Here is a 57,671-nt window from a genome sequence, read left to right as displayed (position 1 = left end):
GAATCAGTCTGGCGACGTACAAGAAGACGAGCGTGATGGTCAGCGCGGCAGCCAGGTGGGCGCGGCCGGTTCGCCACGCGAAAGATTCGCGAATTCCTCGCCTGGACGTGGGATCGGCTTCCCCCCTCACTGAGCGCACCCCCGACCGGCCTCCTGAACAGCGCACCAATCTGCGACGCCTGGGGCCTTCCTGTTAGAACGTACAATATTGAGTCAGGTGGCGCAGGGTCCTCGCCGGTACTCAAAGAATGTCGGGGGAAAGTGAAGCTGGGGAGCGACAAAACGCCACGGAGCTATCGGGCTCCGAGGACGGGATCAGTGGGAGCGCAAAGCCTGCGCCGGCGTGCCGGATACGAACATGCGCGTCCGGTCAACGCGAATCCGTGTACTCGGCCCAAGTCTTGGGAGTCTCCCACACTTTGACCGACGCCAGCGCCCCGAAAGGAACCTGGTGCTCGAGGCGTTGCCAGATGACCCTGGCGATATTCTCCACCGTCGGGTTCATGTGGGCGAACTCGGCGCACTCCGAGTTGAGATTGCGGTGATCCAACGGCTCAATCACATGCTTCTGCACGACGCGGTTCAACTCCGCAAGGGGAAGGGTCGTGGGGGACGAGTCACCCGATGACACGTTGACCGACACCTCGAGGATGTAGTTGTGTCCGTGGCCGTGCGGGTTGCTGCACTTGCCGAAGAGTTGCCGGTTCTCTTCGTCGCTCAGGTCGTTTAATGCCAGGCGGTGCGCCGCGGCGAACTCAAATGACTGTGTAACCCGCACCATGTCCGGTTGCTCCTGGTGAATGGAAAATCGCAGGTAGGGGGAGACGGCCCATTCCAATGAACGCAGCGGCGCTCCTTCCGGCGCATCCAATCTCGCCGAGGCCAGTGCCCGGCGAAGCGCCCCACCCGGCCCGCGAAGCTCGTGCTCGTCGAGGATCGGCATCACGACTTCGCGAAGAAGGGCGTCCAATTCCCTGATGTCGCACAGGTACCCGGTCTTTTCATCTACGGGACCTTCGACCACCGCTCGCAAGCACCAGAAACGGTCGGCGGTCGGGCGGGCCGGCATTCCCGACCAGGTGTTGCCGGTCGCGGAGGCGCGGCCTCGGTTCTCGGGGAAGCAACGGATTTCCCGCATGAGGCGCATGGCCCGATTGTAGAACACCTGCCTGTTCGCGGCGAGCGTGCCACCGGTCGGCTGCGGCGTTATTCAAGAGGGTTGCGATCGGTCGGCTCGATTCGCTGCCAGGAAGATTACGGCGCAAACGGCCAAGGCGGCGGTTTCGGTGCGAAGGACCGAGTCGCCCAGACCGATGAACCGGGCGCCGTTCGTCCGTGACTGGCGGATCTCCTCGGGCGACCATCCGCCCTCCGGACCGACCATGACCAACATGCGTCCGGGCAAGGGCTGGCCGTCCAGGATATCGCAGAGTTCACCATTGGGTGATCCCGGATGAGCCAGTGCCACGCAGTCGAACTGCGACCACAATTGGCAGCACTGCTGAAAGGTCATCGCGGCACGAACGTCGGGAAGCCATCTCCGCCCGCTCTGCTTGGCGGCTTCGATCGCACGACGCCGAAGACGCTCGACGCCGCCGGCTCCGGTGCGGGCCACGCTGAATTTGGACATGAGCGGCCAGATCGCCTCGACACCAAGCTCGGTACATTTCTCCACCAGGAATCCCTGGCGATGCGCCTTGGGAACGGCCACGGCCAGGGTGGTACGCAGGGGGGCGTCGAACGGGTACTCAATGACCGTCTCCGCGGTCACTCGAAGCCGTCGGCGGTCGGCCGATTCCACCTCCGCCTCCGCCTCCCGTCCGGCACCGTCGAAAACCACGACGCGCGCGCCCTTGCCGAGCCGGAGAACGTTGACGGCATGATGCGATTCCTCCGGTGAGAGGGTAAGGCTCCCTGAGGAAAGGACCGGACAATACAGCCGTGGGGGAGGCATGCGCTTCATCTTACGCCGTGTTTCATCGCGGGGCGCCTGAGAAATCGGTACAAGTCCTACATTATGAAATGCCACTCAGAGCTCCTGCGCTCAGGTTTCGGTTTTCGAGGACCGATAAACATGGGTCGGAAATCGTGAGACCTCGTTATTGCCCCATCGAAAGCGGCAGCGGAGTTTCCCATGCCGGATGAACCGAAGTCGCCGTCGCCCGGCGACCAGAATCGACCCGATCAGGCCCCGGAACCCTCAGAAGGGGGCGAGCAGGATCTCGATGCCCTGCTGGCGCAGGCGGCGGCTTTGGTAGATGAGGTCTCGTCCGATCTCGGGCGCGTCGACGCCGGAGGCGCCGAGCGTGATTCCCTCTCCGATCTGGACGCTGTCGGCGGCGAATCGACCACGGAAGCCGTGGAACGCCAGATCGGCGAAGTTGACGAGCTTCTGGGCCAAACGCGGCAGGCCCTTGGGCCGTCCAGCACGAAATCCCACACCGGGAAACTCGACGCCAATCTGGGCGATCCTCTCGAAGCTCCATCTGACTCCCCATCTTCCGGTGATGAGATTCCCGACTTCATGTCGGAGTTCACAAGGTCGGCGGAACCGGCCGACCCGTTACAGGAAGATAAGCGTGGAATCGGGCGGCCTGTCACGGAGGGTGTACAAGAAACAACGGATCACGATGGGATTGAGAGCATCGCCGATCAAAGTCGTTCCACGCCGGGCGGTGTCGAATCGGATCCGGGCGAAGAGTCTGCGGCCCGCGACCCCAAGCCCGGGCCCAAATCGGGGGTCGGGCGTATTTCTTCGTTCTCCAAGCCCCCGGAGCCCATCGATCCCGAGGCGATGTTCGACGATGATTCCATCCCATCGATCGAGGAGGAAGGTGAGGTTACAGCGGGCGGGGACGGCGCGTCCGAAGGGACGGAAGAGAGAGCTGCCGGGGGCTCCGCGAAGCGTGTGCTTCTCCGTTCGGCCGAAGGTCTTGCGCACTCTGCGGCAAACGCGGGCGTCTCGCTGGTGGAATGGGTGGATCGCCCACTGGCTCGCTCTGGTGACCGGGTCCGGGAGATCGTGGGTCTTTGCGCGTTGGCCACGGCCGCGACGGCGGTCATTCTGCTGATCGTGTCTTTATTTCGCTGAAAACGCGATATCATGGACTTGCCTGGACGTCGGGCAATTGCGGAATACCATTCCGTCTGTCGTGGATCAGTCCCCAGCAACAAGTTCTTTTTCCCGACCGTTGGGTCTGCCCGGGAGACTCGGCCGCGCGCTCAATACGACGTTTGTCGCCATCCCCGTGTTTCTGATTCGAGGCTACCAGTTTGCCATCCGGCCGCACCTGGTCGGACAGTGCAAGTTCTGCCCATCCTGCAGCGAATACGCCATCGAGGCCCTGCAGCGACACGGCGCCATTCGCGGCTCGATCATGACGGCACGGCGACTCATCCGCTGCCATCCCTTTTCGCGCGGCGGAATCGATCCCGTACCTTGAGACGAGAATCGAGTTGTTCGAATACCAAATCGTTCCGCCCCTCGTACGGACCGTGGATGGAAGGCGTCCCTTGCCCGCTGCGATCGCGCAGCCCTGCGGAGGGCATCTAACAGGGTGAGAATGATGGAGTGTTATGCGGCGGCGATGAAACTGGGGTGAGCAGAAACGGATTCCTGGGCAGGCAACTCCTGTGCGGTGCTATCTTTACACCAGCAGTTCCGGCATCTCCGACCCAAGTACCGGATCAACCAGGAGTAAGCCTCCTCTCGCGAAGCTCAACTCATGACGCTTGTGGGTTCTTCCCCCGCGTCGAATACATCGTATCCAAATACCCCGTCGGAGGTCAAGGGTACACAACCGCATGCCGATTCCCAGTCCGGAAACCCCGTGAATCTCTTTCTGATCGGCAATTACGCGCGTTTGGATCATCCCCCGTCAAGTAGTGCTGCACTCGGGTCGGACCGGGAAACGCGGTATCGTTCGATAAGTGATCGAATCTTGGGCTGGTCGGGCGCGAGCTCGAGAGACCGATGCCAATGTTCCAGGGCCTCTTCGCGCAGGTCGTTGCGGTCCGGTTGGGAGAGATAGGCCAGCATCTTGATCGAACCCAGTCCGGCGTGTGCTCTGGGGAGTCGCCAATCGCAAGCCAGCGCCCGGCGATAGCTCTCCGCGGCGGCATCCATTTCGCGCATGCGAAAGAGGCAATATCCCAGGGCCTCATGCGCTTCGGCGAGACGGTCATCCATGCGGACGGCCTGCTCCAAGGCCTGCCGTGCCAGCTTGAGCCGATCCTGCTTCATATAGGTCTTGGCGAGATTGACCAGCACCATCGGCTGCTGACTGTCGCGTTCAAGAGCTTCTCGATACGCCCTGACAGCTTCGTAATGTTTGCCCTGGGCGTCCAACGAAACGCCCAGGTTTACAAATGCTTCGGGAGTGGAAGGATCGAGTTCAATGGCCTTCTCAAAACGAACCACGGCCTGGGCGTAGTCGCCGCTCTGGTGGTAGCAGGTTCCAAGATTGAGCTGGGTTTGTGCGTCGTTGGGGCGCAGCTCCACGGCATGAAGATAGGCTCGAATGGCATCCACCAACTGATTGGTCAGTTGGTAGAGGCGGGCAAGGCTGAAGGTGTCGTCGAAGGACCGAGGATCGCGCCGGACGGCTTCCACGAATGCGTCAATGGCCCGCGTGTAGTCGCCCATCCGTTCGTAGAGGTTGCCCAGCCGGGAGTGAACGACGGCCAGTTGGGGGGCGACCTCGGCCGCAGCTTCGAATTCCGCCAGTGCTTCATCCAAGTGGTCCGCTTGGAGCAGCTCGTCTCCCCGTGCCACGTGGCGCTTGGCCTGGTGTTTTCGTACGACGGCACATCCGCTGAGGAGCAGGATCGACAGGATGGCTGCGGTTGAGAAGATGCGGCGACGGGTTGCCCCTGTGGCAATGGAACGCCAGGGCCGTCGCGGCAACGCAGTTCCGGTGACATTGCCGGCTTCGGCGGCGTGGCTGACGGGCGATCGTTCTTGCGACATCAAGCGAACCTCGTCGGAGCCGACAGTTCCATCCCCTGATGGGGAGAAGCTTCTCCAGCTCATATCTTCGGCACGGCGCATCCTATCAAACTAGTAATCCGCGGGACGAACGCAAGTGAGCGTCCGTGGTACAAGCGGGGGGATCACGGGTCGAATGGTGTCGCCGGGGTACTTGCTGGCAGGCGGAGAAACCTACGCGGGTTGAGGACACGCGGCGTTTACGATGCACTGCTCGAGAGCAGTGGCACACGAGCCAAAGGCAAGCGGCATTCGAGAGGCGCCGCCCAAGCGTAGGAGCATTGGCACACTGGACAAAGACGTTCGCGTGGGGCGGGACCCGGCCCGCGCCGTTACAAGGTGATGTGCTGGCCGTCGAAGGCGAGCTCCATTCCGTCGGGCAGCTCGTCATTGGTGTCTTCATGCATCAGCTCATGGGCGATGTGCGTGAAATAGGTTTTCCGGGCAGCAATCTGGGTTGCGGCGGCTACCGCCTGCTCGAGATTGAAGTGCGTGGGGTGGGGTGTGCGGCGGAGGGCGTCCAGTACGAGCACGTCGAGATCGCGGAGTCGTTCCATGGAATCGTCGGGTATGAAGCTGCAATCGGTGCAATAGGCAAAGCGTCCGAATCGAAATCCCATGACGGGTAACGGCCCGTGCATCAGCGGAATGGGGACAATACGTTCGCCGCGAACGTCGAAGGGCGTTTCATCGATGGTGATGAGTTCAAGGTTCGGGCGGCTGTGGGGCGAGTCCGGGGCGGGTTCGAAAGCATAGGCGAACATGCGGCGGATGCGATCGAGGGTGCGCTCGGTACCATAGCATCTTACCGTCTGACGCGTGAGCCAGTTGTACCGACGGAGATCGTCCAGACCGACGACGTGGTCGGCGTGGTGGTGCGTGAAGAGCACGGCATCGAGATGGTCGATGCCATTGGCCACGCATTGCAGGCGGAGTTCCGGGGCGGTATCGACGAGAATGCAGATGCCGTTCGTGCGGACCCAGATGCTGGGGCGCGTTCGCTTGTCGCGCACGTTGTCGGAAGTGCAGACATCACAGTGGCAGCCGATCATGGGCACGCCATGGGAAGTTCCGCTGCCGAGAATGATGACCTCTGTGTTGCTGCCTGATTCGCTCATCCCTGATACCGCTCTTCAAGGATGATACGGGACGTCCGGCAATCGAACCAGAGGACGTCCGGTTCGGCGCGCTTGTCCGGCGCCCTGATTGACCCCGCCCGGGGCCGCTGCTACGGTCGTTGTCGAAGGCAATTCGCAAGGATCGATCACTTGACGGACTGGCCAAATCAGCGAGGAAGCCGAGATCCTGGAAAGCCTCGGCTGTGGAGGACGAGGCGGGCCCGGAGCAGACGGCGGGTCGGCGAACGGCCGGGCATGGCCCTGATCGGGACGGTGGGGCTCGTGCTCGTTTCGGGTTGTGCGACTCCGTCAAGCTCTTCCATGCCGCGTGTGGGGGAATCGATCACGGCGGCGGAGTCCGGTGGTGATCGACAGGCGCAGCCGCGGCGATCGCATGGAAACGAGTCGGCCCGTTCGGACGCGCTCAGGGACGACGACGTCTTGGCGAGAATCGACGACCGGCCGATCGCCGTCTCTGAGTTCGTCGACGTTCTACTTCGCTCACACGGGCCGGCACTGCTCGAACAGATGATCGTACTGGTGGCGGCGGAACGGATCACGACGGAGCGCGGCCTGCATGTCACCCAAGCTGATATCGATGAGGAATACGATCGGGCCCTGCGGAAGCTGATCGATCCGCTGACGGCGATCACGGGTCGGGCGTATGACCGTTTATCGGCCGAGGACCTGCTTGTCCAACTGCTAGAAGATCGGAACGTTTCGCGTGAGGAGTACCTTCTGGCGATTCGCCGCAACGCCCTGCTCCGGCGACTGGCGCTCGACGAGCTGCGCATTACGGAGGATGATCTGCGCGGTGAGTATGGACGAGTGTATGGTGAGCGGGTTCAGGTGCGTCACATTCAATTGAGTTCACCGGTGGAGGTGGAGCGGATGTTGGATCGGCTGCGGGAGGGGGAGGATTTCGGCGCGTTGGCGCGACGGTTCAGTCTCAACTCGGCCGGGGCGCTGAACGACGGGCTCCTGGAGCCATTCTCGCGGCACGACGAATCGGTGCCGGAAGCGTTCCGCGCGGCCGCCTTCAGCGTGCCGCCGGGAGAGTTGGCGGTGCCGGTGCGGATCGGGCAGTGGTATCACGTTCTCAAGGTTGAGAAGCGCATTCCGGCGGAATCGCCGACATTCGAAGAAGTTCGACCCCTGCTGGAACGCCGGTTGCAGGACCGGCTCGTGGAACCGCGAATCGCACAGCTTCACCAGCGCCTTTTCCGGAATGCGCGGGTTTCAATCCAGTCTCCAGCCTTGCGGGAGGCGTTCGATAAGAAGTACGGACGCAACAGCCGATAGACCCCTGGGGGTTCAGTCGCCTTTGGAGGAGAACGTCGTGGCGGGCAGCACGTATCCCAGCATCCTCATGTTCGGCGGACCGGGTTCGGGGAAGGGCACGCAGGGCGTGATTCTGGGGCAGATGCCCAACCTGGTGCATCTGGCGATGGGCGATATCTTCCGGGGTCTGGACAAGCAGTCCGACATCGGCAAGGAGTTTCTTTCCTACTCCACGAAGGGCCTGCTGGTTCCCGACGAGTTGACCATTCGCGTCTTCCGTCACCACGTCGAGGAGAAGATCGGCGCGGAGGCGATCCGACCGGGTTACCATACGTTGATCCTGGACGGTATTCCCCGGACGACCAAGCAGGTGGAATTGCTGCGCGGCGTGATCGAGGTAAGACGGATCGTTTACCTGGTGGTGGAGGATCGCGAGGCGCTGATCACGCGACTGGCCAATCGCGCCGCCAAGTCAGGCCGTCCTGATGACGCCGACCGCAAAGTGATTCAAAACCGCCTCGAAGTCTACGATCGGGAAACCGCGCCCGTACTGCATGCCTATCCCGAGGATCTCATCCTGCGCATCAACGGCGATCAGCATCCGCTGGCGGTGCTGCGCGATATCGCCGGTTCCCTGGTTGATGTCGTTCCGGGCAAAATCTAGATACGGCGGCTGCGCTCAGACGTCTGGGGGGGCGTTATATTGTGGTCCCGCCCTGCGCGTATCGAATTGCCCCACGATCTGCCCCCTTGAATCAAGAAAGCAAGCGAGGCCCAAGGTCGCTGAAGAAGTCCGCGCCGCTCAATCCTGCGGCTCGCCGCAGTGCACTTCCCGGGTCGCTTTGTTCGTTGCCGTGCAAGAGGTAGAATGGCTGACGTCGCTTCTGCGCTGCATCGGGGTGCGGCCAACCCTTCCGCGCATCTCGGTTTTCGACGCGCGACCATCTGCAACGCGTCGCCCAATTGAAGGAGCCCGCCATGAGAGTCATCAAGAACAACTATGCATGCCTTTTCGTTGCGACAATGTTGCTGCTTTCGTCTCGTGTATCATTTGCGGCACCGGGGGACGTTGTCGGGTCGATTGCCTGCCCGTCTGCCTATCCATCCGGTCTCGCTTGGGACGGCAGTCGGCTGCTCCTTGCGGACTGGCGCACTTCGAAGCTGTGGCAAATTGATCCCCGTGACGGGTCGGTGACCCGTGAGTGGGATGCTCCCACACTCAAACCGCATGGACTGACGTTCGGCCAAGGTCTTGTCTGGGTCTCGGACGATCACACGGGACTCATTCAGGCACTTGACCCGGAAAGAGGCGTCGTCGAGCGGGCGTTCATGGCCCCGGCGGAGCAGGCGACCGGACTTGCATTCGCCGAGGAGACCCTGTTTGTCCTTGCGGGCGGGAAGGTCTACGAAGTCCTTCCCGAGGATGGGACGATTCTCCGGTACTTCGATGCCCCGGAGCCATCGGCCCGGTGCCTGGCCTTTGACGGGCACTACTTGTGGGTCAGTGATCGGATCAAGAACGAGATTTACATGGTCGAGCCCAGGGAGGGAAAAGTGATCGGCATCGTCGCCGCGCCCGGTCCATATCCGGCCGGTCTCACCTGGGCCGACGGATTCTTGTGGAATGTGGACCTTCAGAAGGGCTCCATCTACAAACTCGTCATTCACGACGATGAGATGTTTCAGGTTTTCGATACTCGTCGGGCAAGGGTGGAGTACACCTGGGCGCTCAACAACTACGGCCCCGGAACGGTCATGGACCTGAGGGTCAACGTAGGGCTGCCGGTGGACCTTCCGGAGCAGAAGCTTCTTGGTGCGGTCGCTTTCTCTCGTGAGCCCGCCAATCGCGTTGTGGATCAGTGGGGGCAGCCGTGCGCGACGTTCGGCTGGGAGACGGTGCCGGCGGGTTCCAAGGCCTCACTGGATTACCATGTCGACGTGGAAGTCTCGGCCATCCGGTACCTGATCATGCCGGAACGGACGAGGACACTGGATGCCATCCCGGACGAAATTCGGACGAGGTACACGGCCAATGGCTCGCGCTACCGGATCGATTCCCCCTTCATGCAGGATAAAGTCAGGGAGATCGTCGGCGACGAGAAGAACCCGTACTGGATCGCCCGGAAGATTTACGATTTCGTCATTGGTTCACTCGAATATCAGATGGTTGGAGGATGGGATGTTCCGGAAGTGGTCCTGAAGCGCGGCACGGGTTCCTGCTCGGAATATACGTATACGTTTATTGCCTTGTGCCGCGCCGCCGGACTTCCCGCACGGTATCAGGGCAGCATCGTCGTGCGGGGCGATGATGCGAGTATCGACGAGGCGTTCCATCGGTGGGCGCAGGTTTATCTGCCCGGATATGGCTGGGTGCCGGTCGATGCCAACCGCGGCGACAAGCCCTCGCCGGCCGATCAAGCGAGGGGATTTGGTGAGCTCGCCAATCGCTTTCTGATTACGACGCAAGGCGGCGGCGACTCGGACTTTCTTGCCTGGAGCTACAACTCATTCAGCAAATACAAGACGCAGGGTTACAGCAAGGTGGAGGAGGACACTGTCGGGTTCTGGCGCCCGCTGGACGAGCAAGGTAACGCTCCTTCCGGGGAAACGGAACAGCCGGGCGAGTGCTCCACTGTAACGACGAAGTAGCGGCCTCTTCCGTGCACGGTTCCGGCTTGAGGCGGCTGTTCGACAAAGATACGATTTCCGATTCGGGTCCATTCTCGTGATCTTTCTTGCCTCCCGATCTGAACGGAGCGGTACGGGCCTGCCCGGCTCGAGGAGCGACACACATGGACGGCGATGCTGACGCCGGGTCTGGGACGAGCGAAACGGTCGCATCGGCCGAGACGCTCGGTGCGGATCAGGTCATGTCCGGCGGGGTTCGGGTGCCGCCGCGGATCGGGAAGTATCGCGTCGTGCGGGTCATCGGTCAGGGTGGCATGGGCACGGTGCTCGAGGCGGAGCAGGAGAAGCCGCGCCGAACAGTTGCCCTCAAGGTTATCCGTCCGGGCGTCGCGACCCCTTCCATCCTGCGGCGATTCGAGCAGGAATCGCAGGTACTCGGCCGGCTTCAGCATCCGGCGATTGCCCAGATTTACGAAGCAGGCACAGCCGATGCAGGCCAAGGGGCGCAGCCGTATTTTGCCATGGAGTTCATCCAGGGTCGGCCGCTTGGCGAATACGCCGATGCCGCCCGGCTCGGTACACGGGACCGTCTGGCGCTGATGGCCCGAATCTGCGATGCCGTCCACTATGCCCACCAGAAGGGCGTGATCCACCGCGATCTCAAGCCCGGCAACATTCTCGTGGACGATCTTGGCCAGCCGAAGATTCTCGACTTCGGTGTCGCCCGAGCCACGGACTCGGACGTCCAGGTCACCACCATGCAAACGGACGTGGGGCAGCTCATCGGCACGCTGGCGTACATGTCGCCGGAGCAGGTCCTGGCCGATCCGACGGAGCTTGACACACGCAGCGACGTGTACGCTCTGGGTGTGATAACGTACGAATTGCTGGCCGGGCGTCTGCCGCACAACTTGTCACGGAAGATGATCCCGGAAGCGGCGCGGATGATTCGAGAAGATGATCCCGCGCCGCTGAGCACGTACAACAAGATTTTCCGCGGGGACGTGGAAACCATCGTCGGGAAGTCGCTGGAAAAGGACAAGCTGCGACGTTATGGCTCAGCGGCGGAACTGGCGGCGGACATCCGTCGCTATCTGAATGATGAGCCGATCGTCGCGCGCCCGGCGAGCACGACGTACCAACTCAAGAAATTCGCCAAGCGGAACAAGGGACTGGTCGGCGGCGTAATGACGGCGTTTGTCGTTCTGATCGCCGGAACGGCGGTCAGCCTCTGGCTGGCCGTGCAGGCCGATCGGGCGCGGGCTGCCGAGGCCGCGCAGCGAGAGCGGGCGGAGGCCAACCTGCACGCGGCCGTTGAGGCCGTGGACAAGTATCTCACGGAAGTCAGCGAGAGTCCGGAACTCAAGGCTCATGGACTTGAATCGCTGCGGCGCGGCCTGTTGGGAACGGCGAAGGAGTTCTACGAAGCATTTGCGAAACAGAGGTCAGACGATCCGGCACTGAGGCGTGACCTTGGTTCCGCCTACTGGCGGCTCGGGGATATTGATCGCGAACTGGCCAACAACGGCGCGGCTGAGGAATCCTACGCCAAGGCTCTTGCGATCTTCGACAAGCTGGATCAGAGCACAGAGGGCGGTCAGGCCGCCCTGCAAGACCGATTGTCCGTCCAGAACAATGCGGGCCTGGTTTACAAAGACACTGGCCGCATGAAGGAGGCGGAGCGGCTGTTCAGGACTGTGATTGCTGAAGGGGAAAAGATCGATCTCAAGAGCGCCGATCCCGCACTGCAGGGCGCGGTGGCCAACGCTTACGACAACCTCGGCACGATGTACGCGCTGTTGCAGCGGTGGCCTGAAGCAGAAGAAGGGCACAAGAAAGGCCTGGAGATTCGCAGGCGCATCTACCGTCAACATCCCGAAGTCGAACAATATCGAAGCGATGTGCTGGTCAGCGATGTGAACATTGGAAAATTGTACTCGATGACCAACCAGCCGGAGCTGGCCGAGCCGTACCTGAATGAGGCGGTCAGCCTGGGCCAGGCGCTTGTTGATGCGCATCCCGGTGTAGCGCTGTATCAGAATGCGCTCTCCGCCAGTCTGAATAACCTCGGAGGAGTCTACACACTGCTGGGGGACAACGTGAAGGCTGAAGCGACGCATCGCCGAGCCCTGGCGCTTCGCGAGGAGCTTGCCGCGGGTCACCCCGCCGTGCTCGAGTATTCCATTGACATCGCCGGCAGCTATACGAATCTGGGAGAGATCGCGGTGCGTGAAGGTCAAGGGGCCGGAGCGATGGAATGGCTGGACAAGGCCGTTTCGCGTCTCGCTGCGGTGCTCGAAAAGGAACCCCGAGAGGCGACTGCGCGATACTATATGAGCTATACGCAGTCCTGGCGAGCGAAGGCCCTGCAGTTGCTCGGCCGCTTCGACGACGCCGTCGAGGCATGGGACAAAGCCATCGAATACGACGACCAGAATGATGCTTCGTTGAGAGAGGGACGCGGCGCGGCCGTCGCACAACGAGATTCGTAAAGCGTTATCAGCGACGGATCATCGACGTCGAGGTCGGCACAAGTCTGCCGGGTACGGGATCAAGCCCACCAAACCACAACGCCGGCCGTGACCAGAAGCAGGATGGCGGCGAGCCAGCGGTAATTCCTGTGCCGGGGCGTACCGTGCAGATCACGGGATTCCTCGCGCCAGATGGACGGATGCCACATGTGTTGCAGCACGCTTTGCGGCGGAGGTTCGGTCAGATACGCCGTAAGAACGAAAACGGCGGCGCTGAAGAGGAAGGTCACGCCGCAACCATAGAGAAACTGGACCGACGTCCAGGCGAGCAAGTCATTGATGATCCACCATGCGGCGCCCACGGGCACGCACGCCGTAAGCGTGATCACCGCTGCGGGACAGTTGGCCCGCCTCCAAAACAGGCCGAACATGAAGATGACTACAACGGGCGGCGTCACGTAGGCCAGGAGGGACTGGGCGTATTGCCAGAGGGTCGGGAAACGGGCGATTTGTGGAGCCCAGGCAGCGGCGATGATCATAAAGGCGATGGTGGCGGCACGGCCCGTGTTCATGAGGGTCCGGTCGCTGGCGTGGGGTCGCAGCGTATGAACAAAATCCATCGTAAAGAGCGTGGACGCGGAATTGAGTATGGCCTCCAGGCTGGAGAATATGGCTGCGGCGACAGCAGCGAGCAGCACGCCGCGCAATCCGACGGGCAGTAGATCGAAGGCCAGCACCGGAAAGGCGAGGTCAGGTTTCTCGAGGGACGGGTACAGCGCGGCCGCCATGAGGCCCGGGAGCACAAAAAGGAAGAGATTGGGGATCTTGAGGGCGGCGGCGAAGAGTGAGCCCCATCGCGCGTGATCAAGCGACCTTGCTCCGAGGGCCCGCTGAATAATGGTCTGGTTCATGCACCAGAAGTAGATGCCGATCACCAGCACGCCGGTTACCAGCCCGGGCCAGGGCATCAGTGGATCGTTTGCGGGCTGAATGAGGTGAAATGCCTCGGGCGGCGACGCCTGGCGGACGGCCTCCCAGGAAGGAATTTTGCGCCAGGCGAGAAACGTGACCACGGCTCCGCCGATCAAAATCAGGGCGGCCTGCAGGGCGTCGTTGATAATAACGGCACCCAGACCACCGAAGAAGATATAGAGTCCTGTGATGAGAGAAATGACCGCGATGATGAGAAAGAGCGAAAGGTTCGGGTAGACGGCCTGGACGACCAAGGCACCTCCGTAAAGCCCGACCGCGGCGTCAATGAAGATGTTGGCGAGCAACAGGAAGCCGGAGAACGCCAGGCGGCAACTACGGCCATATCGATGTTCGAGGTATTGGGGTGCCGTAAATACGCGCTGCTTCAGATAAAGCGGAAGCAGAAAGACGACGAAGCACACGAGGATGACGGCCGGGAGCCATTCGTAGTTGTAGACGGCGATGCCGCTGTGATAACCGCTTCCGGCAAGGCCTACGAAGCTCGCTCCGCTCATGTTGGCGACGTAAAAGGACAGGCCGATGACGGGCCAGCGCAGCTTCCGCCCCGCCAGAAAGTACTGCTCGGAACCCGTCTGTGTCTTGCGCGCGAAGTACCAACTGAAGAGGATCCTTGTCCCGATCACATAAACGACGAGAATCCACACATCCACAGCGCTGACATGTAGCGTTGGCATGCGCCGAGTTTACTCGGTCATTTCCGGCGGTCCAACCGCAATGAGGTCGCCTTGTGTGGAGAGCGCACCATCGTGCTGGCGCGCTCTCCGAATCGGGGTTCTCGTGTGCGCGGGCAGAGAGAAAGAGTAGCCCCTGCGCTACTCTCTCCATCCATATAGGGTTTCGCAGGGGCGTTTCTGAGGGACGGTCTGTGCTTACCGGAAACAGTCAGGGTCGGGGTGATCAGAAGCAGCCTTCCTTGACCTCCTTGGCAACCAGATCCTTGAGCTGATTGACGCTCTGCTGTTCCTGATTCTTCAGTTGTGTCCAGAACTCACGAATCTGCGACTTTCCCTCGGCGTTGTTGATGTACTGGTCCATGCGCCACACCGCATCCAGGCGCTTGTCCAGCTCCTGAATCAGATCATGGTCGTGATCTGCACAGCCCTTGGTTGCTCCGATCTTCTCGTATTGCTTCTCCGCGGTCTTCACGATTTCTTCTCCTTCTCGTGGATGTAATGGTCCTCCATTCACAAGAGAATTATCCGACAAAGGGCTGATCGGAGGTGAAAATCGGGATGAGCGGAGCGTAATCCGGTGCAAGATTGCCCCGATGCAAGACATGCGTCGCGGGGGCTTCAGGCGTTCTCAGCAAGGGCAAGCATCAGCCATCTCTCTATATTCCGTCGTTGGGAGGCGTGAGCACAACGGAGACAGCAAATCGTCGTCGCAGTACCAACGGGCGGAATCAAGCCCCGAACTTGGCGAGCCGGCCGGCGTGGGCGAGCGCCAGGCGCATCAGGTGGTGTGCGGGGAAGCGCGGACCGAGCGCCCCGGATTGGCACGCTCTCTCACCAAAGGTCTCCACGGTATCGGGCCGGGCATTGGCAGCACAGAGCAGGGCCGGCACGGGATGCCAGCTATGCGCCTTCAATTTCGCGGGCGTGGAATGATCGCCGGTCACGAGGATGACATCCGGGGCGAGGTCGAGGATGTGGGGGAGCGCCTGGTCGACCTTCTCGATCTCGCGCACTTTGCGATCGAAGTCGCCGTCCTCACCGCTGCTGTCGGTGCGCTTGTGGTGGAAGAAGAAGAAGTCGAAGTCATTCCAGTGCTGGCGGGCGGTTTGCGCCTTTTCTTCGATGGTCGTTCCAGTTTTCAGGGCCTGCATACCGACGAGCTTGGCGACACCGCGGTACATGGGATAGTCGGCCAGGGCGGCGGGTCGGAGGCCGAAGACATCGGGAAAACCAGGCCAGTCGGGGAGTCTGGCGAAGCCGCGCAAGAGCACCATATTGGCGGGGTGCTGATCGTGCAGCGCCTGGCGGGCCTGCTCGACGAATCGGCGGAGGTGGTCGGTCGTCGCGGCAGCTTCCTTGGAATTGCCGGTGGTGTGCGGTTCGAGCGGCTTGACTCCCGTGCGCTGCGGATCGGTGTCGCCCAATTCGTCGGAAAGACCGTCGCCCCGAAGCACGACCAGGAAACGGTGCTCCTTGACGGTCTCCACGAACAGCTCGACGCCTGGAATTCTGATCTGGCGTAGTCGCTCGCACAGCGCCTCGTTTTGCTCGGTGCTGATGCGCCCGGCCCGGCGGTCCGTTACGCGACCCTCGTCGTCCACCGTGCAGAAATTTCCGCGAGCCGCCACGTCGCGCTGGGTAAGCTCAAATTCGCTCCCCAGCGCTGACAACACGCCGCGGCCGATTTCGTACTCGACCGGATCATAGCCGAACAGGGCCAAATGCCCGGGGCCGCTGCCGGGCGTGATGCCGGTGCCGACGGGTTCGTGCAGGCCGCAGATGCCGCGGCGGGCCAGTTCATCGAGATTGGGTGTACGGGCGGCTTCGAGCTCGGTCGGCCCGTCAGGCTGTCGCGGGAGCCCGCCGAGGCCGTCCATCACAACCAGAACAACATGCGTTTCGCCAGACTGCCGGAGCTTATTCACCAACGCGAAGCTCGATTTCATGTGCTTTATCCGTGTGACCGATCAGGCCGCCTGTCCTTTGGCACCTTGTCGGAAGAGTTCGTTGACCTCCTTGGCTGTCGTCTCGGGAATCGCCTGATTGCGGAATGCCCAACCGGTGCCTCCGATCCTGAGCCTTGACTGCTACCGCAATTTCCTCCCGCTATGAACTTGCTACGACCACATTCTGCGGATCGCCACGCTGAAAGGCGCCAATGTTGTGCACTGTCACGTCGATGATGCGCTGCACCGCCTCCTTCGTGCAGAAGGCCGTGTGAGGCGTGATGTACACGTTTCGCTGCCTCAGTAGCACGTGGTCGGCCAACAACATTTCCAGGTCGTGCTCTTTCTGGAACATCGAGTGCAGCAGCTCGGCTTCCTCGCGGACCGTCGGTTCCTCAGGGAGTACATCGAGGCCGGCGGCCAGGAGGCGCCCGTCTGCGAGGGCCTGCATCATCGCACGGGTGTCGACCACGCTGCCGCGGGCCGTGTTGATCAGAACGGTTCCGCGCTTCATTTGGTTGAACTGCTCGTGCCCGATCATGTGCTGCGTTTTGGGCGAGCCGGGCACATGAAGCGTAATGACGTCGGATTTGCCCAGCAGATCGTTAAGCGACTTGTACTCGAATCCCAGCTCGCGCGCCAGATCGTCGCGCTGCCTGGTGTCGAAGGCCACGACGCGCATTCCGAATCCCAGAGCGATGCGGATGACGTGCTCGCCGATGCTGCCGGTGCCGATCACCCCGATTGTCTTGCCGGCAAGGTCGAACCCGCGGAGACCCTCGAATGAGAAATCGCCTTTCCGCGTGCGATCGATGGCATCGTGAACCTTGTGGCTGATGGTCAGGAGTAAGGCGAAGACGTGCTCGGCAACCGTATTCTCGCCGTAGTTCGGCACGTTGCAGATGGTTATTTTGCGGGCGGCGCAAACATCCGCGTCGATATGGTTGATACCGGTGGAGCGAGTGCTGACGAGCTTGAGCTGCGGTAGCTTCTCCAGCACCGGTGCGTCGAGCTGGGAGTAGATGAAGGGAACGGCAACCTCGATGTCACTGAATTCCTCCGCGTTCCTTCCGCGAAGTGGCTCCCGGGTCAGGCGCACATCGTGGCTCTCACTGAGCCGCTCGAGTCCCTCCCGTTCCCATGATTCAACTTCGAATACGCCGATTCTCATCTCAACCTCCCGATGTCGGAGGGGCTCGCCCCCGTCCGGGAGTGAATATGCCGTTGCAGAATGAACACGAAATGGAAGCCGGATTGATCGCGCGTAATGAGCCAGCGTCGCAATCCGTTGTCCGACTTCCCATGAGGGGCGCCGTGAGCGCGGCCGTGCGGGCGGCGCAGCAAACGACCCTAACCGGTGTGGTCAATGACGTACGGCAGGCCGCGGCGAAGATAATTACTGCACAAAGTAAGTCGGCGTGCGATCGGAATTCAAGGTCGCAGGCGGCTTGCCGGAACATCCGATAATCGTCTGAAATAACGATGGTTGCGATCATTGGAGCAGCGCGCTTTGCAGGGTGCTCCCGTTGGATTATACTTCGTGGACGATATAAATCCGGGCGCTCGGAGAATCGCTTTGACCAACGAACTGACCGTCGAGGAGGAGATCGTACAAGCCCTGCGGGGGATCATTCGCGGCGTAGATCATCATTCCCGGCAACTTTATCACGCCGTGGGGTTGACTTGGCCGCAGCTGGCCACGCTTCGCGCCGCGTCACGATTGGGGCCGTGTTCCCTATCCCGCCTCGCGAAAGAGATGCGTCTGAGCCAGGCGACGTTGAGCGGAATCATTCACCGATTGGAAAGCGCCGGATTCATTGAGCGTCGGCCGCACGATACGGACGGGCGCAGCACGGCCATCTCGGTGACATCGGGCGGCCTGAGCGCCCTGCAAAGTGCGCCGTCTCTTCTGCAGGATCGGTTCCGTGCGGAACTGGGAAAGCTCAAGGACTGGGAGCGGCTTCAGACGCTGGCCTCTCTGAAGCGGATTGCCGAGATGATGGATGTCGATACGGCTGACGCGTCCCCCATCCTGGCGATCGAGCCGATTCCCGGCCCCGCGCCCAGCGGTCCAGAGACAACTTTCGAGAAGACACCCGATAGCCGTGTTCGCGAGAACAAGAATCGACGCCGTCCCGCGGTGGGACACACGACGTAGAACTTCAGGGAAGCCCTGGAAAGGTAATGAATGCTTACACACACAAAACCGACCTCGGACGTCTGTTCACGGAGAAACGGCAGGGATGCCCCGATTATTGCCCTGCCGGAACCGAGTCTATCGCTATCACAAGACGCCGAGTGGTGTGTCGTTAGGCAAGGAGGCTCGTGGCGGCAGATCCGGTTCCATGACTACGCGGAGATATACGGGATACCGGGGCTTTACGAGAAGCTGTTCTACGACATCCTCAAATGCAATTCGCCCCAGGTTGTATGCGGGCTGCTGTCGGCCGAACTTCGGTCTTCGGGGTCGCCGCCGAGCAATCTTCGTGTGCTGGACGTCGGCGCGGGAAACGGGATGGTTGGCGAAGAGTTGGCACGCATGGGTGTCGAGTTCATTGTGGGCACCGACATCATTCGGGAGGCGGCGAGCGCCGCGAAGCGCGACCGGCCCGACGTGTACGCGGACTACCAGGTCGCGGACCTGACTGACCTGGACGCGCATCAGAGCAGGAAGCTGAGGAGTCACTCGTTCAACGCGATGACCTGTGTCGCGGCGCTGGGGTTCGGGGACATTCCCACGGCCGCATTTGTTACCGCTTTCAATCTGGTCTGCGACGGGGGCTGGGTCGCCTTCAATATCAAGGAAGATTTCCTGAACGGAAACGACCGGTCGGGGTTCTCGGGACTCATCCGGACCGTTGCCGATCGGGGCGACTTCGAGATTTGCAACCAGAAGCGCTACCAGCATCGGCTCAGCACGAGCGGTGAGGCTCTCCATTACGTTGCGGTCGTGGGTCGTAAGCGTCGTGACATCAACTAGTCCAGCCGACCCGTGGAGTTCCTGGAACAAGGGAGTGTTCGCATGAGCACTTTTGAGCATGACATTATTTCGATGGAAGAATTGCGGGCCGGTTTCGGGAAGGATCTGCTCGCCGAGGCCGAGGTTGTCATCGCCGTGGATGCAGACTCTCGAGAGGAAGTGCTGCACGGAAAGTGGGATTGGGAGATCGCGGCCGGTACCGCACATGAGACAGACCTCTCCGTAGTCCGCGTCGAACTGGAAGCCGCAGACGATGTCGATGAGCTCAAGGAGATGATCGAGGTTGCCCAAACCGGCGGCGAGATCGAAGGCGATGCGGATGCGATCGACCAAGACGATGAATAATCGCCATTGCAGCTCCAGCACATCACGTAGGAGGGTCTCCTCCAGATGATCTTGGGCCAACACTGTGAGCTACCAACCGTCGTAGCGAACCGATATCGAGGCCAACGTATTCCCTGAGCGTTCAGCGCGACCCTCTCCGAACACCGATTTCGGCCGCTGCGCTTTCCGTTCCTCGATTCCCTGCGGCTGCCTGCTGTCGGAATGCGCGCTTTCCAATCATGCGTCGTAATTCAGGGTCCACGTTCAAGCCGATGGGTCTCGCGAGACACGATCGTCGGTCGATCGCAATGCGGCGGGGAAGAACGCACATCATGCCGTCTGCACGGAGGGTGTTTGCTGCAGCGAGGCGTCGTCGAGCGCCTGGGACAGGGCCTTTCGGACCCTGTTCGCCGCTTCTTCGTCGAACTCCCTGGCTGCCTCCATGACCCCGATGGCAGCGGCGTTCACTGCCTTTTCGGGCGTCATGAAGAGGTCCGCCGATTGGGCGGCTTCGAAGGCTTCTGCAATCGCCAATTGCGTCACCGCCGCAAGGTCACCACCTGCTTCGTAGGTCGCATGCATCAGGCCCTTGGCGCTCTTCTGAACGGCGATCGCCGGGTCCACTCCAAGCTCCTCCGCCCCGCGTAAGGCTCCCTGCAGGATGCCGCCCGCGGGTGCACGTCGGAAGCGAAAGAAGAGGGCCAGCCCCACCAGCAATGTGACGAGGGTGAGCAGATTTGCACTGATGAGAACGGCATCACGAAGGTACCAGCCGTACAGTGCCCAGAGGCAGACGCCGACCGCGAACTGGCCGAGCGTCCCGAGGCTTACATCCCCGACGGAACGCCGCCGCCACATCTTGAGAACCTGCGGCAGGAAACCAAAGCTTGTCAGCAGGGCCGCAGTCGAACCAATGATCGTCCAGTAGACATGCGACATCGTGCGTTCCTCTTATTTCTCCGGAGACGGGTCGTCCGGGGAATTCTGCTTGCGCCCATACAGATTCGTCAACTCCCGCAGTCGGTCGCTCACCTCGGACGTCACGGCGCCTGCGTGGAGTCGCCACTCCCAGTTACCGGATGCGCTCCCGGGGCGATTCATCCGAGACTCGGTACCCAATCCGAGCAAATCCTGCATCGGGACGATCGCCGTGTTGGCTACCGACGCCAACACGAGGCGGATGAAATCCCAGTGAATCTCATGCCCGTCGCTGCCAACGTACTCCATGGCGAGCCGGCGTTCTGCTTCGATCTCTTGCGGTGTCTGGGTCGTCTGTGAACCCGGTTCCGCAGTGAACCACCCGGCCGTCGTGTTATGATCGTGCGTTGCGGTATAGGCCGCGCACTTCTTGTCGTAGTTGTGAGGCTTGTAATCCGCGGCCTTGGGATCGTTTCCAAACGCCATCTGCAAGATCCGCATGCCCGGAAAGCCCATCTTGTCACGGAGTTCATCGACGTCCGGCGTGATGACGCCGAGGTCCTCGGCGATGACGTCGAATTCGATGCCGAGGCGTTCGAGCGCTTCGGCCACGGCGTAGAACAACTGCGCCCCCGGGCCCCTCGCCCATCGGCCGTTGGTCGCTGTTTCCTCGCTCGCGGGGACTTCCCAGTACGCCTCGAAGCCGCGAAAATGGTCAAGGCGGACGACGTCCGCCAGCGCAAAGTTCATCCGAAAACGCTCGATCCACCACTGAAATCCGCGCTCGGCCATGGCCTCCCAGCGGTAGATCGGGTTACCCCATCGCTGACCAGTGCTACTGAAATAATCGGGCGGTACGCCCGCGACGACGATGGGATCCCCCTGTTCGTCCAGATGGAATAAATGGGAATTGGCCCAAACCTCTGCGCTGTCGTAGGCTACGTAGATCGGGATGTCGCCAATGATCCGTATGTTCCGCTCGTGGCAATAGTCCTTCAGGGCGCACCACTGTTTGAAGAAGATATACTGAAGAAATTTTCGAAACTGGATTCGATCGGCCAGCTCATTTCGCCACCGAGCGAGCGACGCCGTAACATGGCGGGCCGCGCTCTCTTCCCATTCCGACCAGACCCGCTGTTCATGAGCTTCCTTGAGGGACATGAATAAAGCATAATCCTCGACCCAGAAGGCGTTCCGCTCGCAGAAGGAATAGAAGTCGGCCGGGAGCCTCCCGGACGATTCCTGGCGGAATTGCCGGTATGCCTTTTCCAGCAGATCGTACTTGTAATGAATGACGCTTTCATATTCGACCCGGCCTTCGGAGAACCGCGGTCGGTCTTTCAGGTCCTCGGCAGCCAGCATCCCCTCTTCTCTCAGCAGGTCCGGGCTGATCAGCAGGGGATTGCCGCCGAAGGCCGAGAAAGACATGTAAGGAGAATTGCCATAGCCGGTTGGCCCCAGCGGCAGGACCTGCCAGAGCGATTGGCCTGTCTTTTCCAGCAGGTCCACGAATCGATACGCCTCGGGACCGATGTCGCCGATTCCATGCGGACCGGGCAACGACGTGGGATGTAGCAGGATTCCACTGGCTCTTTGGTTCAACATGGCTGCGGACCTTTCATGGGTCGGGATCGAGCTCCAGGGTACGCTGTGAGGAGACCTCAATCCATGGTCAATGATCGTCTCTTGCTTAACATGAGCAATCTTCGAGATAACAACGCCGTCATCATCATGTGGTCAGGGCTTGAATAGACTTGGAAGTAATGAATCCAGAACCTTGCCGCGAAGAAATCCTGTTGTAACCGTCCCGTCATTCGGCATGTCGGTAATGGGAACAGCAATGATTGCTCCGCGCGATAATTGGAAAAGGTAGACCTCTCGGGGAAGCTCATCATTTCAAAAGCAATGGACACTCCAAAGGACAAGCGATGGTTCCTTACTTATGATGGCTGGGATCCACAGGCGCAACCGCTGCGGGAGGCGCTTTGCACGCTCGGGAATGGATATTTCGCTACTCGAGGCGCTGCGGAAGAGGTCCAGGCCGGGGGCAAGCACTATCCGGGTACTTATCTCGCCGGGGGATACAACCGTGTCGAGAGCGAAGTATCGGGCCGGATCATCGAGAATGAAGACCTGGTGAACTGGCCGAATTGGCTTTGCCTGAGCTTTCGAATTGGGGACGGTCCGTGGCTAGGGATCGATTCCGTAGAACTTCTGGATTTTCAACAGGCGCTCGACCTGCGTGCCGGCGTGCTTGAGAGGATCATCCGAATACGGCATGAGGACAATCGGAAGACCAAGCTTGCCAGTCGCCGGATCGTCAGCATGGGCCAGCACCATCTGGCGGCAATCGAGTGGACATTGATACCGGAAAACTGGAGTGGCGAGATCGAGATACGGTCTGCACTGGACGGCACGGTTGTGAATGATGGGGTCGAGCGCTATCGAAAGCTCAATGGTAAGCACTTGGAAGTCGTCGCATCCGGTCAAACGGGTGAAGACGGCGTGTGGCTCGAAGTCCTGAGCAACCAGTCCAACATCCGCATGGTGCAGGCCGCCCGGACGCGTGTTTTTCGTGAGGACGACCTCGCCAGCGTCCGGCGCCATACGCCGGATGAGGAGGGTATCGCACAGCAGCGGCTCTTCGCTGAATGCGAGCGTGAAAGGCCCCTGCGGGTGGAGAAGACGGTTGCGATATTCACTTCGCGCGATTTCGCAATCAGCCATCCCCGTATCGCGGCCTGCAACGCGATTGCCGAAGCCGAGCCGTTCGGCGTGCTCTTGGATTCTCATATCGGAGAATGGGCCCATCTCTGGAATCGGGCCGACATCACGATCCGTGATGAGGACAGCTGGCCGCAGCTCGTGCTGCGATTGCACATCTTCCACCTGCTGCAGACCGCTTGTTTTAATTCAATCGATCAGGATAACGGTGTCCCGGCTCGAGGGTGGCATGGCGAAGCGTACCGCGGACATATCTTCTGGGACGAGCTGTTTATTTTTCCGTTCCTGGATCTGCGGATGCCGGAACTGACACGGGCGCTCTTGATGTACCGCTATCGCCGTCTGCCCCAGGCTCGACTCGCGGCGAAGGCGTCAGGCTTCCGCGGAGCCATGTTCCCCTGGCAAAGTGGAAGCTCCGGACGCGAAGAGAGCCAGGTCCTGCACCTCAATCCCGAGTCGGGTCGGTGGATACCCGACAATACCCACCGGCAACGGCACATCAATGCGGCGATTGCGTACAACGTGTGGCAGTATCTGCAAGCGACGGACGATATGGAGTTCCTCTCGTTCTACGGAGCGGAGATGCTGCTGGAAATCGCTCGATTCTGGGCCAGCATGGCAAGCTACAACGCGGAGCGGGACCGATACGAAATTCACGAGGTGGCCGGTCCCGATGAGTTTCACACGCGGTATCCTGGCAGCGAAAGCCACGGTCTGAACAACAATGCGTACACGAACGTCATGGCGGCATGGAGTATTCGTGCCGCCTGCCGGGCGTTCGCGTGGCTGGCCGAAGACCGAAAGGAAGAGGTGACCAGGAAACTTCAGCTCACGGACGACGAGTTTCAGCGATGGGAAACGGTGAGCCGAAAGATGTTCGTCCCGTTTCAGGACGATGGCATCATTTCACAGTTTGAAGGGTACGAGCAGCTGGAGGAGTTCGACTGGGAGGCGTACCGCGAGAAGTACGGTGACATCCAACGACTGGATCGGATCCTGGAAGCCGAGGGCGATACGCCGAATCGCTACAAGGCCAGCAAGCAGGCCGATGTGCTCATGCTGTTCTATCTGTTCTCAGCCGAGGAGTTGCAGGACATCTTCGAGCATATGCATTACGAATTCGATCCTCAGCAGATCATTCCCAGGAACGTCGATTACTACATGGCTCGAACCTCGCACGGTTCGACGCTCAGTCGCGTGGTCCACGCGTGGGTGCTTGCCCGGAGTGATCGCCAGCGGGCGTGGCAACTGTTCCGGCACGCCCTGGAAAGCGACATCACCGACATCCAGGGAGGCACCACGCCGGAAGGCATCCACCTCGGTGCGATGGCCGGCACCGTGGACGTCATCCAGCGATGTCACACCGGTCTCGAGATGCGTGACGATGTGCTCTGGTTCAATCCGTGCCTGCCCGAGGAGCTGGGGGGCGTGAGTCAGCGGATTCGCTATCGCGGACACTGGCTGCAGGTCGATCTGACGCGCGAAAAGCTCACGGTTCGCTTTGAGCACGGTTGGTCCGGTCCGGCGAGAATCGGTTTCCAGGATCAGGTCCATGTTTTCCACGAGGGCGATCAGCGGGAGTTCGACCTTGCCCCTCCGACCGACGCGGGATGTTCAAGCTGAACCCGGGCGTCTTGCGAAAGGACGCCCAAGCGGCAAGGCGGCCGCGCATTCATTGTGCCGGAAGGGCAGCTTCCGGAGGGCGCCACGGTCGGGGCGTTGTATCGATTCTAATAGTTTGAATCTCTTCGATGCTGCGCCGGTCAGTTGGCTTCCGCCCATCGTCTTAATCGAGGCACCGCAAGCTCCTGGAATAACGTACGTACGGAAGCCGTGACGGGAATGGCGAGAATCAACCCGATTACGCCCGCCAGGGCACCTCCCACCAGTAGCGAGACCAGTACGACGATCGGATGCAGCCGTGTGGATTCCCCCTGCACCAACGGCGTGATCACCCACGTTTCCAACGACTGCGTCACCAGGTACACCAGTGATGGCGCCAGCAGCACATCAAAGAAGCTGAACGCCTGGTCGCCTGCAAGTGTTTCTGCTCCCTGAAGGAGCATGGCCAGGATCCAACCGGAACACTGCCCGTAGGGAATGAGACTGAGCACGCCGCCGACAAGACTCACCACGAACCAATACGGAACACCGATAAGGGAGAAGCCGACGCAGAAGCCCATCGTCGTGAAGACCGCCACGACCAGCTGGCCTCGCACGTAGCCGCTGAACGCCGCGTCGATCTTGGAGAGCAGTTCCCAGATTCGGTCGCGGCGAGTCGAAGGCAGGTATTCACGGAAATCTCTCATCCGATCGAAACGAGCGGAGAAGAACACGAAAAGGATCGGAATGAGGATGCCTGCAACGACGAGATACCCGGCCGATCCGATCACGCCGCCGAGAACACCGAACACGTGCCCCGCACCGCCGATCGTGCTGCGGAGAACCGTTCCAGGATCGACAGATTCCAGTGCCGCGGCGGGACTCGGGAGGTTTTCAGCGTCCGGCAGGTACTGACGCAGCTTCTCCCAGTACACCGGCGCCTTTTCGGATAACTGGTGAACCTGCTCGACGAATCGGGGCATCAGCCATGTCCCGAAGGCGGCGAGGCCCGCGATGAGGAGCAGGAGAATCGCCAGTGCCGTCAATGTACGCGGATACCTATACCGCGCACGCAGACCCGTAACGACCGGATCAACGACATAGGCCAGGGCGATCGCGACGAGAATCGGGAACAGCACGCCGCGCAGCATGTACGCAGCCCAAAGCAGACCCAACGCAAGGACGAGGATGATCACCTCGCGAAGGGCTGCGATTTCCCACAGGTGCAGCGTTGCCAGGGATCGGCTTCGCTTTTCTGGCTCGTGCATGGATGGCTCTGCAAAACCTTTGCGGCGTGCCCTTGTCTGCATGGAGCCTCTCGTGCTTCACGTTCTCAGGCTCCGCCAGACTTCTCCAGTTGCCGGTACAGATGGTCCACATCCTCTGCCCGACAAAGCTCCGACCCCGGCGTCATCACCGCGGCCGCGCCTGCGGACACACCGTATCGAACAGCCGACCGAACGTCCATCCCTCTCGCCAGCCCCAGCACCATCGCGCCCATCATGCTGTCGCCCGCACCTACTTTGCTGCGGATCGGTACGGAAGGAGAACGAATGCGATCAATGCCCTCCGAGGTCGCCAGCATCACGCCGGCCGCGCCGAGGGAAAGCACGAGCACCTCGCAGATCCCTTCCGAAATGACCTTTTTTGCCAATTTTTCCTGCTGGGACTCGGATTCCAGGGATTCGCCCGTCAGGTGCTGGAACTCATTCACGTTGGGTTTGATCAGATAGGCGCCCGTCTCGGCCGCGCGAGAGAGGGCGGGTCCGCTCGTATCCAGGAGAAATTTCGCTCCGATGTTTCGTGCCACACGGCCGACACGAGCGTAGAAGTCTTCGGGTACGCCGGGTGGAAGACTGCCACTGCAAACCACGAAATCGAACTCTTCCGCCTCCTCAATTCGTGACAGGCACGCATTCCATTCCGATTCGCTCAATCGCGCGCCGGGCATGCCGAAACGGTACTGGTGCTCGGTGGATCGTTCAAAGACCGTGAGGTTTTCCCGCGTCCAGCCCTCGATCGGAACGTGCGTCAGTTCAATGCCTTCCTCCTTGAGAAGGCTCTGGAGCATCTCGCCCGTGGGTCCGCCGGCCGGACAAAGTGCCTTCGATGTTCCTCCGAGTTTGTGAATGGCCCGCGATACGTTGATGCCCCCGCCTCCGGGCTCTCGTACCGGAGTTTCGCAGCGCAGCTTCCGCTCTGCTGCGACGTCCCGGATCCGCGTGGACTTGTCCACGGCGGGATTCATGGTCACGGTGAGGATCCGCTCCACGCACCATTCCTTTCATGGCCTATTGGTCCGTCGGCCTGCCGTACGCATCGTACAATCGTGTCTCGTACGCACGGTTGATCGGCATCGCCGGATCATAAGCCGGTGCATCCTTGATCTGCTCGCTGGTGACGTCGACGAATACCTGCGCCTGGCTCCAGTTGACGCTGTCGATCCACTTCGGTGACAGGAGTACACGCTTGCCGGGCAACCAGTTTCGCGTATCCACGACCACGTAACGGATGCCCCAGCTGCCTTCCTCTCCAATCAGATCGTCGAGGTGACCCTGCACGCCGTCGCGCGTCACGATGTGATAGCCCGAGACCTCGCGGAGACTTCGCAGGTGGGGATCGCCGTTGGACGATGCGTGCGCCTTTTCCCTGTAGCCGGCCGCTTCCTGCGGAGGAATGACCGGTGGATCGCGCATCGCCCAGTACGTCGGCCACGCGTAAAAGGACGCGAGCCGATTCTCCTCCTGCCGCGAAACCGGCGGGTCGGCGTTGACCGCCGGAGCCTCCTTGATCCGATCCCGCGTGAGCCGGACACGGATCTGCTGAGAGGACCAATCCGCACGGCCGACCGCCACAGGCGAGATTAATACCCTTCGACCGGGCAGCCAGGTTCCCGTATCCACAACAAAATAGCGAAGGGTCCAGTACTTATCATCGAACAGGAGGTCGTGTATCGAACCGATCTTGCCGTCGATGGCGTAGAGTGCGTAATTCCGGAGATCCGAGAGACTTCTCAACATGATGCCGTACTCCTCGCTTGTGAAATCCAATGGGCGCAAGAGCATGGCCTTCGGACTTCCACAGGGAGGGTAGGATCGTCTGATGAACCGGGCTGTAATGCGATATGAAGCCGATGTAATCAGCCGTGCAGGTCAGCGATCGAGAAATGTCCGCAGCTCCATCACCGAGCCGGATTTCGGCTCGGGATGCGCGTCGTGTATTCGAACTCGGCCGGGGGATGCGCTGATCGGAATCACTCCGCTGGAGCACTCGGGTCGGACACCGTCATCCTCGGGCTGCCTATCTCAAGGCGCTGAAGCGGATCGTGGCGAGGCTGATCGTCGAAGTTGGTCCGCAGCAACCGGGCAAGCAGCCGCATGCTCGAGTTTCCATTGAGCTGGTGGCGCGGCCGTTTCCGGGACACGATCGTGCTCGTCGCATTCTCGGGTTCCAGGAGTATCAGCCCGGCTCGTGCGAGGGCCTCTTCCACGCGCTTCGGGGTGGAATCATCTACGCGCAGGTAGAGGGCAGGCTCGTCGCCGTCGTCGCGGACGCACGCCCCGATGGCGCTGATGACTTTGGCGCCGACCTCACGCAGTGCGTTGAATGCAATGGCGAGGTCGTCGTTGTGCTCGAGGAGGGCGACCTCCACACAGCTTCCCTCACGGTCAAGACCGAGCAGCCTGGACATGACGAGCAATAGATCGGCCCGGGTGATGATGCCCTCCACGCGGTTCTGACTGTCGACCACGATCAAACTGTCGACGTGCTTCTCGCATACCAGACTCACGGCGCTGGTCATCGACGCGCCGGAGCTGAGCGTGACGGGTCGGCGCAGCATGACGTCCGCAACGCTGCACTCGGCAAATCGCATGTCCTGGCAGGCGGCCTGGAGCAGCTCGCGGTGGGTGACTACACCAGTAAGTCTGCGTTCGTCGTCGACCACCGGCAGATGGCTGATACCGAAACGTTCCATGAGACGCACGGCCTCGTTCAGGCGGGCACGCGAGTCAATAGTGACGGGGTTCGGCGTCATGTGGTAGCCTATTCGCATTGGTGCTCCCTCCTTGATGATTCGCGTCGCAGCATCAACGAATCTCCTGGTCACGCGCCAACCACACTCGCCGACGTTAAACGACTTCGCTCCATGATCGCGGAAATGGGTTTGTCCAATATCAGGATGCGTACTGAATCGGTGATTCTTCGCACCTATACCGACATGGGGGATTTCCTGATGCCGCTTCCGCACTGGATGAACCCGGCGGAGAGGATATGCTGTTTCGGAGCGCGCAGCGTTATCCCGTTGGGGCCCGTCAGCCCGTTTGTATGTCCAACAGTGAGTCACCCTTATGGCCCCACGAAACAAGAATGTTACATCGAAGATGAAAGCGCAGGGCGGGACGCCGAAGGAGCAGCACAACGATATCGGGAAAGGCGAAAAGTCCGAGGTTGACGCCATCGTTGGCAAACACGAGGTAACGCCCCTTCGTCTGGAGCAGGCCGAAAAGGCGCTTCTGCAGAGCGAAGCGCGCTACCGCACGCTGTTTGAATCGATCGACGAGGGATTCTGTGTCTTCGACATGCTCTATGACGACGCGGGTCGACCCGTGGACCTACGATACGTTGAAGTCAATCCGGCCTTTGAAAGGCACACCGGACTGGCCGACGCCCAAGGAGCGACCATCCGCGAACTGGTCCCCGACATTGAGTCGTACTGGTTCGAGATCTACGGACGGGTTGCCGCGTCGGGCGAGCCGATCCGCTTCGAGAATCGCGGAGAAGGCTTGGGCCGCTGGTTCGACGTGTATGCCTTCCGCGTGGGCCGGCCGGAAGATCGCAGGGTTGCGGCAATCTTCGCTGACATCACGGCACGCAAGCAGGCCGAATTGGACATGTCGAACATGAGGCGCTCGCTGGAAGAGCGCGTGGCCGAACGCACCGACATGCTGCGCCTGCTCAACGAGGTCGCGGTCGCGGCCAACAACGCCGACACGCTGGATGAGGCCCTGCAGGTAGTTCTCCGGCAAATCTGCGAGCACAATGGGTGGCTTTTCGGGCATGCCTTTCAGCTCGCCGCCAGCGACAGGCTGGTTCCCGTCGAGATGTACCACGAGGCCGCGCACGGAGCATTCACGGCCTTTCGGACGGCGACAAGTCGGGCAAACATAGCGCGGGGAGAGGGGTTGCCCGGCCGGGTCCTCACCACGGGGAAGCCGCAGTGGACAACGGATATCGCGAAGGATCTCACCGAAGCCAGAGCACGGATCGGACGGAATCTGGGCCTCCGCACGGCAGCGGCCTTTCCTATCCGATCGCAGGCCGAGGTGGTAGGCGTCCTCGAATTCTTCTCCGACAAGTCTATTGAACCAAGCGACCGCCTGCTGGAGACCATGGAGAGCCTCGGCATGCTCCTGGGACGCGTCGTGGAACGAGAGCGCTTTGCCCGGGACATTGCCGGCGCCCTGCTGAACGAACAGCGCCGAATTGGCGCGGATCTCCACGACTCGATCGGACAGGATCTGGCGGGGGCGGCCTTGCTGCTCGACCGCCTGAGCGAAAAGGTCAAGGTCGGGAAATTGGTTAAGGGGGATAATATAGGGGAAATCGGCACGATTCTTCGGAGGGCGATCGAGGAAATCCGCGGGGCTGTACGCGGCCTGCGCGCACCGGCATCGCATCAGGATGGCTTCGAAATCGAGTTGCGGGAGCTTGTCGAATCCATATCAGAGCGATATGAAATTGATTGCATTTTTGAATGCCCGGAGCCCCTGGGGATGACCGTTCCTGAGACGGCAGCTCATTTCTATCGAATGGTCAGTGAGGCAGTAACCAATGCAGCCAAGCACAGCCGGGCAAATCAGATCGCGGTGAGCTTGAAATTGTGCGAGGAAGGGCTCGTTGCGGAAGTCCGTGACGACGGCGTGGGCATTGCGGAATCGGAGCGTCGATCGGGCAGTGGATTGCGGATCATGCGACACCGGGCCAAGATGATTGGTGCGAAACTGGACGTTCTTCGGGCGCGCGGCGGTGGAACCGTGGTGAGCTGCACCGTGCCGGGCGCATTGGTCATCCGCCCGGCCGAGCGCGGCGACGAGGCTGACGAACTGAATGGCGATGTCGAAGATCCTGATCGTGGATGATCACCCGGTGATGCGGCGGGGAATCCGGGAGTTGATCGAGGATGTCTCGGATCTGGAGGTATGCGCCGACGTTGGTACCGCTTCCGATGCGCTCAGCGCGGTCCGTGAATTCCATCCGGATGTGGCGCTGTTGGATATGTCCTTGCCGGATGGGAGCGGGCTGGAGCTGGTAAAGCGTATTCACGCCTGTCACAGCGACATTCGCGTGCTCATCGTCTCCATTCACGACGATGAGTTGTTCGCGGAGCGAGCGCTTCGGGCGGGCGCATTGGGGTACATCAACAAGTCGCGCCCCGGCAAAGAACTTTTGGAAGCGATTCGTAGAGTACTGGGCGGCGAGATTGTACTCAGTCCGACCATGACCCAGCGCCTCATCGGCCGGGCCGTGGGCGGCGCCCCGACGGCGGGCGGAACCGAGAGCCTCAGCGGTCGCGAGATGGAGATCTTCGAGTTGATCGGGACCGGCCTCGGCGTTCGGGACATCGCCGATCGGCTGGGAGTGAGCCCCAAGACCGTTGAAACCCACCGGGATCACATCCGGACCAAGTTGAATTTGGACAGTGCGGCGGAATTGGCGCGGTATGCCGCGTTGTGGTGGAGCCGACAATCACAGCGCCGGGACGAATCCGACGGCGACGTTGCCCGTCCGAGCCGTCGCTGAATTCAAGCCAGAGTAATTCACTGACCGCCGCCGACCGGCGATGACTCATGCGCCGCGGTCACTGGTCTCGCCCCGCTTTTCGCTCCAGCCGCGAACGATTTCAAGGGTGACGTCATGGTAGTTGTGAGCGGCGATGGGGAGATAAGCGGCAACATCCACGGCGGCTGAATGATCCGCCTGGTCGGAGATCGCTCGTATCGCGAGGAAGGGCACCCTGTTGACGTGGCACACGTGGGCGGTTGCGGCACTTTCCATGTCCGTGGCCGTGGCGCCGAAGGTCGAGCGCAGCCATGCGCTTTTCTTCGAGTCGGAAACGAACTGATCGCCGGAGACGATGGTGCCCTTGTGGATCGCCGGTCTGCGACCCAGCACCGGCAGCGAGACAGCACCCAGATCGAAGGTACGGCAGGCGTCCTCCGCAAGTTGCATGAGCATCGGATCGCAGGGGAACTCCGTGAGCTGCATCGCTTCGGGAATGATGATTCGATCGGCCTGAATCGCAGCGTCGAAAACACTGGTACCGGGACGCAGGCCGACCTGCGTCAGATCGACGTCGTGTTCCAGGTACCTCTCACCCAGAACGATATCGCCCTGTTTCAGTCTCGTGTCGACGGCTCCGGCAAGACCGACCTGGATAACGGCCTTTACGGCGAAGCGGTCGATGGCTGTCTGGGCGGCGATCGCAGCATTCACCTTGCCGAGACCGGACTTCACAATGACCAGCGGAAAGCCCTGGTGTACGCGCGGGTAGAAATGCACCGTGGCATCGACGCGCGGAGGCACCTGAGCCTGCGTATCCACCTGCTCATCCAGAAACGGTGCAAGCTCCTGGGTCATCGCCGCGATCACTGCAACCGCCATACGGTGGACTCCTTGCCGGGGAGGGTCTTGTCCTTCAAGCGCTTTGCCGTTGCGATGATGCCCGTCGCCCGCGGAGCGAGCAAGTGCGTTCGGTCGGCCGCTCAGGTTTCCGGGTCAGAGGGCTCGGACTTCTTGACCTGCCGGGCTTCGTCTTCGTCTGAGCCGGCACTGGCGAATCTTGCATTTGGACTGAAAATCGACCCGGTCCGACCAGTAATTGTTGACTCATTCCATATGTTGACATAGTCCAAATTACGACATATAACACGCCCATGTCAGAAGAGCCAGCGGTCCTTCTTCGAAAGCATGGGGTTCAGGTCACGGCCCAGCGCCTGGCTACGCTGCGCGCGGTCGCGGCACGGCCTCACAGCACTGCGGAAGCGATTGCCGAGCATGTCCGTGGTGACATCGGGGCGATCTCGCGACAAGCGGTGTACGACACGCTCGGGATGCTGGTGGAAAAAGGCCTCATTCGGCGGATACAGCCCGCGCGGTCGCCGGCGCTGTACGAGGGCCGAGTCGGTGACAATCACCACCACCTGATCTGTCGCAACTGCGGGACTACGGTCGACGTCGACTGTGCTGTGGGCGAGACGCCGTGCCTGACGGCGGCCGAGGACTCAGGTTTCGAGATTGATGAGGCGGAGGTGATCTTCTGGGGTATCTGTCCGGCGTGTCTGAACAAGTCAGCGAAGAGCCGGTGAATTGTTTTTTCCATGAATGCTCGTCGTCGGGTCAGTCCACGGTTCATCTAGCAACGGGAGGAATCAGATGCAACACAAGGTATCGGCGGGGCGGTTTCACCAGGAGCGCGGTGCTGCGCGTCGAAACGGCAAGCGGGCGCGCGTGCTAACGAGAAGCAAGAGGTTCGTCGCGCTGGCGCTGAGTCTTGGGATGGGTGCGGCAGCGGTTCAATCCACCTTCGCGTCACCGGGCGGGGCCGGAAAATGTCCGGTGATGGGCGAGCAGGCCGGTCCCAACCGGCATACGGCCGCGGGGGCCATGTCCATTCAGGACTGGTGGCCGAATCAGCTTAACCTCAAGATCCTTCACCAGAATTCCGTGAAGAGCAATCCGCTGGGAAGCGACTTCAACTACGCCGAAGAGTTCAAGAAACTCGACCTGGAGGCCGTGAAGAAGGACCTCAGGGCGCTGATGACCGATTCGCAAGACTGGTGGCCGGCGGATTACGGGCACTACGGACCCTTGTTCATTCGAATGGCCTGGCACAGTGCGGGCACTTACCGCCTGGGCGATGGGCGCGGAGGCGCGGGTTACGGCACTCAGCGTTTCGCACCGCTCAACAGTTGGCCGGATAACGCCAACCTCGACAAGGCCCGCCGTTTGCTTTGGCCGATCAAGCAGAAATACGGCAACGCGATATCGTGGGCGGACCTGATGGTGCTGACCGGAAACGTGGCCCTCGAGTCGATGGGATTCAAGACGCTCGGGTTTGCCGGAGGCCGTGAAGACGTCTGGGAGCCGCAGGAGGACATCTACTGGGGATCGGAGAGCGTGTGGCTGGGGGACAAGCGTTACTCCGGTGACCGCGATCTCGAGAATCCGCTTGCCGCCGTACAGATGGGGCTGATCTACGTGAATCCTGAAGGACCGAATGGAAACCCCGACCCGGTCGCTTCGGCGCGTGACGTCCGGGAGACGTTCGGGCGCATGGCCATGAACGATGAGGAGACGGTTGCCCTGATCGCCGGCGGGCACACGTTCGGGAAGTGCCACGGCGCAGGTGATGCGTCGCTGGTAGGTCCGGATCCAGAGGCCGCTCCCGTTGAGGAACAGGGTCTGGGCTGGAAGAGCCGCCATGGAAGCGGAAAAGCCGGCGACACGATTACCAGCGGAATCGAGGGTGCATGGAAAAAGAACCCGACCAAGTGGGACATGGGCTATCTGAAGACGCTATTCAAGTACGAATGGGAGTTGGTGAAAAGCCCGGCCGGCGCGCATCAGTGGCTGGCCAAGGATGTACCTCCGGATGGCATGGTGGTTGATGCCCATGATCCGTCGGAGAAGCACCGGCCGATGATGACCACCGCCGACCTGGCGCTGCGATTCGATCCGGTCTACGAACGGATTGCCCGGCGCTACATGGAGAACCCCGATGAGTTCGCGGATGCCTTTGCCAGGGCTTGGTTCAAGCTTACCCACCGGGACATGGGTCCGCGCTCGCGTTATCTCGGTCCGGAGGTTCCAGACGAGGTCATGATCTGGCAGGACCCCGTTCCCGAAGTTGATCATGCGCTGGTCGACGCACGGGACTTGGCGGCCCTCAAGAAGCAGATTCTGAATTCAGGATTGTCCACATCGGAACTTGTCTCCACGGCCTGGGCATCGGCGTCGACGTTCCGCGGAACCGACAAGCGGGGAGGAGCGAACGGAGCACGGATCCGCCTCGCGCCGCAAAAGAACTGGGAGGTCAACCAACCGGACCAACTCGCCAAGGTCCTGAGGAAGCTGGAGAGTATCCAGAAGGAGTTCAATAGCGCGCAGTCCGGCGGCAAGAGCGTCTCCCTCGCCGATCTGATCGTGCTGGGCGGGTGCGCGGGTGTCGAGGAAGCGGCAAGGAAGGCCGGCCATGAGGTTGAGGTTCTCTTTTCGCCGGGACGCACGGACGCATCGCAGGAAATGACGGACGCGGCCTCATTCGCAGTGCTCGAGCCGAAGGTGGACGGATTTCGTAACTTTGTCGGTGCCCAGCTCGATCGACCGGCGGAAGAGTGGCTGATCGATCGAGCGCACCTTCTCACGCTCACGGCTCCCGAGATGACCGCGCTCATCGGCGGGATGCGGGTTCTGGGTACGAACGTCGGAGACCCCGAATTGGGGGTCTTTACGAAGCAACCGGGGTACCTTACGAACGACTTCTTCATCAATCTGCTGGACATGGGCACGGTCTGGAACAAGTCTTCCAACTGCGAGTTTCATTTCGAAGGACGGGATCGCAAGACGGGTGAGCTCAAATGGAAGGCAAGTTCGGTCGATCTCGTGTTTGGTTCGAATTCGCAACTTCGCGCCGTCGCGGAAGTCTATGCCAGCGCTGACGGCCAGAAGCGGTTCGTCCATGACTTCGTCGCGGTCTGGAGCAAAGTGATGAACCTGGATCGTTTTGACCTGGCCGGCTGACCTGAACGTAAAAGGCGTGGAATCCAAGCCGAGTTTCGGGGCCCGTTCGGAGGATTCTCCGAGCGGGCCCGATATTCGGCGCATCATTACCGCGGTGTTGCGCGGAGGCGGTTGACCGGCATCGGTCCTTTCGTCGATGATGGGGGTATGGGTCGGAACTGCGCCGCAATTGTGCTCACCGCGTGGGCCCTCTGGGTCATGCCCGTCTTGTGCGTGGCACACGTGTTGGGACATCCCTGCGCGTTGGAGGGCGATTGTGGGGATTCCGAGAACCATCATTCGCACCACGATCATCCAATTTCTCCGGTCAAGAGCGGGTGCGGGCACGAGTCCGGTTGCGAATCGGACCCCTGCCGCGTCGCCGTCGTCCACTGGAACACGTCGAGCAGCGGCGCATCGCCTTCTCCGTTGCCCCACGTGCTCGTGGAATATACCGACCATTATCGCTTTGCGCCGCCGGCCGGATGGTATCCTGACGGCACCAGGCGAGGCCTGCAGATTCCCGTTCATCTGAGCGATCTGCCCCTCCAGATCTGATCATTCCTTGGTTCACGACGCCGCTGGTGTGCTGCGTCGCGCGCAGCGTTGAAGAGGTAAACAGCTACCCGCAGCGGTTTGTATGGCGCTGAGCCCGGCGTTCATCGAGGACGTCCGCGCAGGCTCCAGCTTGCGGCTCGCTTTCTGTCGGTTGACCCTGAATCTGCCACTCGAGGACCACGCCATGGGATGGAGATGCGTCTCTATCGGCGCCATCGTATTGGTGTTCAGCGTCGGGTGCCGGTCGTACCAGCGCCGGCCGCTGGAACTGCGCGAATACGCTCGTCAATGGTCGGCGCGTCCTCTGGATCTGAAGTCGATCCAGAGCTACGCGGCATCACTCGCGGATCCGACGGCGCCAGGAATGTTCGACAGCAGTGACGGTCTTTCGCTTCCCGAGGCCGAGGCCGTCGCATTGCATTTCAATCCGCAACTTCGCCTGGCCCGGGCTGTGGCGGGGATTCCCCTCGCGAGTGCGAGAGAAGCGGGGTGGTGGCCCGATCCTCAGTTCGAGGCCGAAGTTCTCCGCTTCGTCAACCGAGGAGATCGAGCGGGGTACAAGCTCAGCGGTCCGACCATTGACGGCGTGAACGCCGGCGGGCTCGAGGCGACGCCCATCGGCCTGCGAAGGAAAGAAGGCAACTATATTGATGACCCTTGGATCGTGGGCGCCGGCCTGAACATCACCATCCCGATATCCGGACGGGTCGCGGCCGAGAAGGACCTTCGATGGTCGCAGTACAGCGCGGCGTGGCGGCAGATCCTCGTGAAAGAGTGGGAGCTGCGGACGGAGCTTCGCGGCGCCTGGCTCACGTGGTCTACGTCGCAAGAGCGGCTGGCCATCGCACGAGAGTACATCGGGCAACTTGAAACGATCGCCCGCATGGCAGGACAACTGCTCGCTGCGGGCGAGATGAAGCCAACCGAGAGCCGATTGCTCCAAATCGAACTGGCACATCGGGAGGCGGACATCCTCGCCTTCGAGCGAGAAGAAGAGCAACATCGACTGGCGTTGCTAGCGCTGATGGGACTTGCTCCCGAATCACCCGTCGTGCTTCAGCCCGCGCTTACCCTCAACAGCCCCGCTCCTGAAGCTGGCAATAGCACGGATGAACTCGTCAAGCGTCATCCAAGAATTCTCTCCGCAGAGGCAGAATACGAGTCGGCGGAAAGACAACTTCGGCTGGAGATTCGACGACAGTATCCGGATCTGGACATCGGGCCGAGCTATTCGCTGGAGGAGGGATTCACACGATTCGGATTGGGGTTTGGTCTGGCCATTCCATTGTGGAACCGGAATCGCCAGGCTGTCGCGGAAGCGTTTGCAGCCCGCGAAGCCGCGCGGGTGCAGGCTGAGGCGGTCGTCGAGGCGGCTGTTGCCTCGCTTGCGGAGGTCGAAATGCGCTTGAAGTATGCGTCACGGTATCGGGCGTCGCTTCTCGAGAACGTAGCACCTCTCGTTGAAAGGCAGATTGAGGACGGGCGCACATTGCTCGATCTGGGAGAAGTCGACGTCCTGTTACTCCGGGACGCATTGATCGGATCGCTCGAAACCAAGCTGGAGTTGCTCCAAGCGAGGTTGGCAGAGGAACTTGCCAGGAATGAACTCAACCAAATGCTCAGGCCGCAGTGGTTCACGCTCCCGCAAGCGGAGGGAGAGGAGAACAAGTGATGAATTGGTGGAAGCACCGCAGAGGCAATTGGGCTTGGCTCGCGTTGCTGGCTGCGACGGCATTCGCGCCTTTGGCCGGTTGCGGAAAGTCCGATACGCACCGGGAATCCGGAGATGAGCAGCACGGTGACCATACGCCGGGGAGCACGGACAATCGAATCGATATTCCGGCTACTGTACGCCAGAACCTGGGCATTACGTTCGTAACGGTGGAACGGCGCCCGGTGCGCAGCACGGTGCGCCTGCCCGGGCAATTCGAATTGCGGCCGGAGGCGCGGCATGAATACCACATCATGCTGCCAGGGCGGATCGATCTCCATGTCCGACAGTATGAACACGTGGAGAAGGGACAAGTCCTGTTCAGGCTGGATTCCCCGGAATGGAAGAAGCTCCAAAGCGACCTCGTTTCGGCTCGAAACGCGATGCGGCGGAGCCACGCGGAACTGGCCGTTGCCGAAGCCAGGCTCGCGGAAATCGAGAAGGCTGTCGAGTTCGATGAGCGACGGCTGGGCAATCTGGCGGAGGCCCAGGTTCGCCAGGTCGAGCTGGAGTCAGCGTTGGCGGACAAGCGGAACCGGCTGCCCAGGGTCCGCGCAGAATTGGAGGCCGCCCGCACGGAATTCGACGCGGCTCACGCTCACTACGACGTCATGCTGAGCACGGCCGCCTCTCTTGCGGGCTTGGCGAAGGATTTGCTGGATCCCCACGTCAATGAGCACGGCCACCTCAAGCCCGGTGAGCCGCCCTGGCGGTCGATCGACCGTCTGACAATCCGCGCCGAGGCGCCGGGAATCGTCGACCGTCTGGCCGTGACAAACCAGGGGTGGGCGGAAACGGGTGATCTCGTGCTGGACACGATCGACCCGACCGCGCTTCGATTTCATGGTGACGCGCTCCAGACGGACATCACGCTGTTCTCGAAGGGGCAATCCGCTCGAATCGTTCCCCCCCCGGGCGGAAGCATTGACCTTCAGAGCACGATCGATGGAACCATCGAGATCGGCTTTCAAGCCGATTCAGAACAGCGGACCATCCCGATCTTTGTCGTGCCGGAGAAGCTGCCCCGCTGGGCCAAGCCCGGAGTGACCGCATACCTTGAAGTCTTCACGAACGGCAAAGAGGGTCAGGTTCTGGCAATCCCGGAGGCGGCGGTCGTGCGCGACGGACTTGAAAGGGTCTTCTTTCTGCGCGACCGAAGTGATTCCGGCAAAGTCATCCGAACCGTGGCCGATCTCGGCGACAGCGACCAGCGCTGGGTGGAAGTTCGCAGCGGCGTGATGCTGGGTGATGAAGTCGTACTGGGCGGCGTGTATCCGCTGATGCTTGCAAGCTCGAGCTCTGGCGAAATGCAGGAAGGCGGACATTTTCACGCCGACGGCACGTTTCACGAAAGTGACGACCACTAAGGATAACGATCGTGCTGAAGCGACTAATACAGTTTTCCGTGCAGAACCCCACTCTCGTGATCATCATGGCCGTGCTCGCGCTGGGACTTGCGGCCTACGAAGTTCCGCAGATGGCCGTTGATGTATTTCCGGAGTTGAATGCCCCGACGGTCACGATCATCACGGAGTCACCTGGCTACGCGGCGGACGAGGTTGAGCAGTACATCACGTTTCCGATCGAGAGTTCTGTAAACGGGCTCCCCGGCGTACGACGGGTTCGCAGCGGCAGTGCGATCGGTTTGTCGATCGTGTGGGTCGAGTTCAACTGGGGCGTGGACATCTACCGCGCCCGGTATCTCGTTTCAGAACGCCTGAGCCTGGCCGAGGAACGGTTGCCTCCCGAAGTACACACCGAGATCACACCGGTTACCAGCATTACCGGGGAAATCATGCTGATTTCGCTCAGCTCGCCGGATGGCAGCGTGGGGCCATTGGAGTTGAGGGCATATGGTGAATTCGATCTGCGAAATCGTCTCCTGAGTGTTCCGGGCGTATCCCAGGTGGTGGCTATTGGCGGGGAACTTCCCGAATATCAAATCAACGTCGATCAAGACCGATTGCGTCTCTACGGGCTTACGATCAAGGACGTTGTCGAGGCGGCATCGCAGTCGCACAGCACGGCCGGTGGCGGTTATCTCCTGAATGTCGGCGGCCTGGAGATTCCGCTCCGCCAAACGGGCCGGGTGCGCGGGGTATCCGACATTCAATCAACGATCATACGCTACGCGGAGGGAGTGCCGATCACGATCGGGCGGGTAGCGGAGGTCAAGCTCGCGCCGGCCTTGAAGCGCGGCACGGCCTCGGACGCGGGATCTCCCGCGGTAGTGCTCAGCATTCAGAAGGCCCCCGGAACCAATACGCTGGCCTTGACCCAGGCCGTCGATGCAGCGCTCGATTCGGTCGAAGCGGGACTTCCTGCGGGCGTATCCTTGAATCGCCATATCTTCCGGCAGAGTGATTTCATCAACCTATCGCTCCACAACGTGCTCGAAGTGGCGCGCGACGCGGCAATCATCGTGGCGATCGTGCTTGGGTTATTCCTGTTGAATGTACGCGCCACGATCATCACGCTGACAGCCATTCCCCTGGCGGTCGCGATGGCTTTGCTTGTACTGTGGGGCTGGGGCGAGTCCATCAACGTGATGACGATGGGTGGACTTGCGGTGGCCATCGGCGTCGTCGTCGACGACGGCATCATCTTTGTCGAGAACATCCTTCGCCGCCTGCGTCAGAGAGAATCGGTGTCGGTCAAGGCACAAGGGGAGCGCGGCGCCACCATATACGACGCTTGCGCCGAGCTGCTCAATTCGGTCCTTTTTGCCACGCTGATCATCGTGATCGTTTTTGTACCGATGCTCTTCCTGAGAGGACTCGAAGGGCGGTTCTTTCAGCCACTGGGTACGACGTACATGCTCTCGATCGGTGCGTCGCTGCTCGTGGCCCTGACCGTGACGCCGGCCCTGGCCAAAGTGCTTCTGCGCGGAAAGCTGAGCGACGTCGAGCGTGAGTCCTTCATGACCCGATGGGCAAAGGCCATGTATCGGCCGACCCTCCGTTTTGTTGTTCGATTCCGGAAAGTCACCGTCGGGGCCGCACTCGGTCTTACCGCTTTGAGCGTGTGGCTGGCATCCACCTTCGGGTCGAGTTTTCTGCCTGAGTTCAACGAGGGCACGTTTACCGTGTTTCTCATGGCGCCGCCCGGCACTTCCCTTGAAGAAAGTGACCGTCTCGCGCAGGGCGTGGAGCAGCGGCTTTCGCAGATCGAGGGCGTTCGTTCGGTTGTGCGCCGTACCGGAAGGGCGGAGCGGGATGAGCACGCGGAACCAGTCAGCAACAGCGAAATTGAAGTGACCGTGGCGGCCGGTTACGAGAAATCTGACGTGCGCCTTCATATCGACGAGATCCTGTCGGCGGTACCCGGGATCACAACGACCATTGGCCAGCCGATTGAGCACAGGCTATCGCACATCATGTCGGGCACGCCGGCGGCCATTGCGATCAATGTCTATGGCGAAGACCTGCGCGTGCTGCGGAAGATTGCCCGGGCAATTCAGGAAGCCATCGAGCCGTTGCCGGGAACGCGGGATGTTGCGGCCAACCGGGAGATCATGATTACATCGCTTCCGGTCCAGTACCGCCACGACGAATTGGCTCGATGGGGCCTGACACCCGTTGACGCCGCCGAGCAGGTACGGGATGCGATCTTCGGCGAGACCGTGGCCGTGGTGAATCAAGGCGTGAAGGTATACGACATCGTCGTACGGTTGGCGCCTGAGCACCGCGAGCGGATCCAGCAGGTGAAGGACCTGATGCTCCGCGGACGCAACGGCGCGCTGGTTCGCCTGAGTGAAGTGGCGGACATCGGGATTGAGAAAGCGTCCAATCTGATTTCTCGGGAGAACGCCCAGCGAAAGGCCGTGATATCCTGCAACGTGGCCGAGGGCTTTAATCTGGGTGACCTCGTCGCGCAGGTGCAGGATCGCGTCAACCCGATCGTGGCGGAGCACGGATACTCCGTTTCATTCGGCGGACAGTTTGAAGCCCAGCAGTCGGCTTCTCGAACGCTGTACGTTATGGGCGCGATCGTTTCCGTGATCGTGCTGTTACTGCTGAACATGTCGTTTGGTTCCACCAAAGCAGCCTTGCTCGTAATGGTCAATCTTCCCCTCGCGCTGATTGGCGGGATCGTGGCGATTTTCGTTACTGAGTCGGACAATCTCGTGGGAAACACTGTTGCCTTGTTCGGCTTTGCAGGCCGCTATGAGGCGCCCGTAATCTCCATCGCGAGTATGGTCGGATTTATCACCCTGTTCGGCATTGCCGTACGAAACGGGATCCTGCTCGTCAATCATTACGCCTACTTGATCAAGGAGGAAGGCAAGCCGATTGCGGAAGCCATCATGCAGGGCTCTCAGGAGCGCCTGGTGCCGATCCTCATGACTGCCCTGACGGCCGTTCTGGGGTTGGTGCCCATTGCGTGGGCGGCAGGCGAGCCGGGCAGCGAGATTCTGGCGCCGATGGCGGTTGTCGTGCTTGGTGGATTGGTAAGCTCGACGCTACTCAATCTCGTGGTCGTCCCGGCAGGCTATGCATTGGTCTTCCGCGCACCTGAACTGGAGAGCACTGGGTCGAGCCGTTGACGTTGTGGCCATTGAGAAGGAGGTGTTCGTTGATACGATCAATTCTGGGAATCGGGCTGGGCGTTGCGTCACTTCTTTGCCCGGCGTGTGGGCGCGAAGCCGGGGAGCAAAAGAATCCAGTGCCCGTTGAGGATACGTCGCACGCGGCGGAGGGCGAAGCGGGACATTCGCACGCGATGCACGGCGAAGCGAACGACCACGAAGATCATCCGGAGGTCGACCTCGGCTCGTTCATGATAGGGGACATGAGTGTGGGCTTCGCGCAGGGCCACGGCAAGGTCGAGGCAGGCAAGGAGAGCCATCTTGTGGTGAAACTCCCGTACGACGACAAAGGTGCGACTGTCGTTCGGGGCTGGATCGGAACGAACGATCCCACGCTGTCCTACGTGGGGAAGGGGCAATATGCCGCCGCCCACGGGGACTATGATGTCCACGCAATAGCGCCGGACCCGTTGCCTGAGACGACGATGTGGTGGATCGAGATCGAAAAGCCCGACGGGACACGAACGGTTGGGTCCGTGAAGCCGATACTGGACTGAGACTTGTCCGTTGAAACGTGGGCACTGAATGTCACAGAAATTGCAGAGGATTCGAGAGGCCACCACGTCAGCAATTGTCGAATGGGCAACGATTCCATTGCTGCCGCGGAATCGCGTCACGTCGAGCGGCGCTGGTGACCCTATTTTTAGCGCCAATTCAGCCCCCCTTTAGATGGCCACGCCAAGCTTGTTCCTTTATCGTGTTGACTCGGGATGGGCTATCGGGTGACCAAAAAGAACCGTGACACATTGTCTGCGTACCGGAAGAAGCGGAACAAGAAAAGCACGCCGGAGCCGTTCCCAAAGAAAAAGTCTGGTGGGAGACAACGTCAGCCGATCTTTGTCATACAGAAACACGCTGCGTCAAGACTGCACTACGATTTCCGCCTCGAGGTCGACGGCGTCTTGAAGTCCTGGTCAGTTCCCAAGGGACCATCGACCGATCCGCGACAAAGGCGCCTGGCTGTTATGACCGAGGATCACCCCCGTGAATATGCGTCGTTCGAGGGTGTCATTCCAGAGGGCGAGTATGGGGCGGGCACGGTGCTGATCTGGGACCGGGGAACATATCGCAACATCAAGCAGGGCGACGACGGCAACGCAATTCCCATGAAACGGGCCTTTGCAGACGGGCACGTGGAGATCTGGCTCGACGGCGAGAAGCTTCAGGGCGGTTATGCCCTGACCCGGATCGCCAAGGACAACAAGGAGCGGTGGCTGCTGGCCAAGATGAAGGACAAGAAAGCCGACGGCCGTCGCAAGCCTACGAGCACGCAGCCAAAAAGCGTTGCAAGCGGGCGGACAATGAAGGCCGTTCACAAAGAGGAGAAACGGGGGGCAAACAAAGAATGAGCACTCCGTTGGATCAACTGGACGAATCAGCGAGGCATGCGCTGCGGCGCAGGAAGCAGCCTCAGACGGCGAGCCCGATGCTGGCCACTCTGACACACGACTATTTCTCCGATCCTGACTGGATATTCGAGCGGAAGCTCGACGGAGAGCGCTGCCTGGCGTTTCGGTCAGGCAGGACCGTGAGTCTGAAGAGCCGATACGACGAGGATCTATCCGAAACCTATCCCGAATTGGTCGAAGCACTTCAAGGCGATGGCGGCAGCAACTGGGTTGTCGACGGGGAAGTTGTGGCGTTTAAGGGACGAGTCACGAGCTTCGAGCGTCTCCAGCAGCGTATGAAGATCAGGGATCGGGATGCAGCCCGACAGGCAGCAAAAAGCACTGCGGTCTATTATTACCTTTTCGACCTGTTGTACGTAGACGGATATGATGTTACCGGGCTTGCCTTGCGGGACCGGAAACGGCTGCTGAAGAATTTACTCACCTGGAAGAATCCCATCCGCTATTGCACGCACCGACGCGAGCAGGGGGAGCGGTATCATCGGGTGGCGTGCGAGAGACACTGGGAGGGAGTCATTGCGAAGAGCCTGGATAGCGGCTACGTGCATTCGCGTTCCCGGAATTGGTTGAAGTTCAAATGCACGAATCGCCAGGAATTCGTTATCGGCGGATTCACGGACCCCAAGGGATCGCGATTGGGCTTTGGAGCGCTCTTGCTCGGATATTACGAGAACGGAGACCTCCGTTACGCGGGCATGGTGGGCGCGGGGTTTGATGATGAGACCCTGGAGGAGCTTCACGGGCGACTGAAAGGGCTGGAGGCAAGGAAGCCATCGTACGCCGACCGGGAATTGCCGAGCAAGGGCGTGCATTGGGTCAAACCCAAGCTCGTTGCCGAGGTTGCCTACACGGAGTTGACGCGCAAGAACCGGTTGCGTCATCCGCGTTTTCTGGGCCTGCGTCGCAAGAAGGCCAGGACCGTCGGGCTGGAGCATGATGGGAGTCGGTCGTGAGGAACGTGCGGGTCGGTCGGCGCAGTATTGAGATCTCGAATGCGGACAAGGTCCTTTTCCCTGACGCAGGCCTTACCAAGGGGGATCTGATCGAATACTATCAAAAGATAGGAAGAACCATCTTGCGTTATGCCGAAGGTCGTGCCCTTGTAATGCACCGCTATCCGAACGGCGTTGAAGGCAAGAGCTTCTACCAGAAGAAAACCCCCCATTACTTCCCCGATTGGATTGAGCGAGCCGACATCCGTCTGCAAAAGGGCGGCAGACAGGAATTTGTTGTCGTCTCGAATGTTGCGACTTTGGCGTATCTTGCCGGCCAGGCCTGCATTACTCCGCATATCTGGCTGTCGTACGCCAACAATGTGCACAATCCGGACTTGATGGTTTTCGATCTCGATCCGACTACGAGCGATTTTGCGCAGGTTCGCAAGGCGGGAATCGCTGTACGCGATATGCTTGAGGAACTCGGAGTGACGAGTTTCGTGCAACTGACTGGTTCGCGGGGGTTGCACGTTGTCGTGCCCCTTGATGGAACATCCGATTTCGGCGAGGTCCGCGATTGTGCGTCCGAACTTGCCCGACTTGTGGCGCAACGCCATCAGAAGGAGCTGACCGTCGAGCAGCGCAAGAACAAGCGCGGAAATCGCGTATTCGTGGATTATCTGCGAAATGCGTTCGGACAGACGATCGCAGCGCCCTATGCCGTTCGGGCAAAGCCGCAGGCATCGGTGGCAACCCCGCTCGATTGGGATGAGTTGGAGAACGGCGAAATGGGTCCACGAGACTACACGACTGCGAATATCTTCCGAAGGTTGGGTAGTCGGAGTGACCCGTGGAAGAAGATCCGACGTCACCGCATCGGCCTCAAGCGGTTTCGGAAGAAGCTGGCCGACTTCGCAGACAAATGATGTGCACGACGTTTTCCGTACCTCGACGCATACGACATGTTTGCATCTCAGGCGATTGCGGCGGACGCGATCAATCCGGTCACAAGAACTGCGATAGCCGTTATGCTGACAGTCATTTGGATAGTACCCCTGCGTGGTTTGTGTGCTTTTGGTTCGTGCGAACTGGCGTACTGCCGGTGAAGCACGATCATTACCCCTGCGATGGCCGCAAACGCGAGGTTAAGCCAGAGCGTGTAGTCGACGTCGAAGGCCCTTGCGGAGTCAACGGAAACCGCTGTGGTTTCCGGCGTCAGGCCGGTCGCGGCGAAGCCATAATGCAGCAGCAGTGCGGTGCAGACGATGCTGGCGAACATCACGGCCGCAATGCAGAGGGCGACCTGCCAGCCATAATAACGGGCATTTACACGGACAATGGGCGGCACCATCAAATCCGAGTAGATGAACGCCATGACGCCGGCAAAGGCGGTGCCGCTCCCGGCGAGGACAGTGGCAAGGGGGATGTTTCCCATGGAGCCGATGAAGGTGGCTGCGGCGACAAATGGTCCGACGATTGCGTTTTCCAGCACGATCCAGAAGCTCGGGACAGCATCGTCTGGTACGTTTGTGAGAAAGATGGCCTGCCAGATTCTGTCGGGCACGAGGACCTTTACGAATCCGGCAATCGTGAATCCGGCGAGGATTTCATGCCAGACCATCTTCCATTCCATCACAAAGCGATGTCCGACCATCCGCCAGCCGTGCATGCTCCTGACACGCCGCCACGGATTAAAATTCTCATGCTCACTTTCCGCTTCGTTCTCGACTTTCTCGCGAGCCGTCTGTAGCCAGGTCGACGGATAGGTATATCGAATCAAGACAGCACTGATCGCGATGAGCACGACTCCACCCATCAGTTCGGCCGCAAGGTATTGCCAACCGAGAAAGATGGCGATCAGGATGCCCAGTTCGATGACCAGGTTCGTTGAGGCAAACATGAATGCCACCGCGGCGACAAAGTGTGCCGCCTTCAGGACCAGGGATCGGGCGGCCGATAGGGCGGCAAATGAGCACGAAGACGAAATCGCGCCGAACGCCGTCGCAAGTGAGAGACTCTTCAGGGATGGCGCACCCATATGGCGTGTGAGACGCCTCTTGGGTACAAACGTCTGGATCATTGCACTAACGGCGTATCCAAGGACGAATGCCCAGCCCGCCTTCCAGAAGAAGCCCAGCGCCGTCATTGCCCCCGCGGCCAGGGTAGACCAGAGTTCCTCCAAGCTTGGCTCTCTTTTGAAGAAGGGCGCCCCAAAGGAGGGCGCCCGCAGGTTGTATCATCATGCGTTCCGATGGAGTTTCATCGATCTTGCCGCAGTTAGCGGTCAAAGCGGGGGTCGCGGGGCACGCCCGCGGACCAGTCCACCGATCAATGCGAACAGGAATAGCACAAGGAAAATGAAGAACAATATTTTCGCGATCGAGGCGGCGCCGGCCGCAATGCCGGTGAAGCCGAATATGGCGGCAACGATCGCGATCAAGAAAAATGCAAGTGCCCAACCTAACATGGCATACCTCCCTTGAAGCGGAGTCATCGACTTTCCACTGGATGCACAGTTCCCCTGAATCGACAGGCCGCGCTTTCCGGATTGCGGCCCGCCGCCGCAAGTGGGATCGCAGTGAATCCGCCGCTCTGTCGACGAACACACGGCGACCCACCGGCGCCAAAGAGGCATTTCTAACTCGATGCCTTCCACACGACTTCACCTGATTTATTAATCCAGTTCGCGCGCTCGCCCATGCCGAGCACGCCGCCGACATGCACAAGTGCGAGGCCGTCTCGGAAGGATCCTGCCTCGGAGAATTTCGCATCGATGGTCATTTTTCCGTTTTCATCGATGTAGCCCCACTTGCCGTCAACTTGCACGGCGGCACGGCCGTCGCGGAACGACTTGGCATCACTGTACTTCGCATTGATCACGAAGTTCCCGTTGTCATCGATGTAACCATACTCTCCGCCCATTCCTCCGACTCTGACAAGGGCTCTACCCTGTGAGAAATCGGAAGCCTCGCCGAACTGCGGCGAAATCGTCCATTTGCCGTCCTTGTCGATGTAGCCCCATTTGCCTTCTTTTTCGGCCGGGGCCAGTCCCTCATTGAAGTTGCCGCAATCGGTGTATTGCGGATTGATGACAATCTTACCAGATTCGTCAACGAAGCCGTATTTCTGGCTGAGCACGCCTCCGATTCTTACTCGCGCCAGCCCGCCGGAAAAGCCGGCAGCCTCGTCGAACTGGGGTTTCGCGATCCATTTGCCATCCGTATCAATGAACCCCCACTTGCCATCCTGTTTGACCGGTGCTCGTCCATTCACGAAGTAACCGGCCTCTTCGTAAGCGGGTTTGATGTGGAAATGGCCTTCTTTATCAAGATAACCATATTGTTGCTTTTCTCGGGCGAACGCGAAACCTCCATTGAAGTCACCGGCGTCTCGAAAGCGGGCCTTTATCGCCATCTTGCCATCCGGGCTCACGTACCCCCATTTCCCGTCCATCTGTACGCGGGCCAAACCATCGTGGAAACCGGCGGCTTCGTCGAACTTCGGTGAAATGGCCACTTTCCCGTCGGCGTTGATGAATCCCCATTTACCGTTCTTCTGGACGGGACGAAGCAGGTCCTTTCCCATCATGTTGCCCGCAAACGCCACAGGGGCACACAGGCCAAGGACGGTCATGATTGTCACTACGCGCTTCATGCTACATCGCTCCTTTCAGGATTGACTCTTCGGTGAATCCAGAATCATCGTTGTTTCGTCATCTGTCTGCCCAGGGAATTTTCCCCGGGCTGAATGATTTAGGCCGCAATCGGCCTTACGGTTGATCAGGTGGACCGTTTGTCGAGTACGGCCGTGAGGCGCTGCCCGTTCCAATGGCGGACGAGCATGAGCTGTTTTCCACCGTCCATGACCTTGGCGTCGTAGACATGGCGCTCACCACTCTCCTCCTTCAGCGAAAGGAGGCCATTGTGCATCGTCCATGTTCCGGATACGGTGCGGCTCCCAGTCGGCTCCTTGGCTTCCGCGTAGAACGTGCCGTCCTTTTGAAGTGTCAGGCTGGAGTACGCGAAATCATCCCTCGCGGCCGTGGGATTCACTTTCGCGAGTGACCATTTGCCTTCCATCGTTGCGCACCCTGTCAGAGCACCAACCAAGGCAAGCACGACCATCGGCATCAGAAGCGTTCGAATCGATTTCATGTCATTCTCCTCTCTCTCTTGTTTTCTGATCCGGCAGCGACGCTCTGCGGATTCGGCGTCAGCATGAACCACAGAATTCGTTGATCTCGCGTTCGGCGTCCTCACGAGACTTGCCGTATTTTTCCTGGATTTTCCCGGCCAGCTGTTCGAAACGCCCTTCGATGCGGTTGACATCGTCATCGGTGAGTTTTGACCAGCGTTCCTTGACCCGGCCTTTCATCTGCGTCCAATTGCCCTTTACGGTATCCCAGTTCACTCGCATGCTCCCGCGGGGGCCAACTTATCCGCAACGCCGGCGTCCCCCGCACCGTCGGTCGAAGGGTCAGCGACTGTTGCATCGCTGCATGGAGCAATGATATGACTGAGCTACTGATCGGGGTTTAACAACGCTCTTACGATTGCGACAAGTAGTGCGTTGTGGCCGGAATCTACATCCGGGAATCCCGGAAACGCCGCTTCTGACAACAGATTCAGATGACTTTCAGTTGCTGTTAATCCGTGTCGACTATTCTATTGAAGTGTTCAGGCGGGCAGGGGATCAGGTTCATAGGCATGTCCTGCGCAGAGAGGGAACGGCAAGGGCTACCGGGTGACGAATGACTTGCCGGCGATTCGACGTTTGCCGGTCTGATCCAGGACGCCGGGTTCATAGACTGGAGAAAATTAAATGATCAGGGCGATCTCGCTTTTGGTTGTGGTTACCGCTGTTGCATTTTCCGTTGCATGCGAGCGAGAAAAGGAATCCTCCACCGGTAAAGAGCCCTCAGCAAGCTCATCCACGGCAACGGGTGTCACTGCCGGAGATGTGACGGACAAGGCTGGAGAAGCCGCTTCGGCCGCGGCGGCGTACTCCAAGAAAAAGGCCGAGGAGTTCCGAAGGGAGCTGGAGGACAAGCTTGCCGATCTGGACAAGAAGGTTGACGCCATGAAGGAGCGGGGTTCAGAGTTGTCCGAACAGGCCAAGAAGGAGTGGCAGGAGCAGATGGATGCCGTTGCGGAGCAGCGTAAGGCACTTCGCTCAAAGCTGGATGAGCTTGGGGCTGCATCGGCTGAAGCCTGGGGTGACGTGAAAACCGGCGCTCAGAAGGCATGGAACGACCTTCAGGCCGCGTACAATAAGGCGGCCGAGCGGTTTGGTTCTGAGTCATCCAGCAGCAATTCACCCTGACGGGTGGAAAGACGAGGTTTCAGGAAGACCCGGTTCGTCATATCATTGGGTGGCGGGTTGGCGCCCCCTCCCGGGGTCGAAGCCCGCTTCGCAACCCTCGGCTGGACGCAATGAGCACGCAATTTCATGAGAAGAGTATCCTCCTACTGACAGTTGACGGCGCCGAGAAGGAGGAGCTGCATTCGGCTTTCGATCGTGCCGGCTTCAAGGTCCAGCATTGCGAGAATGTGGAGAGCCTGTGCGCCGGACTTGTCGCCGGCGTGGGACTGGCCGTCGTCGCGCATGAAGCCATCAACAACGAGATGTCAAAGATCGCAAGCGCCCTGGAGGGCCAGGCCGCCTGGTCCGATGTGGCTCTCGTGGTACTGTGCGGCGGGTTCGACTCGCCAGACCATTCGACAATCGGTCCATCCAGCAACTTCACCCTGCTTGAGCGTCCCGTCAGCCCTCACAATCTTCTGAGTATCGTCGGGCTGGCCCTCAGGGCTCGAGAGCACCAGTACGGCCGCCGCGACGAGCAGATCGAGCATGCCCACTCCGACCTGTACATGAAAGCGCATGCGGTCCGGATGGGCGAGCGGATCGAGCAGCAGGCCAAGACGCTTCGCCTGATTCGCGACGTGGCGACGGCAGCGAATTTTGCAGATACCGTCGAGGATGCCATTTCTTTTGTGTTGGCGCAGGTGTGCGAATTCAATGGCTGGGTCTGCGGGGCGGCTTATCTGCCGTCGCTTGATGACTCCAGCTTGCTGATTCCAATTGACGCCTCGTACGAGCACGATCAAGGGCGATTTCGACCCTTGCTCGAGGAAACGCTGACGCTGCAATTCAAGCGCGGAAAGGGTCTGCCCGGGCGCGTTTTCGCCAGTGGTCAGCCGGAATGGACGCGCGGGATCGAGAAAGAGATGTCCGGTCGGCGGAAAGAACTGGGCGAACAGTTGGGAATTCACACGGCGGCGGCCTTTCCGATACTTGCCGGATCAGAAGTCATTGGTGTGCTGGAGTTTCTCTCACAGACGAGGAAGGATCCGACCCTCGAGCAGCTGGATGTGATGGCGAGTATCGGTACCCAATTGGGGCGAGTCTTGGAACGCGATCGACTGGATCGAGCGTTGCGTGACAGCGTACGCCTGGTTCAGAAAATCGCTGATACGGCACCGACGATGATCCGTATTCTGGACACGGAGGAGCAGCGTTATTGGTTTGTAAACAGGCAAATGGCCCAGTTCTTCGGGATGAACGTCGACAAACTCCTGTCCAAGAATCGCGCGGTGTTTCTGGACGCCGTATCCCCTGAAGACCAGAAGCTCGTGGATGAGGCAATGGAAAAGGTGCTTCATCGGACCGATGGAGTGCCGGTGACGTGGCGGGTTCGTGTACGAAACGCGGCGGGTGAATGGCGCTGGCTGCGCACTTGGAGCGTTCTCTTTGCGCAGCATGAGAGTGGCTCAGCGCGTCATATTCTCAACATTTCCATGGACGTCACGCAGCACGTGGAAAGTGAAGAGCGGCTTCGTCAGACCGAGCGGCTTACGTCGATCGGCATTCTGGCCGCCGGCATTGCCCATGAGATCAACAATCCGCTGGCGTCGGTTGTCATGACGGCGCAGTTGCTTCGAAAGCGAAACCCGGGCGACGAGACCGACCGGATGCTGGGAAATATCATCGAGGACGCCAAGCGGTGCGGGCGTATCGTGCGAAACGTCCAGCGGTTTGCGCGCCAGGAGCCGTCCCATCGCGAGCCGCTGGACCTTAACAGCGTGGTGAAGGCCGCCATTCAGCTCAGCACATCGGAACGCAATTACGCGGGAATCGGCTTGAAGGTCGACTTGAGCGAGCCGCTGCCGGCGATTGAGGGGGACGCCGCGGAGCTGGAACAGGTCGTGCTCAATCTCGTTTCCAATGCCTGTCACGCCAGCGCGCGCGGACAGGAGATTCAGGTACGTACGGCTTCCGTAGGGGGGATGGTACAATTGGCCGTGCAGGACGAAGGCCAGGGCATGGCGCCTGACGTGAAGCGACACGTCTTTGATCCGTTCTACACGACCCGGGGGTCGCAGGGAGGAACGGGGCTGGGGCTGAGCATTGTGCACGGTATAGTCGAGGAGCACGGGGGGAGAATTGATATTGACAGCGAGGTCGGCCGGGGGACGACCGTGCGAGTGAGCTTCCCGGTTGCCGAAGGTGGATCCGACGGAACAGCCGACCATGAATAATCCGCCGACGGTGTTTATCGTTGACGACGACGCGTCCATCCGTCGCGTTCTCGCGCAGCTGTTCGAGCATGAGCGTATTCCCGCCGAGACGTTCGAGTCGGCGCAGGATTTTCTTGACCGGGCCGATCCTGATCGGCCCGGTTGCCTGCTTCTGGATGTGCGCATGTCGGGTGCGAGCGGGCTCGAACTGCAAGCCACGCTGGCGGAGCGGAGTCTGACAATACCCATCATCTTCATGTCGGCTTACGCGGATGTGCCTACAACCGTTCGGGCCATGAAGGCAGGCGCGCTGGACTTTGTCGAGAAACCATTCAACGAGCAGCTCTTGCTGGAGGCCGTGCATCGGGCGCTACGAGAGGATCAGGAGTTCCGCCGGTCGCGGACTCGCAAGGAAGAAGTCGAGCGGCGGTTGCGTTCGCTCACCCGGCGCGAGCGAGAAGTGCTCTCACAAGTGGTCTCAGGCAAGACCAACCGCGAGATCGCCGAGCTGTGGAACATCAGCGAAAAGACGATCAAGGTGCATCGCGGACGGGTGATGCAGAAGATGCAGGCTAATTCCCTCGCACAGCTTGTATTGTTGGCGCAACTTGTCGGAATGGATACGACCAAAGTCGTACTCGACTAGTCCAGCCGTCCAATTGCCAATGCCTCCAGTTTGCCCTTATATCCGTTTAGTTGTTCGTCATCGTTGATTCAGCACGATTCCTTCGGGAGAGATTTCCATGCGCATCCTGGTTATTGAAGACAATGAACGTCTTGCGGAGTTGCTCAAGAAAGGGCTGGAAGAGCAAGGGTATGCAGTGGATACGACACCATCCGGACGCGAAGGCGAAGAGCTTGCCGTGCGGGAGCGGTATGACGTCATTATCCTCGACCTGATGCTGCCGGATCACGACGGCGTCCAAGTCGCAAGGGAGCTGCGTCGCCGAAAGGTCTCGACGCCGACACTGATGCTGACGGCGCTCGCTTCCACGGCGGATAAGGTTTCGGGATTGGACGCCGGTGCGGACGACTATCTGACCAAGCCCTTCGATTTTGACGAGTTGATCGCGCGCGTACGCGCACTTCTGCGCCGCGGGCAGTCGTCCGAAGGCGCATCGCTACGCTTTCAGGATATTGAAATGGATCTGGTCCGGCGCAAGGTCATGCGCGACGGCAAGCGCGTCGACCTGACCACGAAGGAATTCGCGCTCCTGGAGTATTTCATGCGGAATCCCGAGCGCGTTCTGACCCGTACGAACATCGGCGAGCGCGTTTGGGACTTGCTGTTCCAGGACGAAAGCAACGTGATCGAGGTCTACGTTTCCCGGTTGCGCAGCAAGATTGACAAGGGCTTTGAACCCAAGCTGATTCATACCGTCGTGGGTACAGGGTACGTGCTCAGTGCGGAGCGAAGCATGGTACCGGCCTGATGCGTCCCGGATGGACTCTCCGGGGCCGATGTCGTGCCCATTCACGAGTACTGTAAACCTCGGACAACATGAGAGGTAGGTGCGTTTCCATGGCCGAAACGACTGAACGCGCGAAACGTACTGAATTACTGAACAGACTCGACGATTTGCGTCACATGCTGGCAGAAATTCCGGACAAAGACCGCCAGGCACTGCGACACGAAATCGAGAGAGTGGAACAGCAGCTGGCCGATCTGAGCATCGACCAGCATAATCGTTCGAGTATGGAAGGAGGCAGCGAAGCCTGACGGGCGGCAACTCCGAGCCTCGATCCGATGACCATCTGTTCGGAAGAGGTTCAGGTTTTTTTTAAGTTCGCATGGCAAACTCTCATGTTGGATGCCCTGGAATCTCGCATCATTTAAAGGAAATCAACATGAGACGAACACACGACGTACTTCGATTCTTCTTCTGTGCCACCGCCGGTTCGCTGGTAGCGAACTTGATGATTGCTCCGATCCCTGCCCTTGCAGCTGAACCTGTCGTCAATGACAAGAACGTGTGCAACGCCGTCGAAGATGCCCTGTTCTTTGACGAGGGGGTATCGTTCGACCGCATCGATATCGCGTGCGCGGATGGTATCGTTACCCTTTCGGGCACCGTGAACAACTGTCTGGCGAAGCGACGTGCCGAGCGTTTAGCGGAGACGATCAAGGGGGTGCGAGCGATTGTCAATCGCATTACGGTCAAGCCTACGTCGCAACGGTCACCTGAAGAAATAGAAAGGAATGTCAAGGCGGCGCTCCTGGCAGATGCGGCGACCGATTCATACCAAGTTGGCGTCGCCGCGACGCCGAACGGGGTCGTGAGGTTGACCGGTACGACCGAGTCGTGGAGAGAAAAACAGCTTGCGGAAAAGGTGGCGGCTGGCGTCGCTGGAGTAACTGATGTCGAGAATGCGATCGACGTGGACTATAAAACGGAGCGATCAGACCAAGAAATCAAGGCGGAGGTCGCCCGGACCCTTGAGTGGAACGCGTTGGTCGACAGCACAATAATCGACGTTGCGGTGGATAACGGCATTGTGAGGTTAACAGGGACGGTGGGCAGTGCGGCCGAGAAACGCCAGGCGCGCTATGACGCATGGGTAGCGGGGGTCAGGAAAGTCGATGACTCCGGCTTGGTCGTGCGCGATTGGGCTGAGAACCCCAATCGTCGCGAGACGGCCTTTGTGGCCAAGTCGCCCGAGGACATACGCCAAGCGGTGCGCGACGCGATTCTCTATGATCCCCGCGTGACCTCCGGCGACGTAAGTCCTCAAGTAAGCGGCAGCATTGTGACGCTCCGGGGAGTCGTCGACAGCCTCATCGCGAAGCGGGCCGCTGCCCAGGACGCCCGCAATACCACCGGTGTCTCCCGCGTCCTGAATCGACTGAAGGTTCGTCCGTCTGCCCACAGAAAGCCGCAGAGTGACAAGCAAATCGCGGACGCGGTGCGCGAAGCCCTCTTGCGGGATCCGTACGTTGACCGATTTGATCTATCGGCTGACGTGATCAACGGGACGCTGTACCTCAGCGGCAACGTGGACTCCTTCTTCGAAAAGGCCCAGGCGGAGAACGCCGCTTCGCACGTGAAGGGCGTGACCGATATCAGCAATGCGCTCGTTGTAACCCGCACCGGACTTCCCGTCATTGACAATCCCTATGTCTATGAGTGGTATGTTTATGATTTTGGATGGTATGATACTCCGGAGCGCATGAACAGGAAGAGCGATCGGGAAATCAAGGAGGATATCGAGGATACGCTTTGGTGGATGACGATGATCGATCCCGAACGTGTGTCCGTGGACGTCACAAATGGCGTCGCTACCCTGACCGGCACGGTCACGAGTTGGCCGGCCCGGAGACAAGCCACTGAGGCAGCACTACGCAGCGGGGCTGTTTTCGTGGACAATGAGCTGCTCCTGCCGAGGAAGTAGAGGCAGGCACGGTTATAGCCATTGTGGGGCGGTCGAGACGCTGTCTCGAGACTTACCCGCCTTCCGACGTCAGTCCGTGTCGCCGATACCAAGCCTCCGGGTCGGTTTTCAGGCTTTCGATCATGGATGGCACGGTCTGCAGGAGCCGTCGTTTCGGGTACCAGTTGATCCGCTCCTGCGCTCGCGAAATATCAAGCTCATAGTGGTCGTCCGCAAGGTCGACCATAAAGGGCTTGATAAAGGGGTCGTCGACTCCGGGCATGTTCTCCTGGAGCCATGCGCCGGACTTGGCAAGCGCCTTGGGGATTTCGCGCGTCTCCCAGTCGGAAACGCCCAGAATCCGTCGGGCAAACTCCTTCTGGAGCTGCCCATATCCGGGCGTCTCCGGTTCGCCGATCAGGATTGGGAATGCATCATTCGGCAGAAGGTGTCTGTTCTTGACCGTTTTGTAAAAGGCCTCGGTTAGGTCGTCAATGTGAACGAAAGCTTGCCCGCAGCGCATATCTCCCGGATAGACCTTGGATGTAAGTCTCTGTTCCCGAATTCGCTGAATCTGATGAGAAAGCGGGAGCGAGTCGCAGACGTCGGTATATGCACCGGCGATTCGAAGCAATACTGCGGGCAGGTTGCCGTGCTCCGCTCGAATGAGCTTTTCGGTCTTCACCTTCGATTGAGGATAAGGCCATTTCGCTTCAAGCGGTCGGTCTTCATTGAATGGCTGTCCCGGCTTCGTAGCACGATGAACAAGCATCGTATTTGAGAAAATGAACTGCTCCGCCGAGATCTCTTGGGCGACGCGTAGGGCCCGCCTGGTTCCTTCCACGGTGATCTTGTCGTAGAGTTCACTGGGATCGCCCGCAAAGTCATAATAGGCCGCCAGCTGGATCACTGCGGCAATTGGGCCCTCGCTACGGGACGCCGCTTCGTGTATGGCGTCATGCACGCGCTCGCCGGAAGTTACGTCGATGGATATGAATTCCGCGCCCTCCGGCAGGTCTTCGGGCGACTTGATGTCCATTGCGAAGACCCGGTATGTTTCCGCAAATCGGTTTGCGAGGTGTGAGCCGATAAGACCAGTGCTGCCCACGATGATGAGGGCCGGCTGGTGCTGTTCGTTTGCCATCGTACATCTCCCTTGCCACTGACGATGTCTTTGCGTTCAGCGGGTTCTTCAAGCGGGTCTGTCTCATGCATGCCTGGTCAGCCAGGCGAGTTCCAGTAGAGCGCTTATTGTGAGGTTGCGATGCCAACGAGAACATGATCACAAGCTTAAGAGCCGTTCATACGCGATAGCGCCGCGAGTGCTGGCAGAGTATGAAATGAATTACTTTTCATACGTGATTCATGTATTGTCGTCTCGATTTGTTCATAATGCCATGCAGACCTTAGAGGAGTGCGTATCGCTGTTTTACGAAAGGAAATTCTCATGCAGGTGAAGGAGACGATGACCAATAGAGTGAAAGCCATCAGTGCAGATGCCACCGTGCGGCAGGCTGCTGAGGAAATGGCCGCAATAAACGTGGGGGTATTGCCAGTGGCCCGCGATCAGATGCTTGTCGGCATGCTCACCGACCGCGATATCACCATCCGCGTGGTCGGACAGGGCTTGGATCCGAACAAAACGCTGGCGGGGGACGCGATGACGAGTGGCGTTCTTACGGTTCGCGAGGATCAGGAAATTGAAGAAGTTGTTCAGGCCATGCGAGAGAAGCAGATTCGCCGCGCACCGGTGCTTGATGCCAACCAACGGCTTGTCGGCATCGTTTCCCTTGGGGACCTCGCCGCCAAAGGGGGCGATCTCGAACTTTCCGGAGCCGCGTTGAAGGGCGTGTCAGAGCCGGCAGAGCCGAATTTGTAAGGGCCAAGGACGTCTGTCCGGGGAGCGGGGCTCGTGCACCGGCGAGCCCCTGACCCGTCTCACGGAAGCAGGCGGCCGTTGGGTCACTCATTGGGAGCGGTGAATGATATAACGTTCTTGATGCCCGAGGCTTCTTTCTTATTGACCATTGAGCGGTTAAATAAAGTGTATTGCTTGAACCGATATTGTCATGCATGAGACCCCCAGGCACAGCGGAGGAGTTGGAGCGGCGTCGCCTGCGAGCCATGACGCTGCTGGACAAAGGAATGCCCGGTGTCGA

Annotated in this window: 51 protein-coding genes (1 of these 51 running past the window's edge); 29 read left to right on the top strand and 22 right to left on the bottom strand. The window is 60.1% G+C overall.

Features of this window, described 5'->3' with window-relative positions:
• From J5J06_05950 to J5J06_05940, 3 genes are all read right to left on the bottom strand, one after another.
• A protein-coding gene (locus J5J06_05950; GenBank protein ID MCO6436613.1) for a GGDEF domain-containing protein crosses the window boundary here: on the bottom strand, positions 1-139 show its 5' end (the start). Its footprint begins 1,196 nt before the window's first position; 139 of the gene's 1,335 nt are visible here — the first part of the coding sequence; its start codon is at positions 137-139; its stop codon lies beyond the left edge, outside the window.
• A gap of 231 nt (positions 140-370) precedes the next feature.
• On the bottom strand, positions 371-778 hold the full coding sequence (locus J5J06_05945) for a 6-carboxytetrahydropterin synthase (protein MCO6436612.1): 408 nt from the start codon (positions 776-778) through the stop codon (positions 371-373).
• 432 nt (positions 779-1,210) lie between these two features.
• Positions 1,211-1,954, bottom strand: a complete 744-nt coding sequence (locus J5J06_05940; GenBank protein ID MCO6436611.1) for a 16S rRNA (uracil(1498)-N(3))-methyltransferase — start codon at positions 1,952-1,954, stop codon at positions 1,211-1,213.
• 180 nt (positions 1,955-2,134) lie between these two features.
• On the opposite strand from J5J06_05940, the gene J5J06_05935 reads away from it, so the two are divergent.
• Both J5J06_05935 and yidD read left to right on the top strand, forming a co-directional pair.
• Positions 2,135-3,091, top strand: a complete 957-nt coding sequence (locus J5J06_05935; protein MCO6436610.1) for a hypothetical protein — start codon at positions 2,135-2,137, stop codon at positions 3,089-3,091.
• A gap of 151 nt (positions 3,092-3,242) precedes the next feature.
• Entirely contained in the window at positions 3,243-3,443 is a 201-nt protein-coding gene (yidD, locus tag J5J06_05930; protein MCO6436609.1) for a membrane protein insertion efficiency factor YidD, read from the top strand.
• Positions 3,444-3,868: 425 nt separating this feature from the next.
• Here yidD and J5J06_05925 read toward each other — a convergent pair whose 3' ends face one another.
• The gene (locus J5J06_05925) at positions 3,869-4,969 is read right to left on the bottom strand and encodes a tetratricopeptide repeat protein (protein MCO6436608.1); all 1,101 of its coding nucleotides are present in this window, start codon (positions 4,967-4,969) and stop codon (positions 3,869-3,871) included.
• Between the two features lie 350 nt (positions 4,970-5,319).
• Entirely contained in the window at positions 5,320-6,105 is a 786-nt protein-coding gene (locus J5J06_05920) for an MBL fold metallo-hydrolase (protein MCO6436607.1), read from the bottom strand.
• A 255-nt stretch (positions 6,106-6,360) separates the two neighbouring features.
• Between J5J06_05920 and J5J06_05915 the strand changes: the two genes are divergently transcribed.
• The 4 genes from J5J06_05915 to J5J06_05900 all read left to right on the top strand — a co-directional run bounded on the left by J5J06_05915 (position 6,361) and on the right by J5J06_05900 (position 12,506).
• A complete protein-coding gene (locus J5J06_05915) occupies positions 6,361-7,407 on the top strand; it encodes a peptidylprolyl isomerase (GenBank protein ID MCO6436606.1) in 1,047 nt (348 codons plus the stop codon).
• Positions 7,408-7,444: 37 nt separating this feature from the next.
• A complete protein-coding gene (locus tag J5J06_05910; protein MCO6436605.1) occupies positions 7,445-8,050 on the top strand; it encodes a nucleoside monophosphate kinase in 606 nt (201 codons plus the stop codon).
• Between the two features lie 314 nt (positions 8,051-8,364).
• Positions 8,365-10,035, top strand: a complete 1,671-nt coding sequence (locus tag J5J06_05905; GenBank protein MCO6436604.1) for a transglutaminase — start codon at positions 8,365-8,367, stop codon at positions 10,033-10,035.
• 143 nt (positions 10,036-10,178) lie between these two features.
• Entirely contained in the window at positions 10,179-12,506 is a 2,328-nt protein-coding gene (locus J5J06_05900) for a protein kinase (protein MCO6436603.1), read from the top strand.
• 59 nt (positions 12,507-12,565) lie between these two features.
• Here J5J06_05900 and J5J06_05895 read toward each other — a convergent pair whose 3' ends face one another.
• The 4 genes from J5J06_05895 to J5J06_05880 form a co-directional block, all read right to left on the bottom strand.
• Positions 12,566-14,152, bottom strand: a complete 1,587-nt coding sequence (locus tag J5J06_05895) for a sodium/solute symporter (protein ID MCO6436602.1) — start codon at positions 14,150-14,152, stop codon at positions 12,566-12,568.
• Positions 14,153-14,375: 223 nt separating this feature from the next.
• On the bottom strand, positions 14,376-14,624 hold the full coding sequence (locus J5J06_05890) for a hypothetical protein (GenBank protein ID MCO6436601.1): 249 nt from the start codon (positions 14,622-14,624) through the stop codon (positions 14,376-14,378).
• A 256-nt stretch (positions 14,625-14,880) separates the two neighbouring features.
• Entirely contained in the window at positions 14,881-16,098 is a 1,218-nt protein-coding gene (locus J5J06_05885; GenBank protein MCO6436600.1) for a 2,3-bisphosphoglycerate-independent phosphoglycerate mutase, read from the bottom strand.
• Between the two features lie 160 nt (positions 16,099-16,258).
• Positions 16,259-17,269, bottom strand: coding sequence for a hydroxyacid dehydrogenase (locus J5J06_05880; GenBank protein MCO6436599.1), 1,011 nt, complete (start codon positions 17,267-17,269; stop codon positions 16,259-16,261).
• Positions 17,270-17,674: 405 nt separating this feature from the next.
• Here J5J06_05880 and J5J06_05875 point away from each other — a divergent pair, with 405 nt between their 5' ends.
• From J5J06_05875 to J5J06_05865, 3 genes are read left to right on the top strand one after another with little or no spacing between them, the layout of a single operon-like run.
• Entirely contained in the window at positions 17,675-18,256 is a 582-nt protein-coding gene (locus tag J5J06_05875) for a MarR family transcriptional regulator (protein MCO6436598.1), read from the top strand.
• Between the two features lie 30 nt (positions 18,257-18,286).
• Complete coding sequence (locus J5J06_05870) at positions 18,287-19,078, top strand: methyltransferase domain-containing protein (protein ID MCO6436597.1); 792 nt, start codon at positions 18,287-18,289, stop codon at positions 19,076-19,078.
• Positions 19,079-19,120: 42 nt separating this feature from the next.
• Entirely contained in the window at positions 19,121-19,423 is a 303-nt protein-coding gene (locus J5J06_05865; protein ID MCO6436596.1) for a hypothetical protein, read from the top strand.
• A gap of 309 nt (positions 19,424-19,732) precedes the next feature.
• Here J5J06_05865 and J5J06_05860 read toward each other — a convergent pair whose 3' ends face one another.
• Positions 19,733-20,341, bottom strand: coding sequence for a hypothetical protein (locus J5J06_05860; protein MCO6436595.1), 609 nt, complete (start codon positions 20,339-20,341; stop codon positions 19,733-19,735).
• Between the two features lie 12 nt (positions 20,342-20,353).
• The gene (malQ, locus tag J5J06_05855) at positions 20,354-21,925 is read right to left on the bottom strand and encodes a 4-alpha-glucanotransferase (protein MCO6436594.1); all 1,572 of its coding nucleotides are present in this window, start codon (positions 21,923-21,925) and stop codon (positions 20,354-20,356) included.
• Positions 21,926-22,225: 300 nt separating this feature from the next.
• Between malQ and J5J06_05850 the strand changes: the two genes are divergently transcribed.
• Positions 22,226-24,667, top strand: coding sequence for a glycoside hydrolase family 65 protein (locus tag J5J06_05850; protein ID MCO6436593.1), 2,442 nt, complete (start codon positions 22,226-22,228; stop codon positions 24,665-24,667).
• 140 nt (positions 24,668-24,807) lie between these two features.
• On the opposite strand, the gene J5J06_05845 is transcribed toward J5J06_05850, so the two are convergent.
• The 4 genes from J5J06_05845 to J5J06_05830 form a co-directional block, all read right to left on the bottom strand.
• Positions 24,808-25,914 (bottom strand): AI-2E family transporter, encoded by a 1,107-nt coding sequence (locus J5J06_05845; GenBank protein MCO6436592.1) that lies wholly within the window; start codon positions 25,912-25,914, stop codon positions 24,808-24,810.
• Positions 25,915-25,979: 65 nt separating this feature from the next.
• On the bottom strand, positions 25,980-26,918 hold the full coding sequence (locus tag J5J06_05840; protein MCO6436591.1) for a 1-phosphofructokinase family hexose kinase: 939 nt from the start codon (positions 26,916-26,918) through the stop codon (positions 25,980-25,982).
• A gap of 19 nt (positions 26,919-26,937) precedes the next feature.
• Positions 26,938-27,666 carry a PRC-barrel domain-containing protein gene (locus J5J06_05835; protein MCO6436590.1) on the bottom strand — a complete coding sequence of 243 codons (729 nt, stop codon included), beginning with the start codon at positions 27,664-27,666 and terminating at the stop codon, positions 26,938-26,940.
• A gap of 233 nt (positions 27,667-27,899) precedes the next feature.
• Positions 27,900-28,700 (bottom strand): CBS domain-containing protein, encoded by an 801-nt coding sequence (locus J5J06_05830; protein ID MCO6436589.1) that lies wholly within the window; start codon positions 28,698-28,700, stop codon positions 27,900-27,902.
• Positions 28,701-28,995: 295 nt separating this feature from the next.
• Here J5J06_05830 and J5J06_05825 point away from each other — a divergent pair, with 295 nt between their 5' ends.
• Both J5J06_05825 and J5J06_05820 read left to right on the top strand, forming a co-directional pair.
• A complete protein-coding gene (locus J5J06_05825; GenBank protein ID MCO6436588.1) occupies positions 28,996-30,786 on the top strand; it encodes a GAF domain-containing protein in 1,791 nt (596 codons plus the stop codon).
• Positions 30,761-31,447, top strand: a complete 687-nt coding sequence (locus J5J06_05820; GenBank protein MCO6436587.1) for a response regulator transcription factor — start codon at positions 30,761-30,763, stop codon at positions 31,445-31,447. The genes J5J06_05825 and J5J06_05820 overlap by 26 nt, the downstream gene beginning before the upstream one ends.
• Before the next feature lie 45 nt (positions 31,448-31,492).
• Here the strand turns inward: J5J06_05820 and J5J06_05815 are convergent, their stop codons facing one another.
• Positions 31,493-32,308: a 5'-methylthioadenosine/adenosylhomocysteine nucleosidase gene (locus J5J06_05815; protein MCO6436586.1), complete on the bottom strand. Its 816-nt coding sequence runs from the start codon at positions 32,306-32,308 to the stop codon at positions 31,493-31,495.
• Positions 32,309-32,580: 272 nt separating this feature from the next.
• Between J5J06_05815 and J5J06_05810 the strand changes: the two genes are divergently transcribed.
• From J5J06_05810 to ligD (J5J06_05765), 10 genes are all read left to right on the top strand, one after another.
• Positions 32,581-33,012: a transcriptional repressor gene (locus J5J06_05810; GenBank protein ID MCO6436585.1), complete on the top strand. Its 432-nt coding sequence runs from the start codon at positions 32,581-32,583 to the stop codon at positions 33,010-33,012.
• A gap of 253 nt (positions 33,013-33,265) precedes the next feature.
• On the top strand, positions 33,266-35,446 hold the full coding sequence (gene katG, locus J5J06_05805; GenBank protein MCO6436584.1) for a catalase/peroxidase HPI: 2,181 nt from the start codon (positions 33,266-33,268) through the stop codon (positions 35,444-35,446).
• 147 nt (positions 35,447-35,593) lie between these two features.
• A complete protein-coding gene (locus tag J5J06_05800; protein MCO6436583.1) occupies positions 35,594-35,983 on the top strand; it encodes a hypothetical protein in 390 nt (129 codons plus the stop codon).
• Positions 35,984-36,065: 82 nt separating this feature from the next.
• A complete protein-coding gene (locus J5J06_05795; protein ID MCO6436582.1) occupies positions 36,066-37,655 on the top strand; it encodes a TolC family protein in 1,590 nt (529 codons plus the stop codon).
• Positions 37,655-39,061, top strand: coding sequence for an efflux RND transporter periplasmic adaptor subunit (locus J5J06_05790; protein ID MCO6436581.1), 1,407 nt, complete (start codon positions 37,655-37,657; stop codon positions 39,059-39,061). The genes J5J06_05795 and J5J06_05790 overlap by 1 nt, the downstream gene beginning before the upstream one ends.
• An 11-nt stretch (positions 39,062-39,072) precedes the next feature.
• Positions 39,073-42,240 (top strand): efflux RND transporter permease subunit, encoded by a 3,168-nt coding sequence (locus J5J06_05785; GenBank protein ID MCO6436580.1) that lies wholly within the window; start codon positions 39,073-39,075, stop codon positions 42,238-42,240.
• A gap of 29 nt (positions 42,241-42,269) precedes the next feature.
• The gene (locus J5J06_05780; GenBank protein ID MCO6436579.1) at positions 42,270-42,779 is read left to right on the top strand and encodes a hypothetical protein; all 510 of its coding nucleotides are present in this window, start codon (positions 42,270-42,272) and stop codon (positions 42,777-42,779) included.
• A 213-nt stretch (positions 42,780-42,992) separates the two neighbouring features.
• Complete coding sequence (locus tag J5J06_05775) at positions 42,993-43,631, top strand: DNA ligase (GenBank protein ID MCO6436578.1); 639 nt, start codon at positions 42,993-42,995, stop codon at positions 43,629-43,631.
• Positions 43,628-44,644: a non-homologous end-joining DNA ligase gene (ligD, locus tag J5J06_05770; protein ID MCO6436577.1), complete on the top strand. Its 1,017-nt coding sequence runs from the start codon at positions 43,628-43,630 to the stop codon at positions 44,642-44,644. The genes J5J06_05775 and ligD (J5J06_05770) overlap by 4 nt, the downstream gene beginning before the upstream one ends.
• Positions 44,645-44,649: 5 nt before the next feature.
• A complete protein-coding gene (ligD, locus tag J5J06_05765; protein ID MCO6436576.1) occupies positions 44,650-45,552 on the top strand; it encodes a non-homologous end-joining DNA ligase in 903 nt (300 codons plus the stop codon).
• 47 nt (positions 45,553-45,599) lie between these two features.
• Here the strand turns inward: ligD (J5J06_05765) and J5J06_05760 are convergent, their stop codons facing one another.
• From J5J06_05760 to J5J06_05740, 5 genes are all read right to left on the bottom strand, one after another.
• Entirely contained in the window at positions 45,600-46,772 is a 1,173-nt protein-coding gene (locus J5J06_05760; protein MCO6436575.1) for a permease, read from the bottom strand.
• A 138-nt stretch (positions 46,773-46,910) separates the two neighbouring features.
• The gene (locus J5J06_05755) at positions 46,911-47,093 is read right to left on the bottom strand and encodes a DUF1328 domain-containing protein (GenBank protein MCO6436574.1); all 183 of its coding nucleotides are present in this window, start codon (positions 47,091-47,093) and stop codon (positions 46,911-46,913) included.
• A gap of 170 nt (positions 47,094-47,263) precedes the next feature.
• On the bottom strand, positions 47,264-48,280 hold the full coding sequence (locus J5J06_05750) for a WG repeat-containing protein (GenBank protein MCO6436573.1): 1,017 nt from the start codon (positions 48,278-48,280) through the stop codon (positions 47,264-47,266).
• Positions 48,281-48,405: 125 nt separating this feature from the next.
• A complete protein-coding gene (locus J5J06_05745) occupies positions 48,406-48,780 on the bottom strand; it encodes a lipocalin family protein (protein MCO6436572.1) in 375 nt (124 codons plus the stop codon).
• Between the two features lie 58 nt (positions 48,781-48,838).
• Positions 48,839-49,036 carry a CsbD family protein gene (locus J5J06_05740; GenBank protein ID MCO6436571.1) on the bottom strand — a complete coding sequence of 66 codons (198 nt, stop codon included), beginning with the start codon at positions 49,034-49,036 and terminating at the stop codon, positions 48,839-48,841.
• 411 nt (positions 49,037-49,447) lie between these two features.
• Between J5J06_05740 and J5J06_05735 the strand changes: the two genes are divergently transcribed.
• The 6 genes from J5J06_05735 (at position 49,448) to J5J06_05710 (ending at position 55,533) form a co-directional block, all read left to right on the top strand.
• A complete protein-coding gene (locus J5J06_05735; GenBank protein ID MCO6436570.1) occupies positions 49,448-49,948 on the top strand; it encodes a hypothetical protein in 501 nt (166 codons plus the stop codon).
• A 110-nt stretch (positions 49,949-50,058) separates the two neighbouring features.
• Entirely contained in the window at positions 50,059-52,164 is a 2,106-nt protein-coding gene (locus J5J06_05730; GenBank protein ID MCO6436569.1) for a GAF domain-containing protein, read from the top strand.
• Positions 52,157-52,789 carry a response regulator transcription factor gene (locus tag J5J06_05725; protein ID MCO6436568.1) on the top strand — a complete coding sequence of 211 codons (633 nt, stop codon included), beginning with the start codon at positions 52,157-52,159 and terminating at the stop codon, positions 52,787-52,789. The genes J5J06_05730 and J5J06_05725 overlap by 8 nt, the downstream gene beginning before the upstream one ends.
• Positions 52,790-52,886: 97 nt before the next feature.
• Positions 52,887-53,576 carry a response regulator transcription factor gene (locus tag J5J06_05720; protein MCO6436567.1) on the top strand — a complete coding sequence of 230 codons (690 nt, stop codon included), beginning with the start codon at positions 52,887-52,889 and terminating at the stop codon, positions 53,574-53,576.
• 89 nt (positions 53,577-53,665) lie between these two features.
• Positions 53,666-53,863 (top strand): hypothetical protein, encoded by a 198-nt coding sequence (locus J5J06_05715; protein MCO6436566.1) that lies wholly within the window; start codon positions 53,666-53,668, stop codon positions 53,861-53,863.
• 128 nt (positions 53,864-53,991) lie between these two features.
• Entirely contained in the window at positions 53,992-55,533 is a 1,542-nt protein-coding gene (locus J5J06_05710) for a BON domain-containing protein (GenBank protein MCO6436565.1), read from the top strand.
• A gap of 52 nt (positions 55,534-55,585) precedes the next feature.
• On the opposite strand, the gene J5J06_05705 is transcribed toward J5J06_05710, so the two are convergent.
• Entirely contained in the window at positions 55,586-56,656 is a 1,071-nt protein-coding gene (locus J5J06_05705; GenBank protein MCO6436564.1) for an NAD(P)-dependent oxidoreductase, read from the bottom strand.
• Between the two features lie 303 nt (positions 56,657-56,959).
• Here J5J06_05705 and J5J06_05700 point away from each other — a divergent pair, with 303 nt between their 5' ends.
• Positions 56,960-57,391, top strand: coding sequence for a CBS domain-containing protein (locus J5J06_05700; GenBank protein ID MCO6436563.1), 432 nt, complete (start codon positions 56,960-56,962; stop codon positions 57,389-57,391).
• Positions 57,392-57,671: the final 280 nt, after the last annotated feature.

It is taken from the genome of Phycisphaerae bacterium (assembly GCA_024102815.1).
Taxonomy (GTDB): domain Bacteria; phylum Planctomycetota; class Phycisphaerae; order UBA1845; family UBA1845; genus JAGFJJ01.
This window is presented reverse-complemented; position numbering and strand designations above follow the sequence as displayed.

Excerpts from the sequence above, each read along its gene's own strand:
- J5J06_05725 (MCO6436568.1), top strand. The coding sequence starts at position 52,157 with ATGAATAATCCGCCGACGGTGTTTATCGTTGACGACGACGCGTCCATC.
- J5J06_05935 (MCO6436610.1), top strand. The coding sequence starts at position 2,135 with ATGCCGGATGAACCGAAGTCGCCGTCGCCCGGCGACCAGAATCGACCC.
- J5J06_05815 (MCO6436586.1), bottom strand. The coding sequence starts at position 32,308 with ATGGCGGTTGCAGTGATCGCGGCGATGACCCAGGAGCTTGCACCGTTT.
- J5J06_05730 (MCO6436569.1), top strand. The coding sequence starts at position 50,059 with ATGAGCACGCAATTTCATGAGAAGAGTATCCTCCTACTGACAGTTGAC.
- J5J06_05830 (MCO6436589.1), bottom strand. The coding sequence starts at position 28,700 with ATGCGAATAGGCTACCACATGACGCCGAACCCCGTCACTATTGACTCG.
- malQ (MCO6436594.1), bottom strand. The coding sequence starts at position 21,925 with ATGTTGAACCAAAGAGCCAGTGGAATCCTGCTACATCCCACGTCGTTG.
- J5J06_05895 (MCO6436602.1), bottom strand. The coding sequence starts at position 14,152 with ATGCCAACGCTACATGTCAGCGCTGTGGATGTGTGGATTCTCGTCGTT.
- J5J06_05885 (MCO6436600.1), bottom strand. The coding sequence starts at position 16,098 with ATGAAATCGAGCTTCGCGTTGGTGAATAAGCTCCGGCAGTCTGGCGAA.
- J5J06_05710 (MCO6436565.1), top strand. The coding sequence starts at position 53,992 with ATGAGACGAACACACGACGTACTTCGATTCTTCTTCTGTGCCACCGCC.
- J5J06_05940 (MCO6436611.1), bottom strand. The coding sequence starts at position 1,954 with ATGCCTCCCCCACGGCTGTATTGTCCGGTCCTTTCCTCAGGGAGCCTT.
- J5J06_05915 (MCO6436606.1), top strand. The coding sequence starts at position 6,361 with ATGGCCCTGATCGGGACGGTGGGGCTCGTGCTCGTTTCGGGTTGTGCG.
- J5J06_05850 (MCO6436593.1), top strand. The coding sequence starts at position 22,226 with ATGGACACTCCAAAGGACAAGCGATGGTTCCTTACTTATGATGGCTGG.
- J5J06_05755 (MCO6436574.1), bottom strand. The coding sequence starts at position 47,093 with ATGTTAGGTTGGGCACTTGCATTTTTCTTGATCGCGATCGTTGCCGCC.
- J5J06_05845 (MCO6436592.1), bottom strand. The coding sequence starts at position 25,914 with ATGCACGAGCCAGAAAAGCGAAGCCGATCCCTGGCAACGCTGCACCTG.
- J5J06_05820 (MCO6436587.1), top strand. The coding sequence starts at position 30,761 with ATGTCGAAGATCCTGATCGTGGATGATCACCCGGTGATGCGGCGGGGA.
- J5J06_05720 (MCO6436567.1), top strand. The coding sequence starts at position 52,887 with ATGCGCATCCTGGTTATTGAAGACAATGAACGTCTTGCGGAGTTGCTC.
- J5J06_05865 (MCO6436596.1), top strand. The coding sequence starts at position 19,121 with ATGAGCACTTTTGAGCATGACATTATTTCGATGGAAGAATTGCGGGCC.
- katG (MCO6436584.1), top strand. The coding sequence starts at position 33,266 with ATGGGCGAGCAGGCCGGTCCCAACCGGCATACGGCCGCGGGGGCCATG.
- J5J06_05900 (MCO6436603.1), top strand. The coding sequence starts at position 10,179 with ATGGACGGCGATGCTGACGCCGGGTCTGGGACGAGCGAAACGGTCGCA.
- J5J06_05880 (MCO6436599.1), bottom strand. The coding sequence starts at position 17,269 with ATGAGAATCGGCGTATTCGAAGTTGAATCATGGGAACGGGAGGGACTC.
- J5J06_05715 (MCO6436566.1), top strand. The coding sequence starts at position 53,666 with ATGGCCGAAACGACTGAACGCGCGAAACGTACTGAATTACTGAACAGA.
- J5J06_05735 (MCO6436570.1), top strand. The coding sequence starts at position 49,448 with ATGATCAGGGCGATCTCGCTTTTGGTTGTGGTTACCGCTGTTGCATTT.
- J5J06_05745 (MCO6436572.1), bottom strand. The coding sequence starts at position 48,780 with ATGAAATCGATTCGAACGCTTCTGATGCCGATGGTCGTGCTTGCCTTG.
- ligD (MCO6436577.1), top strand. The coding sequence starts at position 43,628 with ATGAGCACTCCGTTGGATCAACTGGACGAATCAGCGAGGCATGCGCTG.
- J5J06_05810 (MCO6436585.1), top strand. The coding sequence starts at position 32,581 with ATGTCAGAAGAGCCAGCGGTCCTTCTTCGAAAGCATGGGGTTCAGGTC.
- J5J06_05905 (MCO6436604.1), top strand. The coding sequence starts at position 8,365 with ATGAGAGTCATCAAGAACAACTATGCATGCCTTTTCGTTGCGACAATG.
- J5J06_05920 (MCO6436607.1), bottom strand. The coding sequence starts at position 6,105 with ATGAGCGAATCAGGCAGCAACACAGAGGTCATCATTCTCGGCAGCGGA.
- J5J06_05760 (MCO6436575.1), bottom strand. The coding sequence starts at position 46,772 with ATGACGGCGCTGGGCTTCTTCTGGAAGGCGGGCTGGGCATTCGTCCTT.
- J5J06_05775 (MCO6436578.1), top strand. The coding sequence starts at position 42,993 with ATGGGCTATCGGGTGACCAAAAAGAACCGTGACACATTGTCTGCGTAC.
- J5J06_05750 (MCO6436573.1), bottom strand. The coding sequence starts at position 48,280 with ATGAAGCGCGTAGTGACAATCATGACCGTCCTTGGCCTGTGTGCCCCT.
- J5J06_05790 (MCO6436581.1), top strand. The coding sequence starts at position 37,655 with ATGAATTGGTGGAAGCACCGCAGAGGCAATTGGGCTTGGCTCGCGTTG.
- J5J06_05870 (MCO6436597.1), top strand. The coding sequence starts at position 18,287 with ATGCTTACACACACAAAACCGACCTCGGACGTCTGTTCACGGAGAAAC.
- J5J06_05700 (MCO6436563.1), top strand. The coding sequence starts at position 56,960 with ATGCAGGTGAAGGAGACGATGACCAATAGAGTGAAAGCCATCAGTGCA.
- J5J06_05705 (MCO6436564.1), bottom strand. The coding sequence starts at position 56,656 with ATGGCAAACGAACAGCACCAGCCGGCCCTCATCATCGTGGGCAGCACT.
- J5J06_05800 (MCO6436583.1), top strand. The coding sequence starts at position 35,594 with ATGGGTCGGAACTGCGCCGCAATTGTGCTCACCGCGTGGGCCCTCTGG.
- J5J06_05825 (MCO6436588.1), top strand. The coding sequence starts at position 28,996 with ATGGCCCCACGAAACAAGAATGTTACATCGAAGATGAAAGCGCAGGGC.
- J5J06_05835 (MCO6436590.1), bottom strand. The coding sequence starts at position 27,666 with ATGTTGAGAAGTCTCTCGGATCTCCGGAATTACGCACTCTACGCCATC.
- J5J06_05795 (MCO6436582.1), top strand. The coding sequence starts at position 36,066 with ATGGCGCTGAGCCCGGCGTTCATCGAGGACGTCCGCGCAGGCTCCAGC.
- J5J06_05860 (MCO6436595.1), bottom strand. The coding sequence starts at position 20,341 with ATGTCGCATGTCTACTGGACGATCATTGGTTCGACTGCGGCCCTGCTG.
- J5J06_05925 (MCO6436608.1), bottom strand. The coding sequence starts at position 4,969 with ATGTCGCAAGAACGATCGCCCGTCAGCCACGCCGCCGAAGCCGGCAAT.